This is a genomic window from Pseudomonas sp. FeN3W (assembly GCA_030263805.2).
In the GTDB taxonomy this organism is placed as follows: Bacteria; Pseudomonadota; Gammaproteobacteria; order Pseudomonadales; family Pseudomonadaceae; genus Stutzerimonas; species Stutzerimonas stutzeri_G.
This window is the reverse complement of sequence record CP136010.1, coordinates 1,675,583-1,730,546: the sequence shown is the minus strand read 5'-3', so window position 1 is coordinate 1,730,546 and position 54,964 is coordinate 1,675,583. Positions and strand designations below refer to the sequence as shown.

Below are 54,964 nucleotides of genomic sequence, written 5' to 3'. Positions count from 1 at the left end.
TACTACTGCGCGTCCTGTTTTTAGTCTGGGTATGGTTGCGATGGAGCCCTGGATTCTCGGGTTGACTGGCGGCATTGGTAGTGGCAAGACCGCGGTGCTGGATCGCTTCGCCAGTCTGGGTGTACATGTCGTCGATGCCGATCAGGCGGCGCGCTGGGTGGTCGAGCCCGGGCGGCCAGCGTTGCTGCAGATCGCCGAGCGCTTCGGCTCAGGCATCTTGCTCGCGGACGGCGCTCTGGATCGAAAAGGGCTGCGTGAGCGTATATTCGATAACCCGGCCGACAGGCAGTGGCTGGAACAGCTGCTGCATCCTCTGATTCGAGCTGAGATCGCCAGGCATCTTGCCTTGGCTGAGTCGCCTTACGCCATCATGGCTTCTCCGCTGCTGATCGAGTCAGGGCAGTACCGTCAGGTCAATCGTGTGCTGGTTGTAGACGTCCCTGTGTCACTCCAGGTTGCGCGCACGATGGCACGTGATCAAGTCAGTGAGAAGCAGGTGCGGGCGATTCTCAAGGCGCAGGCCAGTCGTGAAGCGCGCCTGCAACATGCCGATGATGTGCTGGTAAATGATCGAGATCTGTCGTGGCTAGGGGCGGAGGTCGAGCGATTGCACCGCTTTTATTTGACGTTACGAGGAGGGCAGGTATGACCGCTGCGATAGTTGAGTGTCCGACGTGTGGAGCGCCGGTAGAGTGGGGGCCGCAAAGCCCAAGCCGGCCGTTCTGTTCCGATCGTTGCAAGCTTATCGATCTTGGTGCCTGGGCGTCGGAAGCGCACGCGATTCCGGGCAATGAACTCGAGGATGATCTGTTCTCAGGTGACATGCCTCCGCGCGAGCACTAGCGCTTTGACGCTACTTGTCTTCTTTCCATGGCGCCTGCAGATAGCGGCTTTGATTGAAACTTTCCATCCAGTCCGGGTAGAAAACCACCAGGGCGGTAATCGCTGTGCCGTTGATGAAGGCTTCGGGGAACATGACCAGCCATAGGTAGCCGGCAAAATCCGCCAGCCAAGGCGGCATCGGGTAGCGACCATCCAATAGCAGTACGCCGAGCGATGCCAGGATGCACGCCAATGCTGCGAGCGCCGCTGGAAAGAATCCAGCGAAGAAAATGAAGACGAACAGGTTGCGGGGTTGGGCGCGTTCTACGAGTCGCGCGCATACAACCGTGACCAGCACTGGGATCAGTACCAGCAGGATGCCGTTCATGCCCAGGGCTGCAACTTGTTGATGACCTGTCAGTGTCAGGCCGACCTGGGCGATGAGGGCGGCGATGATTGCCAGTGGCCAGTCCAGTAGCAAGGTGACGGCTGTCAGTCCGATGAAGTGGAATGAAAGGCCCGAATCGAAGTCCCTTCGCACCAGCCAGAGCAGAAAGATCGAAAGCATTGCGCCGAACAGCAAGTGCTGACGGCGAGTATCACTGAAGAGCTCGACCCAGGGAGCTCGCCAGGTCGCCCATAACAGTGCGATCACATAGATTATCCAGCCCGCCAGCAGGCTGGATGGAGCAAGCAGGTGGGCGGCGATCATGCTAGTGATTCCTTTGTGCTCGTTGTTGCCGGTGCGCAGTAGTCGGTGCTTCGTGAAGGGGCTTAGGGGGCTGGATTCGGCTGTTCTGTGTGGATCGCTTCAATTGCGGCTAGCACTTCACTCGAGAGCGTAATTTCGGCGCTACGGATATTCGACTCAAGTTGCTCTAGTGATGTCGCGCCGATGATATTGCTGGTGACGAAGGGTTGCGCTGTGACATACGCAAGCGCCATCTGTGCTGGATCCAGTCCATGCTCGCGAGCCAGTTTAACGTACCGAGAGCATGCGGCTCTGGCCTGGGGGTTGTTATAACGTGCGAAGCGTTGAAAGAGCGTGAGGCGCGCGCTGGCAGGGCGAGCACCGTTCTCGTATTTGCCGCTGAGCATGCCGAATGCCAGTGGCGAGTACGCGAGTAGGCCGCATTGTTCGCGGATGCTGATTTCCGCCAGGCCAACCTCGAAACTGCGATTGAGCAGGTTATAAGGGTTCTGTATCGAAACCGAACGCGGCAAGCCGCGAGCTTCGGCTAATTGCAGGTATTTCATCGCGCCCCAAGGTGTTTCGTTGGACAGGCCGATGTGGCGGATTTTGCCCGCTTTGACTTCGGCATCGAGCGCTTCGAGAGTTTCTTCCAGTGGAGTGAAGTCGCCATCTTGATGTCGGTAGCCCAGCTGCCCGAAAAAGTTGGTGCTGCGTTCCGGCCAATGTAGCTGGTACAGGTCGATCCAGTCGGTTTGCAGGCGCCGAAGGCTGTTATCGAGCGCGGTGCGGATCTGTTCGCGATTGAATTTGGGTTGACCGTCGCGAATGTGGGTAATGCCGTTGCCGGGTCCCGCGATCTTCGTGGCTATGATCCAGTCGGCTCTGTCGCCCCGGCTCTGGAAGTAATTTCCTATGTATTGCTCAGTGGTTGCGTAGGTTTCCGGGCGCGGCGGCACCGGGTACATCTCGGCCGTATCTATGAAGTTGATGCCGGCAGTCTTCGCCCGGTCGATCTGGGCGAATGCCTGGGCCTGGTCGTTCTGTTCTCCCCATGTCATGGTGCCGAGGCAAAGTGAACTGACTTTCAGATTTGTGCGGCCGAGTGAGCGATATTCCATGCAATACCTCGCGTGATCTGAGACTGAGTGCCGAAGAGCTTAACGAAGACGGGACGGCTTGTGCTCATGAGAGCGTTCGACGTATCCGAAGTGCCCTGGATGTCACGCTGGCAGATCTAGGGAGTGAGGCTCCCTGTTTGGTGGGCTGTGCCTGCTTGAGAGCGGGTGTAGCGGAATTCGATAACTATAAATGTCGGTTGCTATTTTGCTGGTAATCAGGATAATTCCGCAGCCTGTCGCCGGGGATGCCTAGCCTGTCGACGCAAGCCAAAGGTAGGGGATGCCTAGCCTACCGAACCACTGCCGTGGCGGACGCGCTGACCCGAGCCCCCGATAGCGTCTGTTTCCGGCTGCCCTGGCCTTGCCAGGGCGAGCACCATTCAGTAAGATTCGCCGTCTTATTTTCAGGGCGGCCCCTGAGGCTATAACGAATGAAGACATTTACTGCTAAACCGGAAACCGTCAAGCGCGACTGGTTCGTCGTCGACGCTGCCGGCCAGACCCTGGGTCGTCTGGCAACCGAAATCGCTAGCCGCCTGCGTGGCAAGCACAAGCCGGAATACACCCCTCACGTGGATACTGGCGATTACATCGTCGTGATCAACGCTGAGCAAGTGCGTGTGACTGGTGCCAAGACCACAGACAAGGTGTACTACTCTCACTCCGGTTTCCCGGGTGGCATCAAGTCGATCAGCTTCGAGAAGCTGATCGCCAAGGCGCCCGAGCGTGTGATCGAGACCGCGGTCAAAGGCATGCTGCCGAAGAACCCGCTGGGTCGCGACATGTATCGTAAGCTGAAGGTGTACAAGGGTGCCAGCCACCCGCACACCGCTCAGCAGCCCCAAGAACTGAAGATTTAACGGAATAGTTCATTATGTCGGCGACTCAAAATTACGGCACTGGCCGTCGCAAGACTGCAACCGCGCGCGTCTTTCTGCGCCCGGGTACTGGCAAGATCTCCATCAACAACCGTGAGCTGGATAACTTCTTCGGTCGCGAAACTGCCCGCATGGTCGTTCGTCAGCCGCTGGAGCTGACTGAGACTGTCGAGAAGTTCGATATCTACGTCACCGTTCTCGGTGGTGGTGTCAGCGGTCAGGCCGGTGCCATTCGTCACGGTATCACTCGTGCTCTGATCTCGTATGACGAAACTCTGCGCAGCCCGCTGCGTAAGGCTGGCTTCGTCACTCGCGACGCTCGTGAAGTGGAACGTAAGAAGGTCGGTCTGCGCAAAGCGCGCAAGCGTCCGCAGTACTCCAAGCGCTAATTCGCGCTTTCAAAAGAAACGCCCAGTTTCGTTCGGAGCTGGGCGTTTTTTTTTGGGGTGCGTTTTTATATGGCGGTGCGACAGTGTGTCGCGCGCTGGAAAGCCTGAAGGCCGGGCATTAGGGCTTATGTGACAGGCTATTACCTTGTCAGAAGAAGGCCTTTTCTTTACCATTTGGCGAATTTTTCGCGGCCCAATTTTACGTGGTACATGCCTGCGTCAAGCAGGCCATAAGAAGCTGATGGGAGACGACTGAATGAGCAATGACGGCGTGAATGCAGGCCGGCGTCGCTTCCTTGTGGCCGCCACTTCGGTGGTGGGCGCTGCAGGAGCGGTGGGTGCTGCGGTCCCGTTTGTGGGATCGTGGTTCCCGAGTGCCAAGGCCAAGGCGGCCGGTGCGCCGGTAAGGGTAAATATCAGCAAGATCGAGCCGGGGCAGCAGATGGTCGCCGAGTGGCGCGGTCAGCCGGTATTTATCGTGCGTCGGACCGACGAGGTCCTCGGAAATCTGGAGAAGGTTGCCGGCCAGGTAGCCGATCCTGAGTCCAAGGCTTCCGAGCAGCCTGCTTATGTCGATCCGAAGAACCGGTCGATCAAGCCCGAGTTGCTCGTGGTGGTCGGTCTGTGTACTCACCTCGGCTGTGCGCCGTCCTTCCGTCCTGAGGTGGCTGCGGCCGATCTCGGTGCCGATTGGCTTGGTGGGTATTTCTGTCCTTGCCATGGTTCCAAATACGATATGGCCGGTCGCGTCTATAAGTCGCAGCCAGCTCCCTTGAACCTGCCGGTGCCCCCGCACTCGTACGAGACCGATAATGTAATCATCATCGGTGTGGACCAGGAGAACGCCTGATGAGCAAGTTCATGGAATGGGTCGACGCCCGCTTCCCCGCGACCAAGATGTGGGAAGACCATCTTTCGAAGTACTACGCCCCCAAGAACTTCAACTTCCTGTATTTCTTCGGTTCGCTGGCGCTGCTCGTACTGGTCAATCAGATACTTACCGGTATCTGGCTGACCATGAGCTTCGAGCCTTCGGCTGAGGGCGCCTTCGCCTCCGTCGAATACATCATGCGCGACGTTGAGTACGGCTGGATCATCCGTTACCTGCACTCCACGGGCGCGTCCGCGTTCTTCGTGGTGGTCTATCTGCATATGTTTCGTGGGATCCTCTACGGCTCCTATCAGAAGCCGCGCGAGCTGGTGTGGATCTTCGGCATGATGATCTATCTGGCGCTCATGGCTGAGGCCTTCATGGGTTATCTGCTGCCTTGGGGACAGATGTCCTACTGGGGTGCCCAGGTAATCATCTCGCTGTTTGGTGCCATTCCGGTCATCGGTGGTGACCTGACCCAGTGGATTCGCGGTGACTACCTCATCTCAGGCATCACGCTGAACCGCTTCTTCGCGCTGCACGTGATCGCGCTGCCAATCGTCATTCTTGGCCTGGTCGTTCTGCACATCCTGGCGCTGCACGAGGTTGGCTCGAACAACCCGATGGGTGTCGATATCAAGAAGACCAAGGATGAGAATGGCGTGCCGCTCGATGGCATCCCGTTCCACCCTTACTACACCGTTAAAGACATTGTCGGTGTCGTAGTATTCCTCTTCGTCTTCTGTGCGGTCGTGTTCTTCTTCCCTGAGATGGGCGGCTATTTCCTTGAGAAGCCGAACTTCGAAGTGGCGAACGCGTTCAAGACTCCGGCACACATTGCTCCTGTTTGGTACTTCACTCCGTTCTACGCGATTCTGCGCGCGGTGCCGGATAAGCTGCTTGGCGTTATTGCCATGGGGGCGGCGATCGCAGTGCTCTTCGTGTTGCCCTGGTTGGATCGAAGCCCGGTCAAATCCATGAAGTACAAGGGTTGGATGAGCAAAGTAACGCTGTTGGCGTTCTGTGTATCCTTCATCATTCTCGGCGTGCTTGGCGTACTTGCACCGACTCCCGAGCGCACTCTGCTCGCGCGGATATGTACTGCTATCTACTTCGGCTACTTCATCCTGATGCCGTTCTATACCAAGCTCGAGAAGACCAAAGTGGTTCCGCAAAGGGTGGCTGGCTGATGAAAAAGCAATTTGCTGCATTGATTCTTGCAATTCTGCCGGTCTTTGCCTCCGCTGCAGGGACCGAGGTGCACTTGGATAAGGTCGATATCGACCTGACTGACAAAGCGGCCATGCAGGACGGTCTGAAGACTTTCGCCAACTACTGCATGGGTTGTCATAGCGCGCAGTACCAGCGTTATGAGCGTGTTGCCACTGACCTCGGTATTCCCGAAGAGGTCATGATGGACAACGTCGTTTTTGCTGATGCCAAGTTTGGCGATCACATGAAGATCGGCATGAAGCCTGATGACGCCAAAGTCTGGTTCGGTGCTGCTCCGCCGGACCTGACCCTGGTTGCTCGCGTTCGCGGCAACGACTGGCTGTACACCTACATGCGCAGTTTCTACGAAGATCCGGCCCGCCCTTATGGCGTCAACAATACGGTCTTCCCGAACGTCGGTATGCCGCACGTCTTGGCTCCGCTTCAGGGGCGTCGCGTCGTGGGCTGCAAGCAGGTGCAGGTGGTCGAAGACGGTCGCAAGCAGTTTGATCCTCTGACCGGCACGCCGATCACTAAAGAGGCATGCGATCAGATGGTCATCGAGCCTGGTACCGGCACGCTCTCCGAGGCCGAGTATGACGAGAAGATCAAGAACCTGGTGACCTTCCTTGCCTATTCGGCAAACCCGGTCAAGCTGGAGAGCCAGCGCATCGGTACCTATGTGCTGCTGTTCCTGGCGGTGTTCTTCGTGTTCGCTTACCTGCTCAAGCGTGAGTACTGGAAAGACGTTCACTAAGCTGCACGTTCCAACTGCTGTACCCTGCGCGCGCCCTCTGGGCGCGCGTGTTTTTTCTGCTTCAAGATAAAAGAGTGAGGAAGGACCTATGGCTGCAACCAATCGGTTGGGCTGCTACTCCGATCCCGCCGACCACTATTCCCATCGCGTTCGTCTCGTGCTCGCAGAGAAAGGCGTCAGTGTGGACATACTTGACGTCGAGGCGGGGCAGTGTCCGGTCAAGCTGGCCGAGGTGAACCCGTATGCCAGTGTTCCGACGCTGGTGGATCGCGATCTGGCACTGTATGAGCCGAGTGTGATTCTGGAGTATCTGGAAGAGCGTTACCCCCATCCCCCTTTATTGCCGGTGTATCCAGTTGCGCGGGCGAATACTCGCCTGCTGGTTCATCGCATTCAGCGAGATTGGTGTTCGCTGGCCGACCGTATCCTTGACCAGCGTACCGCTGAGCCGGAACGCGCGCAGGCGCGCAAAGAGCTTCGTGAAAGCTTGACCGGCGTGTCGCCGATATTCGCGGAAAAGCCGTATTTCATGAGTGACGAGATCAGTCTCGTCGACTGCTGCCTGTTGCCTATCCTCTGGCGTTTGCCCAGACTCGGTATCGAGTTGCCTCGAGCTGCCAAGCCGTTGCTTGACTATATGGAGCGCAGTTTCGCCCGCGAGGCCTTTCAGGCCAGTCTTTCCGCCGTCGAGCGCAACATGCGCTGAGAGAGGGTTCCCATGAATTCAAGTCGCCCCTATCTAGTCAGAGCGCTCTACGAGTGGATCGTGGACAATGATTGCACGCCGCACTTGCTGGTCAACGTCGATTATCCCGGCGTGCAGGTCCCTGCCGGGTTCGCCAGTGACGGGCAGATCGTGCTGAACGTTGCGCCAAGCGCCATACGCCACCTGCACATGGATAATGAGGCGATCAGCTTCGAGGGGCGTTTCGGTGGCGTTGCTCACTCGTTGAACGTACCGTCCGCTGCGGTGATGGCCATCTATGCCAGGGAAAATGGGCAGGGCATGGTGTTCGAGATCGAGCCGACGCCGCCGGACGACGATGCGCCAAGCGAGAGCGGTGGTGACGACGCGCCGCGGCCGGGCGGACGTCCGAGTTTGAAGGTGGTCAAGTAGACGAGCGCGGCGCCCGGATCGTTGCTCGGGCGCCTGAGGTGGTTCAGTCGATGTATTCGAACAGCTTGACGATACGCTGCACGCCACTGACACCTTGAACGAGGTTGGTGGCGCGGTTGCCTTCCTGGCGGGTAACCAGGCCCAGCAGGTAGACGATGCCGTTTTCCGTGATCACCTTGATCCGTGAGCCTGGCACGCTGTTATCTGCAAGCATCTGAGTCTTGATCTTGGTGGTCAGCCAGGAATCGTTGCTGCGCGCCAATGCCGAGGATGGCTGCAGGATCTGCAGTTCATTGTGGACGCGCTTGACACGCTGCACGCTGCCTGCCGCCCGTTCAGCCATTTCCTTGAGTTCTGCGCGCGGAGTCTGACCGGCCAACAGCACGACGCCGTTGTAGCTGGCCACGACTATGTGCGAGCCCTGATCAAGATCTGGATGGGCTTTGGCGATATTGACCGCAGCCTTTGTTTCGATCAGCGAGTCGTCAATCTTGCTGCCGATGGTGCGGGTGCCGCGGTTGTCGGCAATTGGATCGTCGCGGGTCGCGGTCAATACCGAACTACAGCCGCTGACGGCCAGGCACAGGCCTAGGGCGATAACAGGCAGTCGGAGCACGTTCATTCCTCACTTCCGAACAATTGGTTGTCGATCAGATCGCACAAGCAGTGAATAGCCAGCAGGTGCACTTCCTGGATGCGGGCTGTGACCTTGGCTGGTACGCGGATTTCGACGTCTTCTGGCAGCAATAGCGACGCCATGCCGCCTCCGTCCCGCCCGGTCAGCGCTACTACCAGCATTTCCCGGTCATGGGCTGCCTGGATGGCCTGGATCACGTTGGCGGAATTGCCGCTGGTAGAGATCGCTAGCAATATGTCGCCTGGCTGTCCAAGGGCGCGGATCTGCTTGGAGAATACTTCGTTGTAGCTGTAATCGTTGGCGATCGAGGTGATCGTCGAGCTGTCGGTGGTCAGGGCAATGGCGGGAAGGCTCGGCCGCTCACGCTCAAAGCGGTTGAGCAGCTCGGAGGAGAAGTGCTGCGCGTCGCCGGCGGAGCCGCCGTTGCCACAAGTAAGAATCTTGCCTTCGCTAAGAAGGGCATTGACCATCGCCTGGCCGGCCTGTTCGATGCTCGGAGCCAGTACTTCCATGGCCTGCTGTTTGGTTTCGATGCTGGCCTGGAACAGTTGGCGGATTCGGGTTTGCATGTCCATTGTGTTCGACCTTAAAGGTTGCAAGCGCCTCCGGCTATCGCTCCGGTGTGCGTTTGCGGTTCGCTAGGGCTGGGCGGCATCGTGCAGCAGTCGCTGCGTAATGAATCGTTCAGCTGTCAAATGCGTTGCGGATCCAGTTCAGATTCTCGGTCTGCCCGGCTGATGCGATCGCAACGACGTCGAAGCGACAAGGCCTCCGGGCCCAGCGGCTTTCCTTCTGCAAGAAGAGCTGGGCAGCCTTGATCAGCTTCTGCTGCTTGCGCGCATCGACGCTTTCGAGGGCGCCACCCCAGGCGGCGTAGCGCCTGTAGCGGACCTCGACGAATACTACTGTATCGCCGTCGAGCATGACCAGATCAAGCTCGCCGCTGCGGCAGGACCAGTTGCGCGTCAGCAGGCGCAGGCCCTGATCGCACAGGTGGCGCAGCGCGAGTGCTTCGGCAGAGCGTCCGCTGCTCTGGTTGTCGCTCATTGCTGCGTATTGTCCAGGCGCTGGACCTCGCCGTCGCGAAACTCGGCCCATGGAAGCTGACGCTCGACGCGCTGCTGCGGGTTCAGGCTGAGGGTGCCGGAGAACCCGTCTAGTTGGGTGTCCGGTAGCGCCAGCAGTTGATTCAGTCGCGGTGCGAGGAGGTAGGCGTCTGCACCCATTGCGTACAGTCGTCCCAGGCTACCGCCTGCCTGCGGCCATTTCTGCTCGACTTCCTGGCGTAATGGAAGCTGGTCGTTCAGTAGCCAGGGGGTTTCTGCGAAACGAATGCCTTCGAGGTCCAGGTATTGGGTGCGATCGTGGCTGGCCGCATGCAGGTGAGATGTGGCATATACCGGAAGGTCGCCGGCATATTGGAAGATCAGGGTCGGCCTGACTTGCTGGGCCTGTTGTGGAGTGGCTGCCAGGAAGAGGAAATCGACGTCCTGCCGGCGAGTGGGTTGGTTGCTCGTCGAGGTGTCCGTAATGCTGCTGACCCGTCCTGCGCGACTCTCGCTATTGCGCAGTTGCAGCAGATCGGCGATCTGGTTGGCCAGTTGCACGGGCTCGGCCAATGGTTCGGCGGCAACCAGTGTTCCGCCGGCTTCTTCCCAGCTCTGGCGGAAGGCATCCAGAATCCGTCCGCCCCAGTCTCCACGAGGTGCCAGTGCGATGGCGCGGCGATGGCCGTCCGCCCATGCGCGACGGGCAACTTCACGGGCTTCGTCCTCGGCAGCCAGGCCGAACTGGAAGAGTTGTGGTGGGGTGCGCTGACCGGCGTCGCTGTAGTTCAGGGCGAGCGTCGTGATCGGTAGCTGATCTCTGTCGGCCAGTTGGCGAACCAGATCTTTTTCCAGAGGGCCCACGACCAGTTGTACTCCGGCGGCCTGGGCTTGTCGGTAGAACTCGTCGATGGATGTCATGCGGCTGCTGTCATACAGCACGATGCGCAGTGCCTGGCCGGATTGTTGCGCGTGCAGGTGTGCCGCGAGGAAACCATCACGCAGGGCGCGCGCGACGCTTGCCAGCTGGCCGTCCATTGGGAGCAGCAGTGCGATGTTGTTCAGCGGTTGATCGGCCAGCTCACGAAGTTTCTGTAGCGGCTCAGGAAGTCGTTGTGCGGCAGGGTGTTGGGGGTTCTGCGCAATCCAATCGTCGATGGCGCGCTGTTGCTGGGCAACGGTGCCAGCGCGCTTCAGTGATAGCGCCAACGTTTGCCAGCCGGCAAGATCGGCATCCGCCGCGCTCTGTAGTTGCTGCTCCGGAAGGGCGGATATGAGTTTCCAGATGGCTTCGTGGTTGGTCCTGGCTTGCTCACCACTCAGGAGCGGTGCTGTGAAAACCCGTTCGCGCGCAGCCGCGAGAGGCTTGTTGGTCGCCTCCAGCGCTTTCGCTCGCGCGAGTTGGCTGCGAACCTGCTGTGCCACTGGCAGTTCGCCTAGGCGTTCGAATGCTGGGTGCTGCAGTGCTTGTTCGGCTTGCTCAGGTTTGTCATCGGCTAATGCAATTTCGGCCTGTAGTGTCAGTGCGAAAATCTGCTGCGCTGGTTTAAGTGCATCCAGCTGGATTTTTTCCAGGATGCTGCGTGCCTGGGCATGGTTGCCCTGTTGAATGCTCTGGTCTGCGGCGGCTAAGCGCAGCTGTGCGGCTTGTTCGGGGTCGCTTTGGTTGGCTTTCTCCAGTAGTTGCTGGGTGGAAGCCTGTGGGGTGCGAGGCAGTTCGCCCAGATTAGAAGAGGGAGAGCTGGCGCAAGCTGCGAGCATGATTGCGACGCACAGGAGTAGGAGGGGGCGTAAGCAAGCCATTGTTTGTTCGTTCCTGAAAGCACTGGCGAGTGTTGGCGGATTGTACCCAAGCACTGAAGTGGCCGCGATGTTGCGGCGGTGAATCGGGCTACAATGCGCATTTCCGTGACAGAGGTAAGCCCTTGTGACTGCCAGCGGTGATGCGAATTCCGGAGTGGGTACGCTTTATGTCGTCGCCACACCGATCGGCAATCTGGAGGACATCAGTGCCCGAGCGCTGCGTGTGCTGCGAGAGGTGTCGTTGATCGCCGCGGAGGATACCCGGCACTCGTCCCGTTTGCTTGCGCACTTCGGTATTCAGACGCCGTTGGCAGCCTGCCACGAGCATAACGAGCGTGAAGAAGGGGGGCGATTCATCGGGCGCCTGCTGGCTGGAGAGGGTGTTGCGCTGATCTCCGATGCGGGCACGCCATTGATTTCCGATCCGGGTTATCACCTGGTGCGCCAGGCGCGTGCCGCAGGGGTCGCTGTAGTGCCGGTGCCGGGTGCTTGCGCGCTGATTGCTGCGCTATCCGCGGCTGGGTTGCCATCGGATCGCTTCATCTTCGAAGGCTTTCTGCCGGCCAAGGCAGCTGCGCGGCGTGCGCGGCTCGAAGCGCTGAAAGAAGAGCCGCGCACCCTGATCTTCTACGAGGCCCCTCACCGCATACTGGAATCGCTCGGCGACTTCCAGGAGGTGTTCGGTGGTGATCGAATGGCCGTGCTAGGCCGAGAGTTGACCAAGACATTCGAGACGCTGAAAGGGCTGCCGCTGAGTGAATTGTGCGCGTGGGTCGAGGCTGACAGCAATCAGCAGCGGGGCGAGTGCGTGGTGCTTGTAGAGGGATGGCACCCTCCCCAGGATGAGAGTGCGGTGAATGCAGAGGCGCTCCGGGTGCTTGATCTGCTGTTGGCAGAAATGCCGCTCAAGCGGGCGGCCGCAATCGCGGCCGATATCACCGGGTTGCGTAAGAATCTGCTGTACCAGGCGGCGCTGGAACGCAAATAGGAGGTGGCCCTGGGGCTCGTGCCGCCTGGCGAGCTTGCAGGCAGCGCCTTGCGGCGATACTCTGGCGCCTGGAGAGTCGATCGGACAGTCGCTGTCTCTTTTTGTTCCGCAAAAAGGGAGGGAGGAAAGTCCGGGCTCCATAGGGCGAAGTGCCAGGTAACGCCTGGGAGGCGCGAGCCTACGGAAAGTGCCACAGAAAATAACCGCCTAAGCGCTTCGGTGCCGGTAAGGGTGAAAAGGTGCGGTAAGAGCGCACCGCACGGCTGGCAACAGTCCGTGGCTAGGTAAACCCCACTTGGAGCAAGACCAAATAGGGATCCATCGGCGTGGCCCGCGCTGGATCCGGGTAGGTTGCTAGAGGCAGTCAGCGATGGCTGTCGTAGAGGAATGGCTGTCCTCGACAGAACCCGGCTTACAGATCGACTCTCCTCCTTTCTTCCTTCGTAATACCCCATTTTTAATTCCGAAAGATTCTTGCTCTTAACAAAGTACTTTAACTTTGTTGGGCAGCTCCCTGTGGCTCCTAGAGATGTTTTCTCATCTCTGCTGATCTTCCGTTCGAATTACCTCTCAGCGTCGCTAAATTGCCGCTCCGTAAGGCTTTTTCCCGTCTGGCTCGCCTTGACGGTGGGGTAGGTGCGTTTCTATAGTGCGCGCAAGTGGTAGGAAGTGGCAGAAAGTGGGTAAATATGGGCATGGATAGCTAATTTAGGGGAAGCGCAGCCGTGTTTCGCGGAGCTAACGCCATCAGTCTCGACGCCAAAGGCCGGCTAGCCATGCCCAGCCGGTATCGCGACGAGCTGAATTCCCGTGGCGATGGCCAGCTGATTATCACGATCGATGCCGTGGACCGCTGCTTGTGCATCTACCCCCTGCCCGAGTGGGAGCTGATCGAAGCCAAGCTCCGCGAATTGCCCTCCCTGCGTGAAGAGGCCCGTCGCCTGCAGCGCCTGCTGATTGGTAATGCTGTCGATCTGGAAATGGATGGCAGTGGCCGCGTTGTGGTGCCGCCGCGTCTTCGTGAGTACGCCCGCTTGGACAAGCGCGCGATGTTGGTAGGGCAGCTGAACAAGTTTCAACTGTGGAACGAGGACGACTGGAACGCGGTTTCTGACGCGGACCTGGCGGCCATCAAGCAACCCGGCGGTCTGCCGGAAGAACTACGTGACCTAATCCTGTGAACCAGATCAGCAGCTTGCGACATATCACCGTGTTGCTCGACGAAGCCGTCGCGGCGCTGAACGTGCGCCCGGACGGTCGCTATCTGGATGGCACCTTTGGGCGCGGTGGCCACAGCCGGCTACTGCTTCAGCAGCTTGGGCCTGATGGCCTATTGCTGGGTTTCGACAAGGACCCGTTAGCTATCGCTACGGGGCAAGCACTGGCGGCCGAGGACGGCCGCTTTGTCGTTGTGCAGAGAAGTTTTGCCGAGTTGGGCGAAGAAGTGGCGCAGCGCGGCTGGAGCGGAACTATCAGCGGTGTCCTGCTGGATCTGGGCGTTTCGTCTCCGCAGCTGGACGATCCCGAACGCGGCTTCAGTTTTCTTAACGACGGTCCTCTGGACATGCGCATGGATCCCAACCGAGGCGTCAGTGCGGCCGCGTGGATAGCGCACGCCGATGAAGGCGAGATCGCCCGGGTGTTCAAGGATTATGGCGAGGAGCGCTTCGCCAAACGCATGGCTCGTGCGGTGGTGCAGCGCCGCGAAGAGGCGCCTTTCGAGCGAACCGCCGATCTCGCTAAGGTCTTGACCGAGGCCAATCCGGCTTGGGAGAAAGGCAAGAATCCGGCGACTCGTGCGTTTCAGGGGCTGCGCATCTATATCAACAATGAGCTGGGCGACCTGGAGCAGGGCCTTGATGCGGCTCTGGAGGCGCTGGAAGTGGGTGGCCGCCTGGTCGTTATCAGCTTTCATTCGCTGGAAGATCGCATCGTCAAGCAGTTCATGCGCCGCCATGCCAAGGGCGAGGCGGACAAGCTGCCACGCGACCTGCCCATCATTCCGAAGGCGTTCGAGCCGCGCCTGAAGCTGCTCGGCAAGCCGCAGTACGCTTCCGATGCCGAGGTCAGGGCGAACCCGCGCTCGCGCAGCGCGGTGATGCGCGTGGCGGAGAAGCTGCGGTGAGCCGGGTAATGCGCTCCATGCCCAGCGGCAGCCTGCTGATGCTGGTGCTGTTCGTCAGCGTTCTGCTGTCGGCGATCGCGGTGGCTTATTCCGCGCATTGGAATCGTCAGTTACTCAACGAGCTCTACGGTGAGCTGAGCGTGCGTGACAAGGCCCAGGCCGAATGGGGTCGGCTGATCCTCGAGCAGAGCACCTGGACGGCCCACAGCCGCATCGAGGTCCTCGCGACCGAGCAACTGCGCATGCACATTCCGGCGGCCGCCGATGTCCGGTTGGTGAAGCCATGAGGCTCCAGGGCGCGCTCTATCCTTGGCGCTTTCGCATCGTGCTGGCGCTGCTGGCGCTGCTCGTGGGGGCGATCGTCTGGCGCATCGTCGATCTGCAGGTCATGGACCAGGGCTTTCTCAAGGAGCAGGGCGATGCGCGCAGCGTTCGCCACATTCCGATCCCCGCGCACCGCGGACTGATCACCGACCGCAACGGCGAGCCGCTCGCAGTGAGCACGCCAGTTACCACGCTGTGGGGTAACCCCAAAGAACTGCAGGCGGCGAAGACACGCTGGCCGGACCTGGCCAAGGCGCTGGGTCAGGATGCTGCCACGCTGAGTGAGCGCCTCAGCTCGCAGGCGTCGCGCGAGTTCATCTATCTGGTGCGCGGGCTTACCCCAGAGCAGGGCCAGGAAGTGCTCGATCTGAAGATTCCTGGCGTTTATGCCCAGGAAGAATTTCGTCGGTTCTATCCGGCTGGCGAAGTGGCTGCCCATGTGGTCGGCTTTACCGACATCGATGACCGTGGTCGTGAGGGCATGGAGCTCGCTTATGACGAGTGGCTGGCTGGTGTGCCAGGCAAGCGTCAGGTGCTCAAGGACCGTCGCGGTCGACTGATCAAGGACGTTCAGGTCGTGAAGAACGCCAAGGCCGGCAAGGCGATGGCACTGTCGATCGATCTGCGCCTGCAGTACCTTGCGCACAGCGAGCTGCGCAACGTCGTGCAGGAATACGGCGCCAAAGCCGCCAGCCTGGTGATGGTCGACGTCAAGACCGGCGAGATTCTCGCCATGGCCAATCAGCCTACCTATAACCCGAACAATCGACGCAATCTGCAGCCAGCGGCAATGCGCAATCGCGCCATGATCGACGTCTTCGAGCCCGGTTCAACCGTCAAGCCTTTCAGCATCGCGGCTGCGTTGGGTACCGGCAAATATCAGCCGGACTCGGTCGTCAATACCTTGCCAGGCTGGATGCGCATCGGCCGCTACACGATTCGTGATGTGTCTCGTGGCGGCATGCTGACGCTGACCGGAATCCTGATGAAGTCGAGCAACGTCGGCATCAGCAAGATCGCCCTGGATATCGGCGCCGAGCCGGTATACGCCGTGATGCAGCAAGCCGGTTTCGGCCAGGACACCGGGCTGGGTTTCCCCGGTGAGCGCGTCGGCAATCTGCCCAATCATCGCAAGTGGCGGGACGCTGAGACGGCTTCGCTCGCCTACGGCTATGGCCTGTCGGTGACCGCCGTGCAGTTGGCGCATGCGTATGCCGTACTGGGTAACCAGGGCAGCAACGTACCGCTCTCTCTGCTGCGCCTCGATCGCACCCAGGACGGCGTGCAGGTCATCGACAAAGAGATCTCCGGCACCGTTCTGCAGATGCTGCGCGCGGTCGTGGAAGAAGAAGGCGGCGGCGGTGCTCGGGCCAAGGTGCCGGGCTATCACGTCGGCGGCAAGAGTGGCACCGCGAAAAAGATTTCCGGCACTGGCGGCTACACCAAAGACGCCTATCGCTCGTTCTTCGCCGGGGTTGCCCCGCTTTCCAATCCGCGCATCGCTGCGGTGGTCGTCGTCGACGAGCCGAGCAAAGGGCAGTACTACGGCGGACTGGTCGCCGCACCGGTGTTTGGCAAGGTCATGGCGCGCGCCCTGCGGCTGATGAATGTCGCACCGGACAATCTGCCGCCGCCTGCCGAGCTACAGACTGCCGAAGCGGCAAAAGGCAAGGGAGGGCGGATCTGATGCCGATGCCATTGAACCACCTGCTGCCTCAGGCCGGCAGCGACGTGCTGATCCGCGAGTTGACGCTCGACAGCCGCAAGGTCCGCGGCGGCGACCTGTTCCTCGCTGTGCCGGGCTTGCAGTTCGATGGTCGCGATCACATACAGGATGCCATCGCTCGTGGCGCGGCCGCGGTCGCTTATGAGGCCGAAGGCCTCGACCAGGCGCTGATCGGCAATGCGGTCATGGTTCCAGTGCTGCATCTGGCAGAACAGCTGTCGGCGATCGCCGGCCGCTTCTACGGCGAGCCCAGCCGCAACCTGCACCTGGTCGGTGTGACCGGAACCAACGGCAAGACCAGCGTCAGCCAGCTGATTGCCCAGGCGCTCGATCGGCTCGGCGAACCCTGCGGCATCATTGGCACGCTTGGCACCGGCTTCCACGGACAGCTGGAGTTGGGTCGCCATACCACGCCGGACGCCATTGGCGTGCAGGCGACGCTGGCGAATCTCAAGCAAGAGGGCGCTCGCGCGGTAGCGATGGAGGTGTCCTCGCATGGTCTCGATCAGGGCCGCGTCGCGGCCCTGGATTTCGATGTCGCCGTGTTCACCAATCTGTCGCGTGACCACCTCGACTACCACGGCAGCATGGATGCGTATGGTGCGGCCAAAGCGCGCCTGTTCGAAGTGCCTGGACTGAGCTGTCGGGTAATCAACCTCGACGATGCCTTTGGCCGCGTGCTGGCCGGCGAGGGGCGCGAGTCACGCCTGATCACCTACAGTCTGGAAGATCCTTCCGCCTACCTGTTCTGCGCCGAAGCGCGGCTCGACGACGACGGCATCCATGCCCGGCTGATCACACCGCAGGGCGAGCGCTCGTTGCGCAGCCCCCTGCTCGGGCGTTTCAACGTCAGTAATGTATTGGCCGCTGTCGGCGCTCTGCTAGGCATGGACTATCCGTTGGACGAAATCCTGGCGGTGCTGCCTGAACTCCAAGGCCCGGCAGGCCGCATGCAGCGCCTGGGTGGCGGCGACCATCCACTGATCGTGGTCGACTACGCACACACGCCCGATGCGCTGGAGAAAGTCCTCACTGCCCTGCGTCCACATGCGCGCGGCAGGCTGCTTTGCCTGTTCGGTTGCGGCGGTGATCGTGATACCGGCAAGCGTCCGCTGATGGCTGAAGTCGCGGAGCGTCTGGCTGACGGTGTCGTGGTCACCGATGACAATCCGCGCAACGAGGCGCCAGAACAGATTGTCGAGGGTATCCGTTCGGGGTTCAGCAATCCTGCGGCGGTCACTTTCAGCCATGGTCGTGCGCAGGCGATCGCCAGTCTGATCAAGGCCGCGCGAGCGGAGGACGTGGTCGTGCTGGCCGGTAAAGGTCACGAGGACTATCAGGAAACCCGCGGCGAACGCTTGCCATTCTCCGATATCGAGGAAGCCTGCAGGGCGCTGTCCACCTGGGAGAAGGCCAATGCTTGAGTCGATGCGCCTGAGCGAATTGCAGCTACCGCTGTCTGGCCGTCTGGTCGGAGCGGATGCCTGCTTCACTGCCGTCAGCACGGACAGCCGGGCCATCGAGCCTGGGCAGCTGTTCATCGCGCTGGCCGGGCCGCGCTTCGATGGCCATGCCTATCTGGCGGACGTCGCCGGCAAAGGCGCCGTTGCAGCGCTGGTCGAGCGTGAAGTTGCAGATGCAGGCTTGCCACAGCTGATCGTTGCCGATACCCGATTGGCGCTTGGGAAGCTCGGCGCGCTCAATCGCGCCGCATTCAACGGCCCGGTCGCAGCGATCACCGGCTCCAGCGGCAAGACCAGCGTGAAGGAGATGCTCGCCAGCATTCTGCGCAGCGCCCATGGCCAGGACGCCGTACTGGCGACTCGTGGCAATCTCAACAATGACCTGGGTGCGCCACTGACGCTGTTGGAGTTGAGCACCAGTCATCGCAGCGCCGTCATCGAACTCGGTGCTTCACGGCCTGGCGATATTGCCTATACCGTCGATCTGGTGCGCCCGGATGTCAGTGTGATCACCAATGCGGGGACTGCCCACGTCGGTGAGTTCGGCGGTCCGGACAAGATCGTCGAGGCCAAGGGCGAGATTCTCGATGGTCTGAACGCGTCCGGCACCGCCGTGCTCAACCGTGACGACAAGGCCTATTCGACCTGGGCCGAGCGCGCCGCGGGCAAACGCATCGTATCGTTCGGCCTGGACGACCCCCTCGTGGATTTCTCCGCCGGATCGCTCGCCTACGACCAGCGCGGTTGCCCGAATTTCGTGCTGACCGGCCCGCTGGGGAATCTTCGTATCCAGCTCAATCTGCTGGGCCGGCATAACGTGGCCAACGCCTTGGCGGCAGCCGCGGCGGCCTATGCGCTGGGTATCGAGGCCGAGGCCGTGGTGGCGGGGCTGGAAAGCCTGCAACCGGTCAAGGGGCGAGCCGTGGCGCAGATGCTGAGCAATGGAGTACGGCTGATCGACGACAGCTACAACGCCAATCCGGCATCGATCTGCGCCGCCATCGATGTGCTCGCCAGCTTTGCCGGTCGCACCATCCTCGTGCTTGGCGATATGGGCGAGCTGGGCGAGTGGGCCGAGCAGGGCCATCGCGATGTCGGCGCCTATGCCGCTGGCAAGATCGACACGCTCTATGCCGTCGGGCCTCTGATGGCCCACGCCATTCAGGCATTCGGGCCAGGCGCCCGGCACTTCGCCGACCAGGCCAGCCTTATCGACAGTCTGCGAGCTGAGCAGGGCAGCGGTACCACCATTTTGATCAAGGGCTCACGCAGCGCGGCGATGGACAAAGTCGTCGATGCGCTCGCTGGGCCATCCATGGAGAAACATTGATGCTGCTGCTGCTCGCCGAGTATCTGCAACAGTTCCACAAAGGCTTCGCGGTCTTTCAGTACCTGTCGCTGCGTGGAATTCTCGGCGTCCTCACCGCGCTGGTGCTGTCGCTGTGGATGGGCCCCTGGCTGATCCGCACACTGCAGATGCGCCAGATCGGCCAGTCCGTGCGCACCGATGGTCCGCAGTCGCACCTGTCCAAATCCGGTACGCCGACCATGGGTGGTGCGCTGATCCTCAGCGCCATCAGCATCAGCACCTTGCTCTGGGCCGACCTGTCCAATCGCTACGTCTGGGTGGTGCTGGCGGTGACCTTGCTGTTCGGCGCGATCGGCTGGGTCGATGACTATCGCAAGGTGATCGAGAAGAACTCCCGTGGCTTGCCGAGCCGCTGGAAGTATTTCTGGCAATCGGTCTTTGGCCTCGGCGCCGCGCTCTTCCTTTATATGACCGCGCAGACGCCGGTCGAAACCACGCTGATTCTGCCGCTGCTGAAGAACATCGAGATTCCGCTGGGGATCGGTTTCGTCGTGTTGAGCTACTTCGTCATCGTCGGGTCGAGCAACGCGGTCAACCTGACCGACGGCCTCGATGGTCTGGCGATCATGCCAACGGTGATGGTCGGCGGCGGCCTGGGCATCTTCTGCTACCTATCCGGCAACGTGAACTTCGCCGAATACCTGCTCATTCCTTACGTGCCGGGCGCCGGCGAGCTGATCGTCTTCTGCGGCGCGCTGATCGGTGCCGGCCTCGGCTTTCTCTGGTTCAACACCTATCCCGCCCAGGTCTTCATGGGCGATGTCGGTGCGCTGGCGCTCGGCGCGGCGCTGGGCACCATCGCCGTGATCGTTCGCCAGGAAGTCGTGCTCTTCATCATGGGCGGCGTGTTCGTGATGGAAACCCTGTCGGTGATGATCCAGGTCGCGAGCTTCAAGCTGACGGGCAAGCGCGTGTTCCGCATGGCGCCGATCCACCACCATTTCGAACTCAAGGGCTGGCCCGAACCCCGGGTGATCGTGCGCTTCTGGATCATTACCGTGATCCTGGTGCTCGTTGGCCTTGCCACCCTGAAACTGAGGTAATCGAGAGTGCTCATCGCTTCCGACCAGTTCCGCATCGTTGTCGGTCTCGGCAAGAGCGGCATGTCTTTGGTTCGCCATCTGGCGCGCCGTGGCCTGCCGTTTGCCGTCGCTGACACCCGTGTGAACCCGCCGGAATTGGCGACGCTCAAGGCCGAGTATCCAGGCGTACAAGTGCGCTGTGGCGAACTGGACGTCGAGTTTCTCTGCACCGCCAGTGAGCTGCTGGTAAGCCCGGGTCTGGCCGTCAGTACGCCAGCGCTGCAGGAAGCCGCGGCGCGCGGAGTCAAGCTGTCCGGCGATATCGAGCTGTTCGCCCGCGAAGCCAAGGCTCCGATCATCGCGATCACCGGTTCCAACGCCAAGAGCACCGTGACCACGCTGGTCGGCGAGATGGCTGTGGCGGCAGGGCGCAAGGTGGCGGTCGGGGGTAACCTGGGCACGCCGGCGCTGGATCTGCTGGCAGACGACGTCGAGCTGTATGTGCTGGAGCTGTCCAGCTTTCAGCTGGAGACCACCGAGCAGCTCAATGCCGAGGTGGCGACCTGCCTGAACATCAGCGAAGACCATATGGACCGCTACAGCGGCCTGCCAGCCTACCACCAGGCCAAACACCGGATTTTCCGTGGCGCGCGTCAGGTGGTGATCAATCGCGATGACCGGCTCAGCCGTCCGCTGGTCGCGGATGACCTGCCGACCTGGACTTTCGGCCTCGGCAAGCCGGACTTCAAGGGCTTCGGACTGTTCGAGGAAAAAGGCGAGAAATACCTGGCGTTCCAGTTCGATGCGCTGATGCCGGTTCGCGAGCTGAGGATGCGCGGTGCGCACAATCAGTCCAATGCACTGGCCGCACTGGCACTGGGGCACGCGGTGGGGCTGCCGTTCGAGCCGATGCTGGAGACGCTGCGCCAGTTCGCCGGCTTGCCGCATCGCTGCCAGTGGGTTGGCCAGCGTGGCGACGTCAGCTATTACGACGATTCTAAGGCCACCAATGTCGGTGCCGCGCTGGCAGCGATCGAAGGCCTGGGTGCGGATATCGACGGCAAGCTGGTGTTGATCGCTGGTGGCGATGGCAAGGGCGCAGACTTCGCCGCGTTGCGTGCGCCGATTGCGCGCTATTGCCGTGCCGTAATGCTGCTGGGGCGTGACGCGCAACGTCTTGCTGACGCACTGGCCGATACCACCACGCTGGTTCATGTCGCCACACTGGACGAAGCCGTGCAGCGCGCCGCCGAATGCGCCGAAGCGGGCGATGCGGTGCTGTTGTCGCCGGCCTGTGCCAGTCTGGACATGTTCAAGAATTTCGAAGAGCGCGGTCGCCTGTTCGCCGCTGCGGTGGAGGCGCTCGACTGATGCTCGCCTTCCTGCGCCATGCACCTTCGCCTCTGTTCGGCCGCCGCGGTCTGGATCTTGATTTTCCCATGCTCGCTGGCTGCCTGGCGCTGCTTGGCCTCGGCCTGGTGATGATCACCTCGGCGTCATCCGAAGTGGCTGCGGTCAACTCCGGCAATTCGCTTTACCACATGATTCGGCATCTGATCTATGTCGCCCTGGGCCTGGGCGCGGGTGCGGCCATGCTGCTGGTACCGCTGTCGGTCTGGCAGCGCCTGGACTGGATGCTGCTGCTGGCGGCGTTCGGCCTGCTGATCCTGGTCCTGCTGCCGGGAATCGGCCGGGAAGTAAACGGCTCCATGCGCTGGATCGGTTTCGGCGCCTTCAACGTGCAGCCATCCGAGCTGGCAAAAGTCTTCGTGGTGATCTACCTGGCCGGCTATCTGGTGCGCCGGCAGGAAGAAGTCCGCGAGAGCATGTGGGGATTCGCCAAGCCGTTTCTGGTGCTGCTGCCGATGGCATTCCTCCTGCTGCTGGAGCCTGACTTTGGCGCCACGGTAGTCATGATGGGCGCCGCGGTGGCGATGTTGTTTCTCGGTGGCGTCGGCATGATCCGCTTCAGCCTGCTGGTGATCGCCGCGGTGGGTGCCGTGGTGGTGCTGGTGCAGACCCAGGAGTATCGCCTGCAGCGCCTGATTACTTTCACCGATCCCTGGGCCGATCAGTATGGCGCCGGCTACCAGCTGACCCAGGCATTGATCGCCTTTGGGCGTGGCGAATGGTTCGGCGTCGGGCTGGGTAACAGCGTGCAGAAGCAGTTCTATTTGCCGGAAGCGCACACCGACTTCGTATTTTCCGTGCTGGCCGAGGAGCTGGGCATGATCGGTGCGTTGGCCACCATCGCGCTGTTCGCGTTCGTCGGCATCCGCGCGCTGTATATAGGTCTCTGGGCAGAGAAGGCTCGGCAGTTCTTCGCCGCCTATGTCGCCTGGGGTCTGGCGTTCCTCTGGTTGGGCCAGTTCCTGATCAACGTAGGCGTGAATGTCGGGCTGCTGCCGACCAAGGGTCTGACACTGCCGTTCCTCAGTTATGGTGGCAGCTCGCTGGTGGTGACCTGCGCAAGCATGGCGCTGTTGCTGCGCATCGAATGGGAAAGCCGCACCGTGCTGGGCAGCGAGGACACCGAGTTCGACGAAGCCGATTTCGCCGAGCCGCTGGCCAAGGAGGCCGCCCATGGCCGCTAACGTATTGATCATGGCCGGCGGCACCGGTGGCCATGTATTCCCGGCGCTGGCCTGTGCCCGTGAGTTCCAGGCCCGCGGCTACGCCGTGCACTGGCTCGGCACGCCGCGCGGCATCGAGAATGAACTGGTACCCGCCGCTGGCCTGCCGCTGCATCTGATCCAGGTCAGCGGATTGCGCGGCAAGGGCATCGCTTCGCTGATCAAGGCACCGCTGCAGCTGATTCGCTCGCTGTTCCAGGCGCGTCGCATCGTGCGCGAGCTGCAACCGGTCTGCGTGCTGGGGCTGGGCGGTTACGTCACCGGTCCGGGCGGCCTGGCTGCCAAGCTGGCCGGGGTCCCCTTGGTGATTCACGAACAGAACGCTGTCGCCGGTACGGCCAATCGTAGCCTCGCGCCGCTCTCCAGCCGCGTTTGCGAAGCCTTCCCGGAAACCTTCAGGGCCAGCGCCAAGCGCCGTACCACCGGCAATCCGGTGCGTGAGGAGCTGTTTCTGGAAACCCCGCGCGACACCCTGGCCGGTCGCCGGCCGCGCCTCTTGGTACTGGGCGGCAGCCTCGGTGCCGAACCGCTTAACAAACTGCTGCCCGCCGCGCTCGCCCAGGTACCGGCGGACGTGCGGCCGCAGGTGTTTCATCAGGCCGGCAAGCAGCACGCCGACATCACCACGCAGCGTTATGCCGAAGTCGCCGTCGAGGCGGAAGTCGCGCCCTTCATCAAGGACATGGCGCGGGCCTACGCCTGGGCCGATCTGGTCATCTGCCGTGCCGGCGCGCTCACCGTTTGCGAGCTGGCCGCCGCTGGCCTGCCGTCCTTTCTGGTACCGCTGCCGCATGCGATCGACGACCACCAGACGCGCAATGCCGAATATCTGGCGAAGGAGGGCGCTGCCGTCCTTCTGCCGCAAGCTAAGACTGATGCGGCCGTGCTTGCCGCTCAGCTGACCGAGGTAATGATGCAGCCGGAAAAACTCAAGGCCATGGGCGCTATCGCGCGCCGTCTGGCCCGGCCCGACGCCACCCGCAGCGTGGTCGATATCTGTCTGGAGGTGGCCCGTGGCTAAATCTCCCGCCGCGGTAAAAGCGGAAGTCCGCCGCATGCGGCGCATTCGTCGCATTCACTTTGTCGGTATCGGCGGGGTTGGCATGTGCGGCATCGCCGAGGTGCTGCTCAATCTCGGCTACGAGGTGTCCGGCTCGGATCTCAAGGAATCCGCCAGTACCGTTCGCTTGCAGAGCTTCGGTGCGCAGATCTTCATCGGCCATCAGGCCGGCAATGTTGCCGGCGCCGACGTGTTGGTGGTGTCCAGCGCGGTCAACTCGGCCAATCCGGAAGTCGCCCTGGCGCTCGAACAGCGTATTCCGGTCGTACCGCGTGCCGAGATGCTTGCCGAGTTGATGCGCTACCGGCATGGCATCGCCGTCGCCGGTACCCACGGCAAGACCACCACCACCAGTCTGCTGGCTTCGGTGTTCGCCGCCGGCGGGCTCGACCCGACTTTCGTCATCGGTGGCCGCCTCACTGCCGCCGGTACCAACGCGCAACTGGGCAGCAGCCGTTATCTGATCGCCGAGGCGGATGAGAGCGATGCCAGCTTCCTGCACCTGCAGCCGATGGTCGCGGTGGTGACCAATATCGACGCCGACCATATGAGCACCTATGGCGGCGACTTCGGCAAGCTGAAGAAGACCTTCGTCGAGTTCCTGCACAACCTGCCGTTCTACGGCCTGGCAGTGCTCTGCGTCGACGACCCGTTCGTTCGCGAGATCATTCCGCAAATCGGCCGGCCGATCACGACCTACGGTTTCAGTGAAGACGCCGACGTGCGTGCCACCAACGTCCGTCAGCAAGGCATGCGTACCTTCTTCACAGTGCTGCGCGATGGCTGTGAGCCTCTGGATGTGTCAGTGAACATGCCGGGCAACCACAACGTGCTGAATGCCCTGGCCACCATCGCCATTGCCACCGATGAAGGCATCGACGACGAAGCCATCGTTCAGGGGCTCGCTGAGTTTGCCGGCGTCGGCCGCCGCTTTCAGGTCTATGGCGATCTACCGGTCGAGGACGGCAGCGTGATGCTGGTCGACGACTACGGTCATCACCCCCGCGAAGTCGCCGCAGTGATCAAGGCAGTCCGCGGTGGCTGGCCGGAGCGGCGCCTGGTCATGGTCTATCAGCCTCATCGCTACAGCCGTACCCGTGATCTCTACGATGACTTCGTGCAGGTGCTCGGCGAATCCAACGTGTTGCTGCTGATGGAAGTCTATCCGGCCGGCGAGGAGCCGATACCTGGCGCCGACAGCCGCCAGCTGTGTCACAGCATCCGCCAGCGCGGCCAGTTGGACCCGATCTACGTCGAGCGTGGCGTCGACCTCGCTCCGCTGGTTAAGCCGCTGCTGCGTGCCGGCGACATTCTGCTTTGCCAAGGTGCCGGCGATATCGGTGGCCTGGCGCCGCAACTGCTCAAGAGTCCGCTGTTCGGTGGCGATGGCGCCGCGAGGAAATCCAAATGACGACCCTGCATTCGACTCGCGACCCCAAGGCGTTTGGTCGTGTCGCCGTACTCTTCGGGGGCAAGAGCGCCGAACGCGAAGTTTCCCTGAAATCCGGCGCGGCAGTGCTCGCCGCATTGCAGGAGGCCGGTGTGGATGCGTTCGGCATCGATGCCGGCGATGACCTGCTGCAACGCCTGAGCAGCGAGCGTATCGATCGAGCCTTCATCGTCCTGCATGGCCGTGGTGGCGAAGACGGCAGCATGCAGGGCCTGCTGGAGTGCGCCGGCATTCCCTACACCGGCAGCGGCATTCTGGCTTCGGCTCTGGCCATGGACAAACTGCGCACCAAGCAGGTCTGGCAGAGCCTTGGCTTGCCGACGCCGCAGCACGCCGTGTTGGCTACGGAAGCCGATTGCAAGGCTGCGGCAGAAACCTTGGGTTTTCCGCTGATCGTCAAACCCGCCCATGAAGGCTCGAGCATCGGCATGGCCAAGGTTGGCGGGCTCGCCGAGCTGATCGATGCCTGGCGTGCCGCCAGCGGCTATGACTCGCAGGTGTTGGTCGAGCAGTGGATACAGGGCCCGGAATTCACCGTGGCGGTGCTGCACGGCCAGGTACTGCCACCGATTGGCCTGGGCACGCCGCACACCTTTTACGACTACGACGCCAAGTACCTGGCTTCCGATACCCAGTACCGCATTCCCTGTGGCCTCGATGCTGTACGCGAACAGCAACTGAAGACGCTGTCGGCGCGTGCTTGCGAAGCTGTGGGTATTCGCGGTTGGGCTCGTGTCGACGTGATGCAGGACGGCAACGGCGATTTCTGGCTGCTGGAAGTGAATACCGTGCCGGGCATGACCGATCACAGTCTGGTGCCCATGGCGGCGCGTGCCGCGGGCCTGGATTTCCAGCAACTGGTCCTGAGCATTCTCGATGACAGCCTCGAGGCGGGGAGCTAGCCATGATCGCCACGCTGCGCCATTCGCAACCCGCAAGCGGCCGCGCCTCGCGCAAGCCCGCGCAACGGGGTGCGAGCCGCCTGGTGCAACCGCAGCCGCTGTCGCAACGCCTGCCAAAGCCGAGCCTCGCCGGACTGAAGCGTTTCGTCTGGCCAGTGCTGCTGGTCGGGCTGGCGGTCGGGCTTTACGAGCTGGGCGAGCGGCTGCTGCCTTACGCCGACCGGCCGATCGCCAAGGTCAGTGTGCAGGGCGAGCTGGGCTATGTCAGCCGCGAGGCGGTCCAGCAGCGTATAGCGCCTTTCGTCGAGCAGAGCTTCTTCAAGGTTGATCTGAACGGCATGCGCCACCAACTGGAACAGATGCCGTGGATCGCCCATGTCGAGGTCCGTCGCGTCTGGCCGGACCAGGTGATGGTGCGTCTGGATGAGCAATTGCCGATTGCCCGCTGGGGGGGCGAAGCATTGCTTAACAATAAAGGGCAGGCTTTCTCGCCGGATGACCTGACCCGATATGAACACTTGCCACATTTATATGGTCCGAAGCGGGCCCAACAGCGTGTCATGCAGCAATACCAGATGCTCAGCCAGATGCTGCGTCCGCTGGGATTCTCCATTTCCCGTCTGGAGCTGCGCGAGCGTGGAAGCTGGTTCCTGACCACCAACCAGGGCGTCGAGTTGTTGCTGGGGCGGGATCAGGTTGTAGAAAAAATGCGTCGTTTCACCGCCATCTATCAAAAGGCGCTGGAGCAGGAAAGCGAGAAAATCGCACGGATCGATCTGCGCTATGCGAACGGCCTGGCCGTCGCCTGGCATGAGCCGGTCCCGACTGTGACGGATACGACCGTCGCTGCGAAGAATTGAGGAATGAAACACATGTCGAGCGTGCAAAGCGGCAAGATGATCGTCGGCCTGGACATCGGCACCTCCAAGGTGGTGGCGCTGGTGGGTGAGGTGACTGCCGATGGTGAGCTGGAAATCGTGGGGATCGGTACCCATCCTTCGCGCGGGTTGAAGAAGGGCGTGGTGGTCAATATCGAATCCACCGTGCAGTCGGTCCAGCGCGCCATCGAAGAGGCTCAGCTGATGGCCGGTTGCCGCATCCATTCGGCCTTCGTCGGCCTGGCGGGCAATCACATCCGCAGCCTGAACTCCCATGGCATCGTCGCGATCCGCGACCGTGAAGTCAGCACCGCGGATCTGGAGCGGGTACTCGATGCTGCCCAGGCCGTGGCAATCCCGGCGGACCAGCGCGTACTGCACACCCTGCCGCAGGATTATGTGATCGACAACCAGGAAGGTGTGCGCGAACCATTGGGCATGTCCGGCGTGCGCCTCGAGGCCAAGGTCCATGTGGTCACCTGTGCGGTTAACGCGGCACAGAATGTCGAGAAGTGCGTGCGTCGTTGCGGGCTGGAAGTGGATGACATCATCCTCGAGCAGCTGGCCTCGGCACACGCCGTGCTGACCGACGACGAAAAGGAGCTGGGTGTCTGCCTGGTGGACATCGGCGGCGGCACCACCGATATCTGCATCTTCACCGAGGGTGCGATTCGCCATACCGCGGTTATCCCGATCGCCGGCGACCAGGTCACCAACGACATCGCCATGGCGTTGCGCACGCCGACCCAGTATGCCGAAGAGATCAAGATTCGTTATGCTTGCGCGTTGGCCAAGCTGGCCGGTGCAGGTGAGACCATCAAGGTCCCCAGCGTCGGCGATCGCCCACCGCGCGAACTCTCGCGGCAGGCTCTGGCGGAGGTGGTCGAGCCGCGCTATGACGAGCTCTTCACCCTGATCCAGGCCGAACTGCGTCGTAGCGGATATGAGGATCTGGTCCCGGCCGGGATCGTTCTCACTGGCGGTACAGCGAAGATGGAAGGAGCCGTCGACCTGGCCGAGGAAATCTTTCACATGCCGGTGCGCCTGGGCGTGCCGCACAGCGTCAAGGGACTGAGCGACGTAGTACGCAACCCCATCTATTCAACGGGCGTGGGCCTGTTGCTGTACGGACTGCAAAAGCAGGCCGACGGCATTCCTATGTCTGGCCTCGGCAATTTCGCCGACGAATCAAAGACATCTGTTCTGGACCGGCTCAAAGGCTGGATCCAGGGCAATTTTTAAGCAGTGTGCGCTGTAACACCAAAACTAGAAAGCTGGAAGGAGAGAGGGAAATGTTCGAACTCGTAGATCATACCCCGCAAAGTGCAGTCATCAAGGTCATCGGTGTCGGTGGCGGTGGCGGCAATGCCGTGAACCACATGGTTCGCAATAACGTCGAAGGCGTCGAATTCATTTGCGCCAACACTGATGCCCAAGCGCTGAAGAAAGTTGAAGCACGCACCGTGCTGCAGCTCGGCTCGGCCATCACCAAAGGTCTGGGTGCCGGTACCAATCCGGACATCGGCCGCCAGGCGGCGATGGAAGATCGTGAGCGCATCGCCGAAGTACTGGAAGGTGCGGACATGGTGTTCATCACCACCGGCATGGGCGGCGGCACCGGTACCGGCGCTGCGCCGATCATCGCTTCGGTAGCCAAGGAAATGGGCATCCTTACCGTCGCCGTGGTCACCCGTCCGTTCCCCTTCGAGGGCCGTCGTCGCATGCAGGTGGCCGACGAAGGCATCCGTGCACTGTCCGATTGCGTCGACTCGCTGATCACCATCCCCAACGAGAAGCTGCTGACCATCCTCGGCAAGGACGCCAGCCTGCTGGCTGCTTTCGCCAAGGCTGACGACGTACTGGCCGGCGCGGTCCGTGGCATCTCCGACATCATGCAGCGTCCGGGCCTGATGAACGTCGACTTCGCCGACGTCAAGACCGTCATGGGCGAGATGGGCATGGCGATGATGGGCACTGGTTGCGCGACCGGCCCGAACCGCGCGCGCGAAGCCACCGAGGCGGCCATTCGCAACCCACTGCTGGAAGACGTCAACCTGCAGGGCGCACGTGGCATTCTGGTCAACATTACTGCTGGTCTGGACCTTTCGCTCGGCGAGTACGCTGCCGTGGGCGAAATCATCGAGGCCTTCGCTTCCGATGAGGCCACCGTCAAGGTTGGCGCTGTGATCGATCCGGACATGGCCGACGAGCTGCATGTCACCGTGGTCGCTACCGGTCTCGGTCCGCGCAATGAAAAGCCGGTCAAGGTCGTCGACAACACCGTGCAGACCGTTGCCGCCTCGGCTCCGGCCCCGCGCCAGCAGGAGCAGGCTGCCGTGAACTATCGTGACCTGGAGCGCCCGACCGTCATGCGCAACCAGGCGCATGCAGCTGCTACTGCAGCCAAGCTGAACCCTCAGGAAGATCTGGATTATCTGGATATTCCTGCGTTTCTGCGTCGTCAGGCCGATTGATTGAAGTTATCAGGAGTATTGTTGTGATTGGTGTTCAGCAAAGTTGGCTTCTGCTATTATCGCCGCCAATTGTTGAAAACTATTCGCAACTAGTGCTAAAGCGAAGCAAAAGGCCATGATCAGACAACGCACCCTGAAGAACATCATTCGCGCCACCGGCGTCGGCTTGCATTCGGGAGAGAAGGTTTATCTCACCCTGAAACCGGCACCGGTGGATACCGGAATCGTGTTCTGTCGCACCGACCTCAACCCGCCTGTGGAAATTCCCGCGCGGGCCGAGAACGTTGGCGAAACCACCATGTCCACGACATTGGTCAACGGTGACGTCAAGGTCGACACAGTGGAGCATTTGCTGTCGGCAATGGCTGGCCTGGGGATCGACAACGCCTATGTCGAACTCTCAGCGTCGGAAGTGCCGATCATGGATGGCAGCGCTGGGCCTTTCGTATTCCTGATTCAATCCGCCGGCCTGCAGGAGCAGGACGCCCACAAGAAGTTCATCCGCATCAAGCGTGAAGTGACGGTCGAGGAGGGTGACAAGCGCGCTACCTTCCTGCCTTTCGACGGCTTCAAGGTGAGTTTCGAGATCGATTTCGACCATCCGGTTTTCAAGGGTCGCACCCAGACTGCCAGTGTGGATTTCTCGAGCACTTCCTTCGTCAAGGAAGTCAGTCGTGCACGTACCTTCGGGTTCATGCGTGACATCGAGTTCCTGCGTTCGCATAACCTGGCACTTGGCGGCAGCGTTGAGAACGCCATCGTGGTGGACGAAACCAGTGTGCTCAACGAAGACGGCCTGCGTTACGAGGACGAGTTCGTGAAACACAAGATTCTCGACGCCATTGGTGATCTGTACTTGCTGGGCACCAGTCTGATCGGCGAATTCCGCGGCTATAAATCCGGCCATGCGTTGAACAACCGCTTGCTGCGCACCCTGATGGAGCAAAAGGATGCGTGGGAACTGGTGACCTTCGATGACCCGCAGACCGCACCGATCTCCTACATGCGTCCGGTGGCAGCCGGCTAAGCTGTACCTCTCTTCCTAAATTCAAGGCCACCCCTAGGGTGGCCTTTTTTTATGGTTCGCTGAACGCCGGCGGGAAACGTCGTATCGGCGGATTCAGCGAGGTGCCGTTGATGTGCGTCTTAGGCTAGTTCATGCCATCCAGCAAGCCAGCCAGGTCGTCGGCGTGCTCTTCCTCCTGGGCGAGGATGTCCTCGAAGATGCGTCGGGTGGTCGGGTCCTTGTCGCCGATGTACTGGACGATTTCCCGATAACTGTCGATGGCGATGCGTTCGGCCACCAGGTTCTCGAAAACCATGTCGCGCAGGCCGTTGCCTTCGGCATATTGCGCGTGGGCGCGCTCCGTCAGGCTGTCGGGGTTGAAATCCGGTGCGCCACCCAGTTGCACGATGCGCTCTGCCAGCCGATCGGCGTGTTCCTGCTCCTCATTGGCGTGTTCGAGGAACTCGTCTGCGGCAGCACTGGATTTGAGCCCTGTTGCCATGTAGTAGTGGCGCTTGTAGCGCAGATAGCAAACCAGCTCGGTCGCCAGCGCTTCGTTCAGCAGATTGATCACGACTTCTCGATCGGCCGAGTAGCTCTCGGTGACGGCGCCATTCTCGACGTGTTGACGAGCCCGCTCGCGCAGGCTCTGTTTATCGCTCAATTGTACGTAGCTCATCGCCATCTCCTGGTCTGGTTCACCGCGGGCGCGGTGATTCACGGTTCCCAGTTTGAGAACAGGATGCTGGCGAAAAGTTTAGCCGTGGGGCTCGTCCGGAGGTGCGGGCGCCGGCTCAGGTTCGCCCGGCTCATCAATTGGCACAGGGTCGCCCGGGTCCTCGCGCTTGGGGTTGCCCTCTTTCGGAGTGGTTTGCTGGTCAATCATCGGCATGCCCTCAGCTCTCAGCTCAACGCCCGGAGCAATTCGTTCTTGCGCATCTTCGAGCGGCCACGAATGTCCCGCTCGCGGGCCTTTTCCATGAGCTGGTCGCGGGTCATGTCGGCAAGCGCCGTGCTGGTCGACTTCGAGCCACGTGCCGAACCCTTGTTCGGTGATTTGCCCTTGCGGGCATCGGCTGCGCGGTGGGCTGAGTCCTTGCGCTCAGCGCGCTTGGCGGTCTCGCTCTTGCTCCTGCCCGAGCCCCCTTTGCGTTCGCCGCCGCCGGATTGCTTGTTGACCGTCGCCCATGCACGCGCTTCGGCCTCTTCCTCGGGGACGCCACGCTTCTCGTAGCTTTCCTCGATGTGTTCGGCCTTGCGTTGCTGTTTGTCGGTGTACTTGGTTTTTTCTCCACGAGGCATGGTGGTCTCCTTCAGCGGGAGCATTGAATGCACAGGCCCGAAGAGTGCTCACGCCTGTGTCCGGTGATCAGCGATGCAGTTTGCGCTGGTTTTCCTCAAGCTGATCGCAGGTCAGGAAGCCCTGGCCGTCCACTCGGCCGGAGCCATCGAAACTGACGTAATAAGGTTGCTGATGGCCATCGCGATTGAGGATGTAATCGTGGCAGATGCCAGGCATTACAGTGCGAGCCGTGACCTTCGAGGGCTCGCCGCCGATGGCCAGTACCTGCTCTTGAGACATGCCGGTCTCCACATCGCGTACCAGTGGCTCGTCACGGAAGGTGATGCGGTCCACCGGGTTCTGCACGTTGCCTGAACAGCCGGCGAGCAGCACGACAGGGGCGAAGATGTACAAAGCGCGCTTGATCATGAGGACTGCCTCGTTGCGAAAGGACGTACCTTTATGGCCATACGGCGCCAGGCAAGGTTCAACGGATCAGCGGCCGGTGGTATCAACGGTCATCAGGAGTGACGCGCCAGATCACGTTGCCGACATCGTCGGCCACCAGCACGGCCCCGGTCTTGTCCACCGCGACGCCTACCGGGCGGCCCATTGCCTCTCCAGCCTCGTTGACGAAACCGGTGAGCAAATCCTCTGCCTGCCCGTCCGGCATGCCATCGCGGAAGGGGATGAAAACCACCTTGTAGCCACTGCGCGGCTTGCGGTTCCAGGAGCCGTGCTGTCCAACGAGCGCACCGTGGCGATAGCGCTGCGGTAGCAGCGTGCCTTCGTAGAACGCCAGGCCTAGCGAGGCGGTATGCGCGCCCAATGCATAGTCCGGGACGAGGGCGCGCTCGACCAGATCCGGACGCTGGGGCTGCACGCGCTCATCGACGTGCTGGCCGAAGTAGCTGTAGGGCCACCCGTAGAATCCACCGTCCTGCACCGAGGTCATGTAGTCCGGCACCAGATCGCTGCCGATCTCGTCGCGCTCGTTGACGGTGGTCCATAGCGCTCCGCTGTCCGGCTGCCAGGCAAGGCCGTTGGGGTTGCGCAGGCCTGAAGCGAACAGGCGCATGCTCCGGGCTTGCGGATCCACCTCGAGAATCGCTGCGCGGCTCTCTTCGGCCTGCATGCCGTTCTCGGCCACATTGCTGTTGGACCCGCTGGTGACATACAGGCGGCTGCCGTCCTGGCTGGCAATGACGTTCTTGGTCCAGTGGTGATTGATCGGCCCAGCGGGTAGGTCCACGACCTTTTCGCCATTCGCTGTGATGCGGGTGGTGCCGTGGGTATAGGGAAAGCGCAGCAGCGCATCCGTGTTGGCAACGTAGAAGTGGTTGCCTACCAACGCCATGCCGAACGGGGAGTTGAGATTCTCCAGAAACACCATGCGTTGTTCCGCCACGCCGTCGCCATCACGATCGCGCAGCAAGGTGATGCGATTGGCGCTTGGGCCTCCGGAGCCAGCGCGAGCCATGATCTTGCTGGCGATCCAACCGCGCAGTCCCTGGCTCTGTTGCTTGGGCGGTGCGTCCGACTCCGCCACCAGCACATCGCCATTCGGCAGCACATGGAGCCAGCGGGGATGGTCCAGGTCACGGGCGAACGCCGCCACGCGCAGACCCTTCACCGCCTGCGGCTTGCCATCTTGCGGCCAGCCTTTGGCGGGGGCGATGTGCACCGTGGGCAGGAGCGTCTTGTTCGGCTCTGGCAGCGTCGGTTTTGGGCCGTATCCGGATTCCACCGGCAGCTTGGCCGTTTCGCTGCAGCCTGCCAGCACAGCCAGAGCGGAACCGGTCAGAAGGATACGGAGGTTGGACATGGCGAATTCCTTGAACGGTGGCATGGCGTTCGCTAGCGCGACTGGTCGGTGTGACGACGCTTGCGTGCGGCACGCAAGGCTGTATGCCGCTCCAGCCGTGGCATCAATGCAAAGATCACCAGTGCCAACAGCGTGCTCATCACGGCCGTTGCTTCATGCCCGAGACCGACGGCGACGCCGATCGCTGCCGTGAGCCAGATGCCTGCGGCTGTGGTCAGGCCTTTGACGTCTTCCGCAGAGTCGCCTTTGAGGATAGTCCCGGCTCCGAGAAAGCCAATGCCGGTAGCAAGGCCCTGAATCACCCGGGAAATATCCTCGAGGCTCATGCCCGCCTGGACCGGCACCAGCACGAACAGCGCTGCACCAAGCGCGACCAGCATATGGGTGCGCAAGCCGGCAGCCTTGTGTCGGCGCTCGCGTTCATAGCCGAGCAGGCCACCGAGAATCGACGCGATCAGCAGGCGGCTACTGACGCGGGTCGCGTCCTCCAGGTCGGTGATGTCGGAGAACTCCGACGTGATGGTGTAGGAGATACTCGCCCACCATTCCATGTCCTTCTCCAAGCCAGGCTGGTTCAGATATGGATGCGCGAGACGGCAGGGGGTTCGCTAATTGGTGACCTGGAAACGTAGCATGCCGATCATCTGACCAGCTTCGGTGACGACACGTACGCGCCAGCGTCCCGCAGGTTGCGCCGGGAAGTTGCGCTTGTGGGTCCATGCGCGGTAGCCGGCTTCGCGGCCGCCGCTGATCTCCAGGGCGATGCGATCGACGCGCCGGCCGTTGTGCGTCCACTCGTGGTAGATGCGTTCCTTCAGACCGCGCGGTGCGTTGATTGCGGTATAGGCGTAGAGGCCGTTGGTCTGCAGTTCGGCACTGCTAATCTCGCGTAGTCCCTTGCCGGGTTTGCGTTGCCGATCATCGAGGCTCATGGTCACGGCTACGTCGGTCAGCCACAGGGTTGCCGGGGGAACCCAGGTCCGGCCCCACCAGCCTGCGGCGCCCAGCGCCACCGCCAGCAACAGGATGCCGGGCCACGTGCGCCAGTTCGAGCGGGGAAACAGCCCACTGAGGCTCGGCAGGGCCAGCACTACTGCGACCCCCAGCGCCAGCTGATAGCTCTGCGGGGTGGACAGATGAAGGATGATCGGCAGAGCGGTCAGCAGGACGGCGAACAGGGTCAGCGCGTGAAAGCCGAGGTAGACCCAGCGCCGTGGTGCCAGCCATTTGTAGTACAGCGGATCGATCAGCGAAACCAGCGCGGCAGCGCCGAGCAGGCCGGTGAAAAGGGCTTGCCCGCTGTTCCAGGTGGTGGTGATGGCAAAGAACGGGATGATGAAGAACAGGCTTTCCTGATGCACCATCTGGGTGGCATAGCGCAGCAGCGGTCGTGGCACCTGCCAGCCGAACCAGCGTTGCAGGCTGCGCCGCAAGCTCGATTCCAGAACCAGCCAGAGCCAGCTCACCAGCATCACCAGGGCGACCACCTTGGCCAGGCCGGCGTGGCGTTCCACCAGAACGAAACTCGCCACCCCGGAAACGAAGCCGAACAGCGCAACCGTACCTGGATAGCGCCGAATCAGGCGACTGGCCAGGTCGAGCAGGCGTGATAGCAGCGGCTTGAGTTGCATGGTGGTTCGGGTCCGGATACGGCGTGCTTGCCAGAAGTATCGAGCACAGGCGGGCAGGTGCAAGCGCGTGATCGATGCCCCGGCGCATGCCAAGGGCGGGATGGTACAGCGGGTGCGTCCCGCTGGTGTGGTGAACACGTCATGCAGGCTTGTGACCGCCCGTTGCCGCGTGCATTCACATCAGCGGTCGATCAGGGCCCCAGCGCCGCCTCGATGGCTTCCCGGACATCCGTATAGGAACGGGCGGTCTCCGGTTGCAGGCGGACCTGCGGCAGCCCGACGGTCTCGCACAGTCGATCCATGAATTCCTCTTCGGCGTCAGGGTCGTGCAGGTTGATGACGCAGGCCGGCTGCAGATCGGTCCTGTCGCACAGTACGAAATCGAAGCGCGCGGCTGCGATGCGGTTGGTGGCTCGATACCAGTATGCCCGTCGGGCGATAGCGGTGACTTCCACAACGTCGGCGACGCTTACTTTGGGGAAGATCAGATAGCGCTCGCCGACCGTGCGTTGCAGCATTTCCAGCAGCTCGCGCTCCGCCGGCAAGAACAGTGGCGCCTTGAGGCGATAGGGGTATTGCAGCGCGGGGTGGTTGAGCTGCCTGTTCTTGACGAAAAACACCAGTACGAAGATGACGAATGCCACCAGTGTCAGGGCCAGCCAGGTCATAGGTAGCTGTCCTGATGCAGCGATTGAAGCCTTGTTGATGAACCCATGGTGTAAGCCTCGAATTAGCCGAGTCGATACTTTTGTTGAGTTCAGCACCATCAATTCGTTCGGCCACGTTATCCACTACAGTTGTGGGCCGTGTTGTGGATAAACCTTTAGCTGCTTGCTACAGCCCTAGCGCCACTAGTGTTCGAGAGTATTGATCAAAAAGTGTTCGTTAGCCGGTTTATGCCTTCTGAAACGGTGTATTACCAGCAGATGCGGTCAGCGATCATTGGAGGCGAGTGCTTATCCACTATTGCTGTGGATGCGCATGTGGATAACGTGGGGAGGCAGAGCTGCGGCCTGCGTGATGCGCGGCCTGCAGCTCTGAGAGTGAAATTTGATCAGCCTGGATTCAGGCCCGGTCAGCGCGGCGAGTTTTTGGCCCAGCGACTATGCGTGGGCGGTTGCCAGGCACCCAGCAGCTCTATGAGCGTCTGCGACTGGTCGCTGCGCTGCAGCATTTCGCGGTGCTGTGAGCGGACGAAACCCTCTTCGACCAAGTGATCGAGGAAGTGACTGAGCTTGCTGTAGAAGTGGTTGACGTCCAGCAATCCCAGCGGTTTCGGATGGTAGCCAAGCTGGCCCCAGGTCCAGACTTCGAAGAGTTCTTCCAGCGTACCTAGCCCGCCAGGCAAAGCGATGAAGGCGTCCGCGAGCTCGGCCATTCGTGCCTTGCGGGCGTGCATGCCATCGACCACTTCCAGACGAGTGAGGCCGGTATGGCCGACCTCGGCATCTTTCAGGCTCTGGGGAATGATGCCGATCACCTCGCCGCCAGCAGCCATGGCGGCATCTGCCACCACTCCCATCAGACCTACGGCACCGCCGCCGTAGATCAGCTGAATGCCGTTGGCCGCGAGGGTGCGACCGAGGTCCTGGGCTGCTTGTTCATAGACGGGGTTCGAACCACGGCTGGCGCCGCAGAAAACGCAAATGGAACGCAAGGTCATCGTTTACTCCGTTCGTAGGGCTGGCGGAAGGGTACGCCGGCATGGGCGAACGGCCAAGCGAGCAGAGCGATGTCAGTGGCCGTTCAACGCACCCCCGCTGGCGCACGCGTAATTGGCAAACAGGCTTTCGATCAGTTTGCGGCTGGACATGGACGATCTCCTTCGTCGGGTGATGGCGTACATGCTAAGAAGAGGGCGCGCCCGACGCTCTTAGATTCTCGGCATTGCCGTGATAGCACTTGCGCTATGTCGCCACCTCATTTTATCCCCGACAGCTGTGTGCGATTCTGTGGATAACCTTGGGAAGACCCGCTACAGGCGAAGCGGGGTGGGACTTACCGCGGTATGTGCGTTTTTTGCTCAGTTCCGCTCGATGCGACTGCAGGCCGCATAGCAGAAGGCGTCGCGCATTCAGAGGTGATCTGTGCGGTGCCATTCTGCGATGAGATCGATGCTTCGGTTATCCACGATGGTTGTGGATAACGCTGTGAGTTGTTTGGGTAAATACGCCGCTGGGCCAGTGATGGCACGGCTGTCGGCGATATGTATGAAAAACGTGCAGAGCACCGCGGCGCGGCAGCCCATCCTCGGGTCTTATGCACTGGCATTCATTTCCGGGCGGTTGGTTGTGGGGGCTCGGCTCCTGATCGACACTCGGCGCTCCTGAATTCATCCAGACAAGAACCGCTGAGGGAGTACGCCATGACTGATGCCATCCGCTTCGAAGACAAGGTAGTGATCGTGACCGGAGCCGGCGGCGGGCTCGGGCGGGCGCATGCCCTGCTATTCGCCCGGCATGGTGCGAAGGTCGTGGTCAACGATCTGGGCGGCAGCACTCAGGGTGAGGGCGCCAACAGCTCCGCTGCCGATCGTGTGGTGGAGGAAATTCGCCAGGCGGGCGGCACCGCTGTCGCCAATCATGATTCGGTCACCGAAGGCGATCGCATCGTGCAGCAGGCCCTCGATTCCTTCGGCCGCATCGACGTGGTGGTGAACAACGCCGGCATCCTGCGCGACAAGACCTTCCACAAGATGGAAGACGCCGACTGGGATCTGGTCTACCGGGTGCATGTCGAGGGCGCCTACAAGGTCACCCGTGCCGCCTGGCCGCACATGCGCGAACAGAACTATGGGCGGGTGATCTTCACCGCTTCGACCTCCGGCATCTATGGCAACTTCGGGCAGTCGAACTACGGCATGGCCAAGCTCGGTCTGTACGGCCTGACTCGCACGCTGGCGCTGGAAGGGCGCAAGAACAACGTACTGGTCAACGCCATTGCGCCCACCGGCGGCACGCGGATGACCGAGGGGCTGATTCCGCCGCAGGTGTTCGAGCAGCTCAAACCCGAGTTGGTGAGCCCACTGGTGGTGTATCTGGCCAGCGAGCAGTGCCAGGAAACCTCCGGCCTGTTCGAGGTGGGTGGCGGCTGGATGGGTAAGGTGCGCTGGGAGCGCAGCCTTGGTGTCGGCTTCGACCCGAAGGCCGGCTTCGATGCCGAGGACGTCGCGGCTAAATGGCAGCAGATCTGCAATTTCGAGAACGCCGCGCACCCGGCCGACAACATGGAGGCACTCAAGGAGATGATGGCCAACCTGCAGAAGTACGCAGGCTGACCTCTGGTTTGCGCTGCCGGGCGATCCGGCAGCGCTTCAGGCCGGCGCCTCGCCTGGCTCCGGGTGCAACAGGCGCAGCGCGTTCTCGCGGGCCTGGCTCAGGTTGCGCACATACAGCAGATGGCCCTGCAGGCGGTGGATGCCGGCGCGGCGCAATTTCAGGCGGACACGCGCATTGCTACCACTCAGGATCAGCGTGACCCCCAGTCGGCGGTAATCCACCAGCACGTTTTCCAGCGATGCCAGCGCGGTCATGTCCAGCATCGGCACCGCGCTGATGTCGACGATCACCACCTTGACCTCGGGATTGAAGCGCCGCAGGGCGCCCAACGCCTTTTCCGCCGCGCCGAAGAACAGCGGCCCACGGATCGCGTAGGTCGCGACATGCTCGGGCATGTCCTGGAGGATGCGCCGTTGCTCGCGCGAGAGTGCGGTGGTGTCGGTCAGCTCGCTCATGCGCTTGATGAACAGCCCGGCTGCCAGCAGCAGTCCGACCCCGACGGCCAGCACCATGTCGAACAGCACGGTGAGTGTCAGGCAGGTCAGCAGCACCAGCACATCGCTGCGCGGTGCGATGCGCAATACGTGCATCACGTGCGGCGCTTCGCTCATGTTCCAGGCCACCATCACCAGCAACGCCGCCAGTGCCGCCATCGGCAGGTAGCTGAACAGCGGCGCCAGCCAGAGCACCGCGACCAGCACCACGCCGGCATGAATCATCGCAGCCAGCGGCGAGAACGCTCCGGCCCGGACATTCGTGGCGCTGCGGGCGATGGCCGCGGTCGCCGTGATGCCGCCGAACAGCGGGGCGACCAGGTTGCCCAGCCCCTGGCCGATCAGCTCGCCGTTGGGCTCGTGGTTGCTGCCGGTCATGCCGTCGGCGACCACGGCGCAAAGCAACGACTCGATGGCGCCGAGCATGGCGATGGCAAATGCCGGCGCGAGCAGTTCGCGCAACAGCTCGTAACTCAGCTGTAGCGGCTGGCCATCCGGGCCGGGGAGCAGCCAGGGCCAGGCGAAATCGGGCAGGAATGGCGGAATGCCCGGATGGATGACGCCGTCGAGGGTATAGCTGAACCGTTCGCCAAGGGTCGCCACTGACAATCCGGACGATTCCAGCAGCAAACCTGCCAGCGCACCGACGGTCAGTGCCACCAGATGCCCGGGTACTTTCGGTACCCAGCGTGGCCAGATGATCAGCACCGCGAGACAGATCGCCGCCACCAGCGCGTCACCGAGCCGGGCGCCCGGCAGCGAGCGCAGCAGCAGGCCGACCTGCTCGACGTAGTGCTGTGGTTGTTCGCTCAGCGTCAGGCCGAACAGGTCCTTGATCTGCAGGGTGGCGATGACGATACCGATGCCTGCGGTGAATCCGAGGGTGACAGGGTAGGGGATGAATGCGATCAGGCGTCCGGCGCGCAGCAGGCCCAGGACGATCAGGATCAGGCCGGCGAGCATGGTGCACAGCAGCAGACCGCCAAGGCCGAACTGCTGGGTGATCGGCAGCAGAATCACCACGAAAGCGGCGGTCGGGCCGGAAACGTTGAAGCGCGAACCTCCGGTCAGCGCAATCAGCGGCGCGGCGATCAATACGGTGTAGAGGCCGTGTTGCGGCGCCACGCCCACGGCGATCGCCAGTGCCATGGCCAGCGGGATGGCGATGATGCCGACCGTCAGGCCGGCGCTGATATCGCCGCGCAACGCACGGGCACCGTACCCCAGACGCAAGACCTGGTGCCAGGCGGCAAACAGAGGGGGAAGCTTCATGCCTGGGACGCTCCTTGTAGGCGAAGGCGCCATTATAGGCGCGGGCAGCTCTTGTTATTTGTGCTGAAAGATCGCCCGGTATACCGGGGCGGCGATGTACGACCTTGGTCGCAAGCCGGCCTGGCGCGTTGAGTGCGTCGCCTGCGAGGAGTAAACTGCCGCCCCCGTGAGACCCCGTGGACCGGAGGCGGCATGCGTAAAGACAAGAAGCAGGTGATTGGCGACGAGATCGCGGATGAGTCGATCAAGCTGTTTCTTCAGCCTGAACCGGCTGACGATACCCCCCCTTCGCTGCACAAGCTGATCAAGGCCTATCGTGGCCTTCGCATCGATGACTTCGAGCGCTTTCTCGGCTTCTTCGTGGCCGCCGGCTACGACCTCGATGCCCGGGACAGCAAAGGGCAGAGCTTTATCGATCTGGTCGCCAACCAGCGTCAGGCCAGGCCCTATATCGAACTGATCGAGGCCATGCGCGGCTGAACTGAGAGCCGCCGTTTCGTATCGAACGCATCGGCACAGTCAGCTGCCAACGGCGAAGGCTGCGGCTGGCTTCGGCAACATGATTCGCAATCGTTTTCCTCGCAGCGTCCACCGTCGAGCACTGGGCCAGGCCCGCTCCGGATGGATCGCAGCGAGAGGAAGGAGGCCAAAAGCCGCCCTTCCGACAGCTGGCAGGCAGCCGCAGGCGGCCTGTTCTCGGGCACATGTTCCCGAGCAGCGGTCCAGGTACATGCTCCGTCCCTGACCGTCTGGCTGGTGGGTTTTACGGGGCCGCGTACTGCGGTCTCGACAGTTTAATGCTGTGATTCTGGAGAACGCGTTGATGACGCAACACGATAGCGAAGCAGTGGATATGGTGCTGGTGGGAGCCGGCATCATGAGTGCGACCCTCGCGGTACTGCTCAAGGAACTCGATCCCAATATCAAGCTGGAAATCGTCGAGCTGCAGGAATCCGGGGCCATCGAAAGCTCCAACCCGTGGAACAATGCCGGTACCGGTCACGCCGGGCTCTGCGAGCTGAACTACACGCCCGACAGCAAAGATGGCGCCATCGACATCAAGAAGGCCGTGCTGATCAACACCCAGTTCGAGGTCTCCAAGCAGTTCTGGGCCTACCTCGCCGACCGTGAAGGCTTCGGCTCCCCGCGTGATTTCATCAATGCCGTGCCGCACCTGAGCTTCGTGCGCGGCAGCAAGAACATCGACTATCTCAAGCGTCGCTTCGATGCGCTGAAGACCCATCACGCCTTCGCCGACATGGAGTACAGCGAGGATCGCGCGACCCTGGCCGAGTGGATGCCGCTGATGATGCCGGGCCGCGATCCGAGCGAGCCGATCGCCGCGACTCGCGCCATGAACGGCACCGACGTCAACTTCGGTGCGGTGACCAGCCAGCTGCTCGGCTATCTGTCGCGCAGTGGTGGCGTCAAGGTGTCCTACAACCAGAAGGTCACCGGTCTCGACCGTACGGCCAGCGGCTGGAAGGTCGACATCAAGAACACTCGCACCGGCGATTCGCGCCAGGTTCAAGCCGGCTTCGTTTTTCTCGGTGCCGGTGGCGCCGCGTTGCCGCTGCTGCAGATGTCGGGCATCGACGAAGGCAAGGGCTTCGGCGGCTTCCCGGTCAGCGGCCAATGGCTGCGCTGCGACAACCCGGAGATCGTCAAGCAGCACCAGGCCAAGGTCTACAGCCTGGCAGCGGTCGGCGCGCCGCCGATGTCCGTACCGCACCTGGATACCCGTGTCGTCGACGGCAAGAAGTCTCTGCTGTTCGGACCCTACGCCGGCTTTACCACCAAGTTCCTCAAGCGCGGTTCGTTCATGGACCTGCCGCTGTCGATTCGTCCGGGCAACATCGGCCCGATGATGGCGGTGGCCCGCGACAACATGGATCTGACCCGCTACCTGATCAAGGAAGTGATGCAGTCCATGGAGGACCGCCTGGAAACCCTGCGTGGTTTCTATCCCGAGGCCAAGGCCGAGGACTGGCGTCTGGAGATCGCCGGCCAGCGCGTGCAGATCATCAAGAAGGACCCGAAGAAGGGCGGCATTCTGCAGTTCGGCACCGAACTGGTCGCGGCGCAAGACGGTACCATCGCCGCGCTGCTCGGCGCTTCGCCGGGTGCTTCGGTGACCGTCTCGATCATGCTCGACCTGCTCGAGCGCTGCTTCCCCGAGCAGTACCGTTCGCAGGCCTGGTCCAGCAAGCTGCAGGAAATCTTCCCGGCGCGTGAAACCACGCTGCAGAACGATGCCGCGGCCTACCGCGAGATCAGTGAAATGGCCGACAAGCGCCTGGGTCTGGAGTACTGACCGACAGGCCAGTTCCGGCTCGAACGAGAAAGCCCCGTATCAACCTACGGGGCTTTTTTCGTGCCCTGAACAAAGCGCCTCTTGCCGTTCAGGCCGCACGTCCGCAGTTCGTGGGAAGGCGCCGGCCGATCCAGCTCAGACGCGCTTCCTCGACCTCCACCCAGTTGGCACCGTCGGGCCGGCAGGCGCTGCTCAGCAGCATGCGACAGCGGCCCTGTTCGTCGAGCAGGGCGAAATGACGAGGCTTGCGGCGGCGCAGCAGCGAAAGAATCTGGCGCATGGTTTTCACTCATGGCGAAGAGATGCTCTCTTATCGCAGGGCTCTGTGACAGCCGCGTGAAATGAACGGTGCAGCTCGGCCATCGGTCTGAATCGCATCACTGTCGGCGCGTCGTACCGCTGGGTATACTGCGCCGCACTCGTCGCCCCTAACCTGGAGAAAACAGCATGCTGCAACGCCTGTTGTTCGGTTTTGTCACCGTTCTTGGACTGAGTCTCGTAGGCTGCGCCCACAGCCCCCAGCAACTCGATCCGAACCCCAAACTCAACGGCACCATCAATCCCGTCGGCCAGGGCCAGCCGGTCGTCGTGCGTGTGGTCGATGCGCGTCCCTCGCCGACCCTGGGCACCCGCGGCGGCCTTTATCCGGAAACCAGCGCGGTGATCGTGCCAAGCGCCAAGGTCGTGCCCAAACTGCAGGCCCAGACGGAAGCGGCGGTGCGCCTGCTCGGCTTCACCCCGTCGCCCAACGCCTACAACGCGCCGCAGTTGACCCTGACCCTCGCGGAGCTGAAGTACCAGTCGCCGAAAGAAGGCCTGTACGTGACCGAGGCCAATATTGGCGCGACGCTGAAGATCGAAGTGCAGAACTCCGGTAAGCGTTACAACGGCCGCTATGGTGCCTCGCTGAACCAACGTTTCGGCATGGCGCCGAACGAGCAGACCAACACCAAGCTGGTCACCGATGTGTTGAGCGATGCGCTGACCCGCGTCTTCCGCGACGACAACATCGGTCGTCTGCTGGCCGAGTAAGTCGACAGCGGCACGTACGAATCGCCGGTACTGCCGGTCCGAAACCCTGCCATGGCCCAGCCTGGCAGGGTTTTTTCGTTTTCAGTGTGCGGAAACGGAGACGCCCCGCGAGCAGCGGGTCGTCGAGTGCAGCCAGTCGAGTCAGCGAACGCCGGAGTTGCGTAGGGCAGCCGGGGTGTACTGGTTGGAGTTGGCCTTGTAGTTGTAGGTGTAGGGGTTCTTCTCTTCGTTCTTCATACCCATGACCAGGTAACGACCGGAGATCAGGTCGTACAGGGTCTCCATCGAGTACAGCGGAACCTGCACGTTGTAGAAGTGCAGGCTGTGCGCCTCGGCCACACGCCACAGCTGGTTGCGGCCGTCGTAATGGTCGATCACCGCAGCCTGCCAGGTGTCCTCATCGATGAAGAAGTGGCGCTTGGCATAGATGTGGCGCTCGCCCGACTTCAGCGTGGCTTCCACTTCCCATACGCGGTGCAGCTCGTAACGGGTCAGGTCCTGATTGATATGACCGGCCTTGACGATGTCTTCGTACTTGAGCTCGGGCGAGTCCAGGCGATAGGAGTTGTAGGGGATGTACACCTCCTTCTTGCCGATCAGCTTCCAGTCGTAGCGGTCCGGCGCACCGTTGAACATGTCCAGGTTGTCGGAGGTGCGCAGGCCGTCGGCTGCAGTGCCCGGGCCGTCGTAGGCGACCTGCGGGGCGCGACGTACGCGGCGCTGGCCGGCGTTGTAGATCCACGCCATGCGCGGTTCCTTCACCTGGTCCAGGGTCTCGTGTACCAGCAACACGTTGCCGGCCAGGCGGGACGGCTCGGTGACCTGCTGCTTGAAGTAGAACAGCACGTTGCCGTGCTTCTCGGGTTTGTAGTCGGTCAGGGTGTCGGTGTAGACCACCTCGTCGACGAACTTCACCAGGCTGAAATTGCCGTTCACCTGTGGCGTGGCCTGGGCGACGACGCGCCGCGCCGAGCCGCCGCGGTAGCGAGTGATGTGGTTCCAGATGACTTCCAGGCCGTCCTTGGGAATCGGGAAAGCGACGGCTTTCTCGAAGTTTTCCAAGCCGTTGCCGCCGCGGACCATGTTGGTCTGCGTGGCATTGCGCGCGGCGGCGTCATAGACATGCTGCGGCATGGCTGCGCTGCGGCGTGTCTCGTAGACCGGCAGGCGGTAGCTGTCCGGATAGCGCTTGAGCATGGCGATCTGCCCAGGCGTCAGGTTGTCCTTGTACTGCTCGTAGTTCTGCGCCGTGATGGTGAACTTCGGCTTGTCGCTGGCGTAAGGGTCACCGACGAAACCGTCTGGCGTCACCGCCGCAGCGTCCTGAGCCAGTCCGCCGGTCCAGGCCGGAATGGTGCCTGCAGCGTTGCCGGACTTCTGCGCGCCGATCGGCGTCAGTTCGTTGCCGAGGCGCGCCGCCTCGGTTTCGGACACCGCAGCCATGACGTTACTGGCCAGCAGTGAAAGCGTGAGCGCTCCGGTTGTGAACATTGTTATTTTCATTATCTCGTCCTGTCATTTCTGAATAGCTGATTCCCCGTGACGCTCGATGCAACCGACGCCATGTGATACGGCCTGAAGAGCTGTGCCTGCAGCGCCTGGGGTTACGGATAACCGCTCGATGGAGCAGGGAATGCTTGTCCGCCGACCGTTATCGCGTTTGGCTGCCGCCCCCGCACAGGCTCTATTTCGCCGTTTCGAGGTATGCCGAGGGTGACGGCGCGCACGACCTTTAGTCAAGGCCGACCGGTGAAGGGCGCGTCATAACTTGGCCTGATAATGGTGCGGGGTTGAGACCGCTCCGTCGGGAAATTCGGAATCCAGGCTGGCGTCTGGATACACTGCTCGGCTGCCTGGGTGACTTCGAAGAAAGGAAAAATCTGGATGGTGTTACATGCGCAGTCGGGGCTGGTGATCGCCCCCGCATTGCTACTCAACGGGCTGGCGCTGCTGTGTGCGCTGTGCGGCGGCTGGTTGCTACTGGCGACGCAGTGGCGAGAGACACGTGCCCTGCGGCGACCACTGGCCGCTTCCACGCTGGAAACTGCGTCGAGCGATGGCTCGACACAGCGCGTCAATCAGCTGTTCAACAGGGTAGGTGGGGCTGGGCTGCTGCTCGGCCTGGGGCTGTCGATGGCCTCACGGCTGCTCTGAACGCGTTATCGGTTCACTGAAGGGCCCGCAGTACCATCTACTGCGGGCCTTTGGATTCAGGGTTCCAAGCCGGCATTGAGCCGGTACTGATTGCGCACCGGCATGGCGTACTGCTGAATCAGATAGGGCTGCTGCACGCTCGGGCAGGCGGCCAGGCGCTTGCTCCATTCGGCTTCGGCGCGCTCCACTTCCTCGCGACTGAACAGTTCGGCGGCACTGGGTACCTGGATATCCGGATCACGGTCGTCCCAGAGGCGGTACGCGAGATAGTGCACCGGGAACAGCCGGTAGCTGCCGAGAATCTGCCGATCCAGCGCCAGGGCCATCTGCTTGGCATCTTCGGGTGCGCTCTCCATGGGCGTGCCGAAGGCGATGTGCACGCGCCCCTTGTAGCCGGTGATGCCCAGGGCAATGCTCGCGTCGTCCTCGCCCGGCGCCTTGGTATAGGTGCCGGTGGTGGCGCGGATGTACAGCTCGCGGGCCTTGGCCTGATCGCAGGGGTCGTATTCGTAGCTGATCGCCACCGGCACCGGGCGCAGTGCCGCCAGTGCGTCCGCGAAGGCTTCGTCCTTGCGGCTCATGTGCAGCATCTTGAGGATGGCCGAGTCGGTGCGGTCGTCACCGTCCTTGGCGCGCCCTTCGGCCTGAGCGATCCAGACGGACTCGCCGTCGTTGCGGATCGAGTGGTTGATGTATGCCGAAAGCACCTGGTAGGCGGCCAGCTTCTCGCGGCGGCCAGTGATCGAGCGGCGCACGATGAAGCTCTTGTTCAGGCGCATCAGGTCGCTGACGAAGGGGCGCTGCAGCAGGTTGTCGCCGATGGCGATACGCGGAGTGCGGATGCCGGCCTGATAGACCGCATAGTTGACGAACGCAGGGTCCATGACGATGTCGCGGTGGTTGGCCAGGAACAGATAGGCTCGGCCCTGCTGAAGCTGCTCGAGCCCGGAAAAGGTCACGCCGTCGGTAGCGCGTTCGATGGTGCGGTCGATGTAGGCTTCGATCTTGTGCTGCAGTGCATCCACCGTGCGGATACTGGCGAACTGTTTGCGCAACCGTCGCGAGATGACCGGCTTGATCAGCCAGCCCATGCTGTCGGCCAGCCGCGGGAAACGGAAGTGCGCCAGAATGTCGAGAAACTCGCGATCGGCGAACAGGCGCGCCATGACCAGCGGTACTTCGGCGTCGGCGTAGGGTCGGATGGCTTCGAATTCGTCCATCATGCTCTCTGTAAAGGAAACGAGGAACGGGCCTGCAACGGATGGGCAGGCAAATCGCGGAACGGACCGGAGCCGGCTGGCTCATACTCATCGAGTAAACGGCCGTTTCGCCGCATGCCTGTGAAACCCTGCTTGCGGCCCAGGGTGCCCAATTGCGGGGCACACCGAGTCGGTCTTCTTAAAGGTTCGAATCAGCGACCTTTAAAGACGGCGATTATAGCGACAAGTCACGCGGAGGACCGATGCTGGAAACACAGCTCTTTCATTGCCCTTATTGCGGCGAGCCGGTAGAGGCCGTCCTCGATCTCAGCGCGGGCGATCAGCAGTACATCGAGGACTGCGCCGTGTGTTGCCGGCCGATTGTCTTCGATCTGCGTACGGACGGCGAGCAGTGGCAGCTGGAAACCCGTGGGGAGGATGAATGATGCGGCGTATCTACGAGCCGCGCGATCTGCTGGAGGCGGAGATGCTAAGCGGCATGTTGATTGCCGAAGGCATAGAGGCATTCCTGGCGGGCAGTCATCTGATCGGCGCCATGGGCGAACTGCCGGCGGCCGGGCTGCTCGGGCTGATGGTCGCGGATGAGGATGCCGAGCGGGCGCGTCAGCTGATCGCTGCGTACAATGGCGCCGAGCCGTTGCCGGGCGATGAACCGGAGAGTTACCCCGGCGAACTGATCTGCTGACGAGTCTTTTTATGTGCGGTCGCTATGCCCTTTTCCGCTGGAGCCAGGACTTCGCTGCCTTGCCCGGCTTTCCCTCCGATCAGCAACCGCACTGGAGCCTCGCGCCTGGCGCTTCGGTGCTGCTGTTGCGCCAGGTCGATGCGCAGTTGCAGCTCAGCCGCGTGCGCTGGGGGCTGACTCCGGCCTGGCTTACCGATCTGACGCGCACCCCTGCCCAAGCCCGGGCGGAAACCATCAGCGAGCAGCCCATGTTCCGCGAAGCATTTCGCCTGCGCCGCGGGTTGCTGCCGGCCAACGGCTTCTACGAATGGCGAGGCTCGGCGCGCAAGCGCCCGTACTGGATGACCAGCGAAGGTTCGCTCGGCTATTTCGCCGCGCTCTGGGAAGCCTATCCGGTACAGGGCCATACCTACCTGAGCGCCGCCGTGGTGACGCTGCCCGCGGCTACGCTGCGTCGGCCACTGATGCTCGATGAGGCCGGGCAGGCCGCCTGGCTCGACCCCGAAACACCGCTCGAGGCGCTGCAGGCGCTGCTGGTCCAGCCTCAGCCGGCCTTGCGTGAACGCCCGCTGGCGACCGTGGTGAATGACCCGCGTATCGACGGACCGGAGTGCCTCACGCCGGCGTGAACCGGCGTGCCTATGTCGTCATACCCTGAATTGGTTGATCAGACGACGCTGCTGTTCGGCCAGCCGCGTCAGCCCGGCACTGGCCTGGCTGGCTTCCTCGGCGCCACCGGCAACTTCCTGCGCGACCTGGCCGATGTTGGTGACGTTGCGGTTGATGTCTTCGGCCACCGCGCTCTGCTCTTCGGCAGCGCTGGCGATCTGATTGTTCATGTCGTTGATCTGCGAGACCGCCTGAGTGATCGCCTGCAGCGCCTCGGCCGCGGCATCCGCCTGCTCGACGCTGCGCTGAGTGCGGCTCTGGCTCTGCTCCATTACCTGCACCACGTCCCGCGTGCCGTTCTGCAGTTGCTGGATCATCTGCTGGATCTCGCCGGTCGCCTGCTGCGTCTTCTGCGCCAGATTGCGGACCTCGTCGGCCACGACGGCGAAGCCGCGTCCCTGCTCGCCGGCGCGGGCCGCCTCGATTGCCGCGTTGAGGGCGAGCAGGTTGGTTTGCTCGGCAATGCTGCGAATGGTCACCAGGATGGCGTCGATGTTCTCGCTGTCGCGGGCCAGCGTCTGCACCACCTCGACGGCGCGACCGATCTCGTCGGCCAGCTCGGTGATGGTCGAGCCGGTGTCCTGCACGATGTGCCGGCCCTGATTGGCTGCGCGATCGGCATTGTTGGCGGCTTCGGCGGCCTGGGTCGCGTTGCGCGCCACATCCTGGGCGGTGGCGGTCATTTCGTGCACGGCAGTGGCCACCAGCTCGATTTCCGCCAGCTGGGTCTGTACGCCCTTGTCCGTGCGGATGGCGATGTCGGCGGTGTGCTCGGAGGCATCGCTGACTTTCTGCACCGAGCCGACGACCTCGCCGATCATGCCCTGCAAGCGCGCGAGGAAGGCGTTGAAGCCGGCGGCGATCTGGCCTAGCTCGTTGCGACTGTCGATGTTCAGGCGCTGGGTCAGGTCGCCTTCGCCCTGGCCGATGTTGTCCAGCATGACCACCATCTCGCGCAGCGGTCGGGTGATGCGGCGGCTGATCAGCCAGATCGCCAGCAGGCCGGCGAGGCCGATCAGTACGCCGATGACCAGCATGGTGCCGAGACTGCTGCGACTTTCGTCGGCGAGGGCGGCCATCAGCTGGTTCAGCTCCTTCATCACCTCGGCCGTCGGCAGCTCCAGCATCAGCACCCAACGGGCCTCGGTGCCGGCGAAGGAGAAGGGCAGGAACAGCGCGACGCGGCCACGGGCCTGATCGATTCGATAGTGGGTCTGACCGGCCGGTAACTGCTTGACCAGTGCCTGCTCGTCGGCGTCGAGTATCTGTGCGGCCGGTTTGCCGATAAGGCTGGTGTCGCGGCTGTAGGCGGCAAGACGGCCGTTGTTCGAGATCAGAGCGATCTGCCCAACACCGTCGTAGAGCTGCGCATTGGCATTGCTCAGCAGCTGCTGGATGAAGTCGACACTGATGTCCGCGCCGACGATGCCATGGAATTTGCCGTCGACGATGATCGGCGCGTTGAACGAAGACAGTAGCGACGTTTTGCTATTCATCTCATAGGGGGCGGGATCGCCGACGCACGGTTTGAGTTGCTCGCGCGGGCAGAGGTAGTACTCGCCGGCACGTACGCCGGTATCCAGCAGTCGGGTGTCTTCGATGTCGGTGAGGCGGTCGACCAACAGCTTGCCGCTGCCGTCGCGGTATACCCAGCTGGCGAAGCGACCGTCGACCATGCCCGGCTCGTCGCCGCGATACATCAGGTCGTTGGCATCCACGCCGTTGGGCTCCCAAGCGATATAGGTGCTGGTCAGCTCGGGATTCTCGATCAGCGTCTGGCGTGCGAGGTTGATCAGTTCCTCGCGCCGGAGGTTGGCCATCGGCATGCCGTCGTCGCCAGTCAGCGCGGTAAGCGTGTGCACCCGCGCGAGGCTCGTGGCGATCTGCAGAGGCGCCTGCAGTTGTGCCTGAATGCGGCTGACCTGGGTTTGGGCGAGGGCGGTGACGCGCTGCTCGACCATGCCGTCGATCAGCGAACGGGTCCGCTGCTCGACCAACGCTTGGCTACGCATGCCGGAAACCATCGCGTACAGCAGAAGAGCGGCGATCACGGCCAGGATGCAGGCGCCGGCCAATGCGGCGAAGGCGGTCTGGATGGATCTGAACATGTGCGGAACTCCAATTGCGCAGCGGATAAGCAGGCTATCGGCAGGAGTTGCGACAACTGCAGCTGTACGTTCGGTTGCCTGACAGGAGGGCCCGCGATAGGGTCTGTTCCCGTTTCGTACGCGGCCGCGCCGGCCCGGCCCTGCGGGTTGCGCGGCAAATGGCGCCATGCGGCGTTGCGGGACTTGGCAAGGGAACCACCATTACCTGCGTCCCGCGCCTGCGGAACGCCGCCCGGCCATGGCGCCATTTGGCGCAGCGACGTGGCTTGCGACGAAGCGGGAACAGCCCCTAGGATACGGGCGCAGGTTTTCCGGAGAAACTCGATGTTCAAGCCGCACAGATTGTCGCTGTTGGTCGCCGCCGCCGTGCTGGCGGGCTGTCAGGCCGTCAACACCACCAGCGGCGGCGCCGTAGGTGTCGACCGCAAGCAGTACATGTTCAGCATGCTGTCGACCGAGCAGGTCAACCAGATGTATGCCCAGTCCTATCAGGAAACGCTCAGTGCGGCGTCGAGCAAGGGTGTGCTGGAGAAGAACAGCGCAATCACCAAGCGGGTCAACGGCATTGCCCAGCGGCTGATCGCCAAGGTGCCGGTGTTCCGCCCCGATGCCGCGCAATGGGACTGGGAAGTCAATGTCATCGACAGCCCGGAGCTCAACGCCAACTGCGGCCCGGGCGGCAAGATCATCTTCTACACCGGCCTGATCGAGAAGCTGAAGCTCACCGATGACGAGATTGCGGCCGTGATGGGCCACGAGATCGCCCACGCATTGCGCGAGCACGGCCGCGAAGCGATGTCCAAGGCCTATGGTGTGCAGATGGCGACTCAGCTGGGGTCGGCCATGGGCGTCGGTACCGGCGGCCTGCAACTGGCGAACATGGGCGTGGAGTACCTGATGACGTTGCCCAACAGTCGCGGCAACGAGAACGAAGCGGATCTGATCGGCCTGGAGCTGGCGGCGCGCGCGGGCTACAACCCGAACGCGGCGATCACGCTGTGGGAAAAGATGGCTTCGGCCGGTGGCTCGGCGCCGCCCGAGTTCATGAGCACACACCCCTCGTCTACCACCCGCACCGCGGCGTTGAAGGCGAATATTCCAAAAGTGATGCCGCTCTACGAACAGGCCCGCAGCGGCCGTTGAGCGATGACCTGCCGCCGGCCGCTCAGGTCGGCGACAGCAGTGTCGAAAGGGGCGTCTCGATACCCAGTTGCTGATGCACGCCTTCGAGGTCGATGAGCGTGTGGATTTCCTCGATATCGCCGGCCGGGTTCAGCGTCCAGACGCTCATCACGGCGATCGCGAGAATCTTGTCGGTGACCGAGTAGCCGAACAGCGGCGTCGCCAGTGTTCCCATCACCGTGCTTGAGGTGACCACCTTGTGGCCCTCGCAGATGCATTCATCCACCACCACTTCCAGATCCGGCATGGCCGTACGCACATTGCGCACGAGCTCGGCGAAACCTGCGCTGTTCAGCGGCTGGCCGATGAATGAGCCCTTGTAGGCGAAATACTTGCTCTGCATCTGTTCGGAAAGGGCCAGGCGGCCCTTGTTCCAGCTCAGATCGATATGGTTGCAGACTCGTTTCTTGCGTCCATCCGCTGACATGCAGCCTGATCTCCTCGGGGCGCTGATGTGCGCTGCGGTAGCGCACTCTATCAGCTCCCCGGTTGCGCAGATTTGCGCTGGGTATCAGCCTGAGACAATCGTGCTCATGGTCAGAGCCTGATAGCCGGCGTACAGCGCCAGTGCGGCAAAGCCGGCGGCGGCGACCCGGCGGATCAGCGTCAACGGCAGGCGGTCGGCGGCGAAGTGGCTGACCAGTACCACCGGAACGTTGGCCAGCAGCATGCCGACCGTGGTGCCGAGGATGACCAGCACGAATTCCGGATACTGCGCGGCGAGCATCACTGTCGCGACCTGGGTCTTGTCGCCCATCTCGGCAATGAAGAAGGCGATCGTTGTCGCGACGAAGGGGCCGTAGGGGCGGCCCAGCTTGGCATCGTCGTCATCCAGTTTGTCCGGCACCAGCGTCCATAGCGCCACGGCGGCGAAGCTTGCCGCCAGTATCCAGCTCAGCGCCACTGGCGAGAGCAGGCTCGATACCCAGCTGCCGACCGCACCGGCGGCGGCATGGTTGGCCAGTGTGGCGACGACGATGCCCCAGATGATCGGCCACGGTCGCCGATAACGCGCTGCCAGCAGCAGTGCGAGCAACTGCGTCTTGTCGCCGATTTCGGCGAGCGCAACGATCAGGGTGGGGACGAAAAACGATTCCAAGCGGCATTCCTTTGGGGCGGGTCGACAGATTCACCATGACATGCGCAGCCTGCCCGCCCGGGTCAGGTGTACATGTCATGGGTCTTGTCAAACCTGGCCTGGCGTATCGTTACGCGCTGGCCGGTCGCATGCGCCATGGTCTGCGGACCAAGTATGTTGACGCATGCCGGACGAGCAGGGCGCTCGTCGGAGACTACTCCCCCAAGGACGGCGGCGAGTTTGCCGCAACCGGCCGGTCGGTGCAACCCGTGGTCGCTGGCGTCAGGGGCGCACGGCGCGGTAGATACGGAAGCCGTCGCGCTCGGCGAGCGTGTGGCAGGGGCCAAGATGCTGCTCGATCAAGGGGGGGTACCTGAGGAATGCGTTGGCGACCAGACGCAGCTCGCCACCGCTGACCAGGTGTTCGGCCGCGCATTCGATCAGCGTCTCGCTGGCCCGGTAGCTGGTGTGCACGCCCTGGTGGAACGGCGGGTTGCTGACGAGCGCCGCCAGTTGTCGTGGCGCGGCGTCGATGCCATCGCCGGCAATGACTTCAGCTTCGAGTCCGTTGGCGGCGAGCGTCCGGCGGCTGCTCTCGATGGCGAAGGCGTCCACATCCAGCAGCACCAGATCGCTTTGCGGGTAGCGACGCTTGAGCGTGGCGCCGAGAATGCCGGCCCCACAGCCAAAGTCGAGCACGCGCCCGCCAGGGAGGTCGTCGAGGTGCTCGAGCAGCAGGGCGCTGCCGACATCCAGGCGACCATGACTGAACACGCCGGGCAGGCTGATGACCTGCAACGGGCCGTCCGCCAGCTCCAGGGTGAAGTGGCGCGCCAGGGCGTCCAGATCGGGAGCAGCAGGTGCCTGCTCGACCATCACCTGCCAGAGCTGGCAATGGCGGGCGCTGTCGAGTTTGCGTGCGCGGCCGAACCCGGCCAGTTGCCTGGCGGCGCGCTCGACGCCGGCACGTTTCTCGCCGACCAGATACAGCGGCCGGCCATCGAGGCGCGCCGCCAGCGTTTGCAGCAAATAGTCGGTGAGTTCGCGGGATTTCGGCAGGAACAGCACGGCGGCGTCGAACTCGCCCGGTGCCGGGGCGACGCCAAAGCTGCAACGCCCGCTGAAGCGCCGGTCCAGCAGCTGCTGCTCGCCCGCATGCCAGCTCCAGCCAATCGCGGCGGGGAGCTGACCCAGCAGGTCATCGGCGGGCGGTCCGGCCAGCAGCAGCCGGCCTTGAAACAGCTCGGCCTGACGCAGCAGCACTTCGCTTCGAGGGTCCATCGGCGTCTCCCGGAAAAAGTCGGGGAGCTTAGGGGCTATCGGCGTTTTCTCGCAAGCCGGGGTGCCCAGCCCCTAGGCCGGCGCTCAGTTCACTTGCCGGATCGGTGCGCCGGCAAAGAAGGCCGTTGCATTCTCGGCGAGCTGGCCGACGATACGCTGGCGTGCCTCACGGCTGCCCCAGGCGCTGTGTGGGGTGATGATCAGGCGGGGCAGGCTCGGGTCCAGCAGGGGGTTGTCGTCGCTTGGCGGCTCGCTGGTCAGCACGTCGGTGGCGGCACCCCCCAGGTGTCCGCGGCGCAGGGCATCGGCCAATGCCTGCTCATCGACCAGGCCACCACGGGCGGCGTTGATCAGGAACGCGCTCGGTTTCATCAATTGCAACTCGTGCGCACCGATCAGATTGCGTGTCTGCTCCGTCAGCGGGCAGTGCAGCGTCAGTGCGTCCACCTGCGGCAGCAGTTCGTCCAGATCCAGGCGTTCCGGGCGCTTCGGCCGTCCCGGCAGGTTGCCGACCAGGACGCGCATGCCGAACGCCTCGGCCAGTCGAGACACCGCACTGCCGAGCTCGCCATGGCCGAGCAGGCCGAGGGTCTTGCCTTCCAGCTCGACGATGGGAAAGTCCAGCAGACAGAACTGACCACTTTCCTGCCAGCGGCCGCGGGCGACGGCCGCCTGGTAGTCAGGCAGGCGGGTGG

The 54,964-nt window shown here is 62.4% G+C and carries 58 protein-coding genes, 1 other RNA gene and 1 riboswitch (1 of these 60 only partly in view); of the genes, 36 read left to right on the top strand and 23 right to left on the bottom strand.

The window, feature by feature from the left end:
- The first annotated feature begins 40 nt into the window (after positions 1-40).
- Both coaE and yacG read left to right on the top strand, forming a co-directional pair.
- Positions 41-649, top strand: a complete 609-nt coding sequence (gene coaE / locus P5704_008230) for a dephospho-CoA kinase (GenBank protein WOF80446.1) — start codon at positions 41-43, stop codon at positions 647-649.
- Positions 646-843, top strand: a complete 198-nt coding sequence (yacG, locus tag P5704_008225; GenBank protein WOF80445.1) for a DNA gyrase inhibitor YacG — start codon at positions 646-648, stop codon at positions 841-843. Before coaE ends, yacG begins: the two co-directional genes overlap by 4 nt.
- 10 nt (positions 844-853) lie before the next feature.
- Here yacG and P5704_008220 read toward each other — a convergent pair whose 3' ends face one another.
- Positions 854-1,534, bottom strand: a complete 681-nt coding sequence (locus P5704_008220; protein ID WOF80444.1) for an energy-coupling factor ABC transporter permease — start codon at positions 1,532-1,534, stop codon at positions 854-856.
- A 62-nt stretch (positions 1,535-1,596) separates the two neighbouring features.
- Positions 1,597-2,634 carry an NADP(H)-dependent aldo-keto reductase gene (locus P5704_008215; GenBank protein WOF80443.1) on the bottom strand — a complete coding sequence of 346 codons (1,038 nt, stop codon included), beginning with the start codon at positions 2,632-2,634 and terminating at the stop codon, positions 1,597-1,599.
- Positions 2,635-3,065: 431 nt separating this feature from the next.
- On the opposite strand from P5704_008215, the gene rplM reads away from it, so the two are divergent.
- The 7 genes from rplM to P5704_008180 all read left to right on the top strand — a co-directional run bounded on the left by rplM (position 3,066) and on the right by P5704_008180 (position 7,858).
- Positions 3,066-3,494 carry a 50S ribosomal protein L13 gene (rplM, locus tag P5704_008210; GenBank protein ID WOF80442.1) on the top strand — a complete coding sequence of 143 codons (429 nt, stop codon included), beginning with the start codon at positions 3,066-3,068 and terminating at the stop codon, positions 3,492-3,494.
- A gap of 14 nt (positions 3,495-3,508) precedes the next feature.
- Positions 3,509-3,901 carry a 30S ribosomal protein S9 gene (rpsI, locus tag P5704_008205; GenBank protein WOF80441.1) on the top strand — a complete coding sequence of 131 codons (393 nt, stop codon included), beginning with the start codon at positions 3,509-3,511 and terminating at the stop codon, positions 3,899-3,901.
- 256 nt (positions 3,902-4,157) lie between these two features.
- Positions 4,158-4,751 carry a ubiquinol-cytochrome c reductase iron-sulfur subunit gene (petA, locus tag P5704_008200; GenBank protein ID WOF80440.1) on the top strand — a complete coding sequence of 198 codons (594 nt, stop codon included), beginning with the start codon at positions 4,158-4,160 and terminating at the stop codon, positions 4,749-4,751.
- Entirely contained in the window at positions 4,751-5,962 is a 1,212-nt protein-coding gene (locus P5704_008195) for a cytochrome bc complex cytochrome b subunit (GenBank protein WOF80439.1), read from the top strand. The genes petA and P5704_008195 overlap by 1 nt, the downstream gene beginning before the upstream one ends.
- Positions 5,962-6,741 carry a cytochrome c1 gene (locus P5704_008190; GenBank protein ID WOF80438.1) on the top strand — a complete coding sequence of 260 codons (780 nt, stop codon included), beginning with the start codon at positions 5,962-5,964 and terminating at the stop codon, positions 6,739-6,741. The genes P5704_008195 and P5704_008190 overlap by 1 nt, the downstream gene beginning before the upstream one ends.
- 88 nt (positions 6,742-6,829) lie before the next feature.
- Positions 6,830-7,447, top strand: a complete 618-nt coding sequence (locus P5704_008185; protein ID WOF80437.1) for a glutathione S-transferase N-terminal domain-containing protein — start codon at positions 6,830-6,832, stop codon at positions 7,445-7,447.
- A 12-nt stretch (positions 7,448-7,459) separates the two neighbouring features.
- Entirely contained in the window at positions 7,460-7,858 is a 399-nt protein-coding gene (locus P5704_008180; GenBank protein ID WOF80436.1) for a ClpXP protease specificity-enhancing factor, read from the top strand.
- 43 nt (positions 7,859-7,901) lie between these two features.
- Here the strand turns inward: P5704_008180 and P5704_008175 are convergent, their stop codons facing one another.
- From P5704_008175 to P5704_008160, 4 genes are all read right to left on the bottom strand, one after another.
- A complete protein-coding gene (locus tag P5704_008175) occupies positions 7,902-8,480 on the bottom strand; it encodes a BON domain-containing protein (GenBank protein ID WOF80435.1) in 579 nt (192 codons plus the stop codon).
- Positions 8,477-9,070 carry a phosphoheptose isomerase gene (locus P5704_008170; protein WOF80434.1) on the bottom strand — a complete coding sequence of 198 codons (594 nt, stop codon included), beginning with the start codon at positions 9,068-9,070 and terminating at the stop codon, positions 8,477-8,479. The genes P5704_008175 and P5704_008170 overlap by 4 nt, the downstream gene beginning before the upstream one ends.
- 109 nt (positions 9,071-9,179) lie before the next feature.
- Positions 9,180-9,542, bottom strand: coding sequence for a YraN family protein (locus P5704_008165; protein ID WOF80433.1), 363 nt, complete (start codon positions 9,540-9,542; stop codon positions 9,180-9,182).
- On the bottom strand, positions 9,539-11,344 hold the full coding sequence (locus P5704_008160; protein WOF80432.1) for a penicillin-binding protein activator: 1,806 nt from the start codon (positions 11,342-11,344) through the stop codon (positions 9,539-9,541). The genes P5704_008165 and P5704_008160 overlap by 4 nt, the downstream gene beginning before the upstream one ends.
- 124 nt (positions 11,345-11,468) lie before the next feature.
- Here P5704_008160 and rsmI point away from each other — a divergent pair, with 124 nt between their 5' ends.
- The 18 genes from rsmI to lpxC all read left to right on the top strand — a co-directional run bounded on the left by rsmI (position 11,469) and on the right by lpxC (position 30,785).
- Entirely contained in the window at positions 11,469-12,332 is an 864-nt protein-coding gene (rsmI, locus tag P5704_008155) for a 16S rRNA (cytidine(1402)-2'-O)-methyltransferase (protein WOF80431.1), read from the top strand.
- Positions 12,333-12,404: 72 nt separating this feature from the next.
- Positions 12,405-12,763, top strand: an RNA gene (gene rnpB, locus P5704_008150) — RNase P RNA component class A.
- Between the two features lie 294 nt (positions 12,764-13,057).
- Positions 13,058-13,513: a division/cell wall cluster transcriptional repressor MraZ gene (gene mraZ / locus P5704_008145; GenBank protein ID WOF80430.1), complete on the top strand. Its 456-nt coding sequence runs from the start codon at positions 13,058-13,060 to the stop codon at positions 13,511-13,513.
- Positions 13,510-14,457 carry a 16S rRNA (cytosine(1402)-N(4))-methyltransferase RsmH gene (gene rsmH / locus P5704_008140; GenBank protein WOF80429.1) on the top strand — a complete coding sequence of 316 codons (948 nt, stop codon included), beginning with the start codon at positions 13,510-13,512 and terminating at the stop codon, positions 14,455-14,457. The genes mraZ and rsmH overlap by 4 nt, the downstream gene beginning before the upstream one ends.
- Positions 14,454-14,744 carry a cell division protein FtsL gene (gene ftsL / locus P5704_008135; protein WOF80428.1) on the top strand — a complete coding sequence of 97 codons (291 nt, stop codon included), beginning with the start codon at positions 14,454-14,456 and terminating at the stop codon, positions 14,742-14,744. Before rsmH ends, ftsL begins: the two co-directional genes overlap by 4 nt.
- Positions 14,741-16,468, top strand: coding sequence for a penicillin-binding transpeptidase domain-containing protein (locus tag P5704_008130; GenBank protein ID WOF80427.1), 1,728 nt, complete (start codon positions 14,741-14,743; stop codon positions 16,466-16,468). The genes ftsL and P5704_008130 overlap by 4 nt, the downstream gene beginning before the upstream one ends.
- Positions 16,468-17,931, top strand: coding sequence for a UDP-N-acetylmuramoyl-L-alanyl-D-glutamate--2,6-diaminopimelate ligase (locus P5704_008125; GenBank protein WOF80426.1), 1,464 nt, complete (start codon positions 16,468-16,470; stop codon positions 17,929-17,931). The genes P5704_008130 and P5704_008125 overlap by 1 nt, the downstream gene beginning before the upstream one ends.
- Positions 17,924-19,300, top strand: a complete 1,377-nt coding sequence (murF, locus tag P5704_008120; GenBank protein ID WOF80425.1) for a UDP-N-acetylmuramoyl-tripeptide--D-alanyl-D-alanine ligase — start codon at positions 17,924-17,926, stop codon at positions 19,298-19,300. Before P5704_008125 ends, murF begins: the two co-directional genes overlap by 8 nt.
- Positions 19,300-20,382, top strand: a complete 1,083-nt coding sequence (gene mraY, locus P5704_008115) for a phospho-N-acetylmuramoyl-pentapeptide-transferase (protein WOF80424.1) — start codon at positions 19,300-19,302, stop codon at positions 20,380-20,382. The genes murF and mraY overlap by 1 nt, the downstream gene beginning before the upstream one ends.
- A gap of 60 nt (positions 20,383-20,442) precedes the next feature.
- On the top strand, positions 20,443-21,732 hold the full coding sequence (gene murD, locus P5704_008110) for a UDP-N-acetylmuramoyl-L-alanine--D-glutamate ligase (GenBank protein ID WOF81191.1): 1,290 nt from the start codon (positions 20,443-20,445) through the stop codon (positions 21,730-21,732).
- Entirely contained in the window at positions 21,732-22,955 is a 1,224-nt protein-coding gene (ftsW, locus tag P5704_008105; protein ID WOF80423.1) for a putative lipid II flippase FtsW, read from the top strand. The genes murD and ftsW overlap by 1 nt, the downstream gene beginning before the upstream one ends.
- On the top strand, positions 22,945-24,015 hold the full coding sequence (gene murG, locus P5704_008100; protein WOF80422.1) for an undecaprenyldiphospho-muramoylpentapeptide beta-N-acetylglucosaminyltransferase: 1,071 nt from the start codon (positions 22,945-22,947) through the stop codon (positions 24,013-24,015). Before ftsW ends, murG begins: the two co-directional genes overlap by 11 nt.
- A 34-nt stretch (positions 24,016-24,049) precedes the next feature.
- Positions 24,050-25,465 carry a UDP-N-acetylmuramate--L-alanine ligase gene (gene murC / locus P5704_008095; protein WOF81190.1) on the top strand — a complete coding sequence of 472 codons (1,416 nt, stop codon included), beginning with the start codon at positions 24,050-24,052 and terminating at the stop codon, positions 25,463-25,465.
- Positions 25,462-26,406 (top strand): D-alanine--D-alanine ligase, encoded by a 945-nt coding sequence (locus tag P5704_008090; protein ID WOF80421.1) that lies wholly within the window; start codon positions 25,462-25,464, stop codon positions 26,404-26,406. The genes murC and P5704_008090 overlap by 4 nt, the downstream gene beginning before the upstream one ends.
- Positions 26,407-26,408: 2 nt before the next feature.
- On the top strand, positions 26,409-27,266 hold the full coding sequence (locus tag P5704_008085) for a cell division protein FtsQ/DivIB (GenBank protein ID WOF80420.1): 858 nt from the start codon (positions 26,409-26,411) through the stop codon (positions 27,264-27,266).
- Positions 27,267-27,278: 12 nt separating this feature from the next.
- Complete coding sequence (gene ftsA / locus P5704_008080) at positions 27,279-28,526, top strand: cell division protein FtsA (protein ID WOF80419.1); 1,248 nt, start codon at positions 27,279-27,281, stop codon at positions 28,524-28,526.
- Positions 28,527-28,576: 50 nt separating this feature from the next.
- Positions 28,577-29,758, top strand: a complete 1,182-nt coding sequence (gene ftsZ / locus P5704_008075) for a cell division protein FtsZ (protein ID WOF80418.1) — start codon at positions 28,577-28,579, stop codon at positions 29,756-29,758.
- 115 nt (positions 29,759-29,873) lie between these two features.
- A complete protein-coding gene (lpxC, locus tag P5704_008070; protein WOF80417.1) occupies positions 29,874-30,785 on the top strand; it encodes a UDP-3-O-acyl-N-acetylglucosamine deacetylase in 912 nt (303 codons plus the stop codon).
- A gap of 124 nt (positions 30,786-30,909) precedes the next feature.
- On the opposite strand, the gene P5704_008065 is transcribed toward lpxC, so the two are convergent.
- The 8 genes from P5704_008065 to P5704_008030 all read right to left on the bottom strand — a co-directional run bounded on the left by P5704_008065 (position 30,910) and on the right by P5704_008030 (position 37,165).
- Positions 30,910-31,443 (bottom strand): ferritin-like domain-containing protein, encoded by a 534-nt coding sequence (locus tag P5704_008065; protein WOF80416.1) that lies wholly within the window; start codon positions 31,441-31,443, stop codon positions 30,910-30,912.
- Between the two features lie 224 nt (positions 31,444-31,667).
- Entirely contained in the window at positions 31,668-32,066 is a 399-nt protein-coding gene (locus P5704_008060) for a Rho termination factor N-terminal domain-containing protein (GenBank protein ID WOF80415.1), read from the bottom strand.
- A 67-nt stretch (positions 32,067-32,133) separates the two neighbouring features.
- Entirely contained in the window at positions 32,134-32,475 is a 342-nt protein-coding gene (osmE, locus tag P5704_008055; protein ID WOF80414.1) for an osmotically-inducible lipoprotein OsmE, read from the bottom strand.
- 82 nt (positions 32,476-32,557) lie between these two features.
- Entirely contained in the window at positions 32,558-33,871 is a 1,314-nt protein-coding gene (locus tag P5704_008050) for a sorbosone dehydrogenase family protein (protein WOF80413.1), read from the bottom strand.
- 32 nt (positions 33,872-33,903) lie between these two features.
- Entirely contained in the window at positions 33,904-34,422 is a 519-nt protein-coding gene (locus tag P5704_008045; GenBank protein ID WOF80412.1) for an MgtC/SapB family protein, read from the bottom strand.
- A gap of 57 nt (positions 34,423-34,479) precedes the next feature.
- Positions 34,480-35,502, bottom strand: coding sequence for a DUF5924 family protein (locus tag P5704_008040; GenBank protein ID WOF80411.1), 1,023 nt, complete (start codon positions 35,500-35,502; stop codon positions 34,480-34,482).
- Between the two features lie 191 nt (positions 35,503-35,693).
- The gene (locus tag P5704_008035; protein WOF80410.1) at positions 35,694-36,170 is read right to left on the bottom strand and encodes a DUF2726 domain-containing protein; all 477 of its coding nucleotides are present in this window, start codon (positions 36,168-36,170) and stop codon (positions 35,694-35,696) included.
- A 407-nt stretch (positions 36,171-36,577) separates the two neighbouring features.
- Positions 36,578-37,165: a TIGR00730 family Rossman fold protein gene (locus tag P5704_008030; GenBank protein WOF80409.1), complete on the bottom strand. Its 588-nt coding sequence runs from the start codon at positions 37,163-37,165 to the stop codon at positions 36,578-36,580.
- Positions 37,166-37,867: 702 nt separating this feature from the next.
- On the opposite strand from P5704_008030, the gene P5704_008025 reads away from it, so the two are divergent.
- Complete coding sequence (locus tag P5704_008025; GenBank protein ID WOF80408.1) at positions 37,868-38,779, top strand: SDR family oxidoreductase; 912 nt, start codon at positions 37,868-37,870, stop codon at positions 38,777-38,779.
- 36 nt (positions 38,780-38,815) lie between these two features.
- Here P5704_008025 and dauA read toward each other — a convergent pair whose 3' ends face one another.
- On the bottom strand, positions 38,816-40,546 hold the full coding sequence (gene dauA / locus P5704_008020) for a C4-dicarboxylic acid transporter DauA (GenBank protein ID WOF80407.1): 1,731 nt from the start codon (positions 40,544-40,546) through the stop codon (positions 38,816-38,818).
- A gap of 192 nt (positions 40,547-40,738) precedes the next feature.
- On the opposite strand from dauA, the gene P5704_008015 reads away from it, so the two are divergent.
- The gene (locus tag P5704_008015; GenBank protein WOF80406.1) at positions 40,739-41,026 is read left to right on the top strand and encodes a PA4642 family protein; all 288 of its coding nucleotides are present in this window, start codon (positions 40,739-40,741) and stop codon (positions 41,024-41,026) included.
- Positions 41,027-41,369: 343 nt separating this feature from the next.
- On the top strand, positions 41,370-42,860 hold the full coding sequence (gene mqo, locus P5704_008010) for a malate dehydrogenase (quinone) (protein WOF80405.1): 1,491 nt from the start codon (positions 41,370-41,372) through the stop codon (positions 42,858-42,860).
- A gap of 88 nt (positions 42,861-42,948) precedes the next feature.
- Here mqo and P5704_008005 read toward each other — a convergent pair whose 3' ends face one another.
- Positions 42,949-43,140 carry a hypothetical protein gene (locus P5704_008005; protein ID WOF80404.1) on the bottom strand — a complete coding sequence of 64 codons (192 nt, stop codon included), beginning with the start codon at positions 43,138-43,140 and terminating at the stop codon, positions 42,949-42,951.
- Positions 43,141-43,307: 167 nt separating this feature from the next.
- Here P5704_008005 and P5704_008000 point away from each other — a divergent pair, with 167 nt between their 5' ends.
- Positions 43,308-43,892 carry a YajG family lipoprotein gene (locus P5704_008000; protein ID WOF80403.1) on the top strand — a complete coding sequence of 195 codons (585 nt, stop codon included), beginning with the start codon at positions 43,308-43,310 and terminating at the stop codon, positions 43,890-43,892.
- 141 nt (positions 43,893-44,033) lie between these two features.
- Here the strand turns inward: P5704_008000 and P5704_007995 are convergent, their stop codons facing one another.
- Entirely contained in the window at positions 44,034-45,383 is a 1,350-nt protein-coding gene (locus P5704_007995) for a DUF1329 domain-containing protein (protein WOF80402.1), read from the bottom strand.
- Between the two features lie 393 nt (positions 45,384-45,776).
- Between P5704_007995 and P5704_007990 the strand changes: the two genes are divergently transcribed.
- A complete protein-coding gene (locus P5704_007990) occupies positions 45,777-46,046 on the top strand; it encodes a hypothetical protein (GenBank protein ID WOF80401.1) in 270 nt (89 codons plus the stop codon).
- A 56-nt stretch (positions 46,047-46,102) separates the two neighbouring features.
- Here P5704_007990 and P5704_007985 read toward each other — a convergent pair whose 3' ends face one another.
- Positions 46,103-47,269 carry a 1-acyl-sn-glycerol-3-phosphate acyltransferase gene (locus P5704_007985; protein WOF80400.1) on the bottom strand — a complete coding sequence of 389 codons (1,167 nt, stop codon included), beginning with the start codon at positions 47,267-47,269 and terminating at the stop codon, positions 46,103-46,105.
- Positions 47,270-47,508: 239 nt separating this feature from the next.
- Here P5704_007985 and P5704_007980 point away from each other — a divergent pair, with 239 nt between their 5' ends.
- From P5704_007980 to P5704_007970, 3 genes are read left to right on the top strand one after another with little or no spacing between them, the layout of a single operon-like run.
- Complete coding sequence (locus tag P5704_007980; protein ID WOF80399.1) at positions 47,509-47,691, top strand: CPXCG motif-containing cysteine-rich protein; 183 nt, start codon at positions 47,509-47,511, stop codon at positions 47,689-47,691.
- Positions 47,691-47,951 carry a DUF2007 domain-containing protein gene (locus tag P5704_007975; GenBank protein WOF81189.1) on the top strand — a complete coding sequence of 87 codons (261 nt, stop codon included), beginning with the start codon at positions 47,691-47,693 and terminating at the stop codon, positions 47,949-47,951. Before P5704_007980 ends, P5704_007975 begins: the two co-directional genes overlap by 1 nt.
- Before the next feature lie 11 nt (positions 47,952-47,962).
- Positions 47,963-48,580: an SOS response-associated peptidase gene (locus P5704_007970; GenBank protein WOF80398.1), complete on the top strand. Its 618-nt coding sequence runs from the start codon at positions 47,963-47,965 to the stop codon at positions 48,578-48,580.
- Positions 48,581-48,598: 18 nt separating this feature from the next.
- Here P5704_007970 and P5704_007965 read toward each other — a convergent pair whose 3' ends face one another.
- A complete protein-coding gene (locus P5704_007965) occupies positions 48,599-50,728 on the bottom strand; it encodes a methyl-accepting chemotaxis protein (protein ID WOF80397.1) in 2,130 nt (709 codons plus the stop codon).
- 324 nt (positions 50,729-51,052) lie between these two features.
- On the opposite strand from P5704_007965, the gene P5704_007960 reads away from it, so the two are divergent.
- On the top strand, positions 51,053-51,871 hold the full coding sequence (locus P5704_007960; GenBank protein ID WOF80396.1) for a M48 family metallopeptidase: 819 nt from the start codon (positions 51,053-51,055) through the stop codon (positions 51,869-51,871).
- Between the two features lie 22 nt (positions 51,872-51,893).
- On the opposite strand, the gene P5704_007955 is transcribed toward P5704_007960, so the two are convergent.
- The 4 genes from P5704_007955 to P5704_007940 form a co-directional block, all read right to left on the bottom strand.
- A complete protein-coding gene (locus P5704_007955) occupies positions 51,894-52,337 on the bottom strand; it encodes an ester cyclase (protein WOF80395.1) in 444 nt (147 codons plus the stop codon).
- Positions 52,338-52,421: 84 nt separating this feature from the next.
- Positions 52,422-53,009: a TMEM165/GDT1 family protein gene (locus P5704_007950; protein WOF80394.1), complete on the bottom strand. Its 588-nt coding sequence runs from the start codon at positions 53,007-53,009 to the stop codon at positions 52,422-52,424.
- Positions 53,010-53,099: 90 nt separating this feature from the next.
- Positions 53,100-53,223: riboswitch (yybP-ykoY riboswitch) on the bottom strand.
- A gap of 47 nt (positions 53,224-53,270) precedes the next feature.
- Positions 53,271-54,269, bottom strand: a complete 999-nt coding sequence (locus P5704_007945; GenBank protein ID WOF80393.1) for a class I SAM-dependent methyltransferase — start codon at positions 54,267-54,269, stop codon at positions 53,271-53,273.
- Positions 54,270-54,353: 84 nt separating this feature from the next.
- Positions 54,354-54,964, bottom strand: the 3' portion of a protein-coding gene (locus tag P5704_007940) for a 2-hydroxyacid dehydrogenase (GenBank protein WOF80392.1). Its footprint extends 349 nt past the window's final position; the window shows 611 of its 960 coding nt (coding positions 350-960); the start codon falls outside the window, past its right edge — the gene reads right to left on this strand; its stop codon occupies positions 54,354-54,356.

Excerpts from the sequence above, each read along its gene's own strand:
- coaE (WOF80446.1), top strand. The coding sequence starts at position 41 with ATGGAGCCCTGGATTCTCGGGTTGACTGGCGGCATTGGTAGTGGCAAG.
- yacG (WOF80445.1), top strand. The coding sequence starts at position 646 with ATGACCGCTGCGATAGTTGAGTGTCCGACGTGTGGAGCGCCGGTAGAG.
- P5704_008220 (WOF80444.1), bottom strand. The coding sequence starts at position 1,534 with ATGATCGCCGCCCACCTGCTTGCTCCATCCAGCCTGCTGGCGGGCTGG.
- P5704_008215 (WOF80443.1), bottom strand. The coding sequence starts at position 2,634 with ATGGAATATCGCTCACTCGGCCGCACAAATCTGAAAGTCAGTTCACTT.
- rplM (WOF80442.1), top strand. The coding sequence starts at position 3,066 with ATGAAGACATTTACTGCTAAACCGGAAACCGTCAAGCGCGACTGGTTC.
- rpsI (WOF80441.1), top strand. The coding sequence starts at position 3,509 with ATGTCGGCGACTCAAAATTACGGCACTGGCCGTCGCAAGACTGCAACC.
- petA (WOF80440.1), top strand. The coding sequence starts at position 4,158 with ATGAGCAATGACGGCGTGAATGCAGGCCGGCGTCGCTTCCTTGTGGCC.
- P5704_008195 (WOF80439.1), top strand. The coding sequence starts at position 4,751 with ATGAGCAAGTTCATGGAATGGGTCGACGCCCGCTTCCCCGCGACCAAG.
- P5704_008190 (WOF80438.1), top strand. The coding sequence starts at position 5,962 with ATGAAAAAGCAATTTGCTGCATTGATTCTTGCAATTCTGCCGGTCTTT.
- P5704_008185 (WOF80437.1), top strand. The coding sequence starts at position 6,830 with ATGGCTGCAACCAATCGGTTGGGCTGCTACTCCGATCCCGCCGACCAC.
- P5704_008180 (WOF80436.1), top strand. The coding sequence starts at position 7,460 with ATGAATTCAAGTCGCCCCTATCTAGTCAGAGCGCTCTACGAGTGGATC.
- P5704_008175 (WOF80435.1), bottom strand. The coding sequence starts at position 8,480 with ATGAACGTGCTCCGACTGCCTGTTATCGCCCTAGGCCTGTGCCTGGCC.
- P5704_008170 (WOF80434.1), bottom strand. The coding sequence starts at position 9,070 with ATGGACATGCAAACCCGAATCCGCCAACTGTTCCAGGCCAGCATCGAA.
- P5704_008165 (WOF80433.1), bottom strand. The coding sequence starts at position 9,542 with ATGAGCGACAACCAGAGCAGCGGACGCTCTGCCGAAGCACTCGCGCTG.
- P5704_008160 (WOF80432.1), bottom strand. The coding sequence starts at position 11,344 with ATGGCTTGCTTACGCCCCCTCCTACTCCTGTGCGTCGCAATCATGCTC.
- P5704_008130 (WOF80427.1), top strand. The coding sequence starts at position 14,741 with ATGAGGCTCCAGGGCGCGCTCTATCCTTGGCGCTTTCGCATCGTGCTG.
- P5704_008125 (WOF80426.1), top strand. The coding sequence starts at position 16,468 with ATGCCGATGCCATTGAACCACCTGCTGCCTCAGGCCGGCAGCGACGTG.
- murF (WOF80425.1), top strand. The coding sequence starts at position 17,924 with ATGCTTGAGTCGATGCGCCTGAGCGAATTGCAGCTACCGCTGTCTGGC.
- mraY (WOF80424.1), top strand. The coding sequence starts at position 19,300 with ATGCTGCTGCTGCTCGCCGAGTATCTGCAACAGTTCCACAAAGGCTTC.
- murD (WOF81191.1), top strand. The coding sequence starts at position 20,443 with ATGTCTTTGGTTCGCCATCTGGCGCGCCGTGGCCTGCCGTTTGCCGTC.
- ftsW (WOF80423.1), top strand. The coding sequence starts at position 21,732 with ATGCTCGCCTTCCTGCGCCATGCACCTTCGCCTCTGTTCGGCCGCCGC.
- murG (WOF80422.1), top strand. The coding sequence starts at position 22,945 with ATGGCCGCTAACGTATTGATCATGGCCGGCGGCACCGGTGGCCATGTA.
- murC (WOF81190.1), top strand. The coding sequence starts at position 24,050 with ATGCGGCGCATTCGTCGCATTCACTTTGTCGGTATCGGCGGGGTTGGC.
- P5704_008090 (WOF80421.1), top strand. The coding sequence starts at position 25,462 with ATGACGACCCTGCATTCGACTCGCGACCCCAAGGCGTTTGGTCGTGTC.
- P5704_008085 (WOF80420.1), top strand. The coding sequence starts at position 26,409 with ATGATCGCCACGCTGCGCCATTCGCAACCCGCAAGCGGCCGCGCCTCG.
- ftsA (WOF80419.1), top strand. The coding sequence starts at position 27,279 with ATGTCGAGCGTGCAAAGCGGCAAGATGATCGTCGGCCTGGACATCGGC.
- ftsZ (WOF80418.1), top strand. The coding sequence starts at position 28,577 with ATGTTCGAACTCGTAGATCATACCCCGCAAAGTGCAGTCATCAAGGTC.
- lpxC (WOF80417.1), top strand. The coding sequence starts at position 29,874 with ATGATCAGACAACGCACCCTGAAGAACATCATTCGCGCCACCGGCGTC.
- P5704_008065 (WOF80416.1), bottom strand. The coding sequence starts at position 31,443 with ATGAGCTACGTACAATTGAGCGATAAACAGAGCCTGCGCGAGCGGGCT.
- P5704_008060 (WOF80415.1), bottom strand. The coding sequence starts at position 32,066 with ATGCCTCGTGGAGAAAAAACCAAGTACACCGACAAACAGCAACGCAAG.
- osmE (WOF80414.1), bottom strand. The coding sequence starts at position 32,475 with ATGATCAAGCGCGCTTTGTACATCTTCGCCCCTGTCGTGCTGCTCGCC.
- P5704_008050 (WOF80413.1), bottom strand. The coding sequence starts at position 33,871 with ATGTCCAACCTCCGTATCCTTCTGACCGGTTCCGCTCTGGCTGTGCTG.
- P5704_008045 (WOF80412.1), bottom strand. The coding sequence starts at position 34,422 with ATGGAATGGTGGGCGAGTATCTCCTACACCATCACGTCGGAGTTCTCC.
- P5704_008040 (WOF80411.1), bottom strand. The coding sequence starts at position 35,502 with ATGCAACTCAAGCCGCTGCTATCACGCCTGCTCGACCTGGCCAGTCGC.
- P5704_008035 (WOF80410.1), bottom strand. The coding sequence starts at position 36,170 with ATGACCTGGCTGGCCCTGACACTGGTGGCATTCGTCATCTTCGTACTG.
- P5704_008030 (WOF80409.1), bottom strand. The coding sequence starts at position 37,165 with ATGACCTTGCGTTCCATTTGCGTTTTCTGCGGCGCCAGCCGTGGTTCG.
- P5704_008025 (WOF80408.1), top strand. The coding sequence starts at position 37,868 with ATGACTGATGCCATCCGCTTCGAAGACAAGGTAGTGATCGTGACCGGA.
- dauA (WOF80407.1), bottom strand. The coding sequence starts at position 40,546 with ATGAAGCTTCCCCCTCTGTTTGCCGCCTGGCACCAGGTCTTGCGTCTG.
- P5704_008015 (WOF80406.1), top strand. The coding sequence starts at position 40,739 with ATGCGTAAAGACAAGAAGCAGGTGATTGGCGACGAGATCGCGGATGAG.
- mqo (WOF80405.1), top strand. The coding sequence starts at position 41,370 with ATGACGCAACACGATAGCGAAGCAGTGGATATGGTGCTGGTGGGAGCC.
- P5704_008005 (WOF80404.1), bottom strand. The coding sequence starts at position 43,140 with ATGCGCCAGATTCTTTCGCTGCTGCGCCGCCGCAAGCCTCGTCATTTC.
- P5704_008000 (WOF80403.1), top strand. The coding sequence starts at position 43,308 with ATGCTGCAACGCCTGTTGTTCGGTTTTGTCACCGTTCTTGGACTGAGT.
- P5704_007995 (WOF80402.1), bottom strand. The coding sequence starts at position 45,383 with ATGTTCACAACCGGAGCGCTCACGCTTTCACTGCTGGCCAGTAACGTC.
- P5704_007990 (WOF80401.1), top strand. The coding sequence starts at position 45,777 with ATGGTGTTACATGCGCAGTCGGGGCTGGTGATCGCCCCCGCATTGCTA.
- P5704_007985 (WOF80400.1), bottom strand. The coding sequence starts at position 47,269 with ATGATGGACGAATTCGAAGCCATCCGACCCTACGCCGACGCCGAAGTA.
- P5704_007980 (WOF80399.1), top strand. The coding sequence starts at position 47,509 with ATGCTGGAAACACAGCTCTTTCATTGCCCTTATTGCGGCGAGCCGGTA.
- P5704_007975 (WOF81189.1), top strand. The coding sequence starts at position 47,691 with ATGCGGCGTATCTACGAGCCGCGCGATCTGCTGGAGGCGGAGATGCTA.
- P5704_007970 (WOF80398.1), top strand. The coding sequence starts at position 47,963 with ATGTGCGGTCGCTATGCCCTTTTCCGCTGGAGCCAGGACTTCGCTGCC.
- P5704_007965 (WOF80397.1), bottom strand. The coding sequence starts at position 50,728 with ATGTTCAGATCCATCCAGACCGCCTTCGCCGCATTGGCCGGCGCCTGC.
- P5704_007960 (WOF80396.1), top strand. The coding sequence starts at position 51,053 with ATGTTCAAGCCGCACAGATTGTCGCTGTTGGTCGCCGCCGCCGTGCTG.
- P5704_007955 (WOF80395.1), bottom strand. The coding sequence starts at position 52,337 with ATGTCAGCGGATGGACGCAAGAAACGAGTCTGCAACCATATCGATCTG.
- P5704_007945 (WOF80393.1), bottom strand. The coding sequence starts at position 54,269 with ATGGACCCTCGAAGCGAAGTGCTGCTGCGTCAGGCCGAGCTGTTTCAA.